This window comes from Bombella pollinis (genome assembly GCF_026385485.1).
GTDB lineage: Bacteria > Pseudomonadota > Alphaproteobacteria > Acetobacterales > Acetobacteraceae > Bombella > Bombella pollinis.
Map to the genome: position 1 here is coordinate 56,886 of NZ_JANIDX010000004.1, position 57,671 is coordinate 114,556.

50 protein-coding genes (2 of these 50 cut by a window edge) are annotated in these 57,671 nt (G+C 54.0%); 28 read left to right on the top strand and 22 right to left on the bottom strand.

The genetic code is table 11. From position 1 onward, the window contains the following. The 3 genes from NQF89_RS04875 to gshB form a co-directional block, all read left to right on the top strand. Positions 1-621 carry the 3' portion of an aldose 1-epimerase gene (locus tag NQF89_RS04875; RefSeq protein WP_266137655.1) on the top strand. The gene continues 285 nt to the left of window position 1, outside the view, so 621 of the gene's 906 nt are visible here — the last part of the coding sequence; the start codon falls outside the window, past its left edge; the stop codon is at positions 619-621. A 5-nt stretch (positions 622-626) separates the two neighbouring features. After that, on the top strand, positions 627-1,127 hold the full coding sequence (gene greB / locus NQF89_RS04880) for a transcription elongation factor GreB (RefSeq protein ID WP_099026078.1): 501 nt from the start codon (positions 627-629) through the stop codon (positions 1,125-1,127). Positions 1,128-1,189: 62 nt separating this feature from the next. Beyond that, positions 1,190-2,176 (top strand): glutathione synthase, encoded by a 987-nt coding sequence (gene gshB, locus NQF89_RS04885; RefSeq protein WP_266137656.1) that lies wholly within the window; start codon positions 1,190-1,192, stop codon positions 2,174-2,176. A gap of 12 nt (positions 2,177-2,188) precedes the next feature. On the opposite strand, the gene NQF89_RS04890 is transcribed toward gshB, so the two are convergent. After that, positions 2,189-2,497 carry a hypothetical protein gene (locus NQF89_RS04890; protein ID WP_266137657.1) on the bottom strand — a complete coding sequence of 103 codons (309 nt, stop codon included), beginning with the start codon at positions 2,495-2,497 and terminating at the stop codon, positions 2,189-2,191. 188 nt (positions 2,498-2,685) lie between these two features. Here NQF89_RS04890 and NQF89_RS04895 point away from each other — a divergent pair, with 188 nt between their 5' ends. From NQF89_RS04895 to NQF89_RS04905, 3 genes are all read left to right on the top strand, one after another. After that, positions 2,686-3,345 (top strand): class I SAM-dependent methyltransferase, encoded by a 660-nt coding sequence (locus NQF89_RS04895; RefSeq protein WP_155572973.1) that lies wholly within the window; start codon positions 2,686-2,688, stop codon positions 3,343-3,345. Positions 3,346-3,409: 64 nt separating this feature from the next. Next, the gene (locus tag NQF89_RS04900) at positions 3,410-4,639 is read left to right on the top strand and encodes a heme-copper oxidase family protein (protein ID WP_266137658.1); all 1,230 of its coding nucleotides are present in this window, start codon (positions 3,410-3,412) and stop codon (positions 4,637-4,639) included. A 52-nt stretch (positions 4,640-4,691) separates the two neighbouring features. After that, complete coding sequence (locus tag NQF89_RS04905) at positions 4,692-5,612, top strand: heme o synthase (protein ID WP_155579278.1); 921 nt, start codon at positions 4,692-4,694, stop codon at positions 5,610-5,612. 198 nt (positions 5,613-5,810) lie between these two features. On the opposite strand, the gene NQF89_RS04910 is transcribed toward NQF89_RS04905, so the two are convergent. From NQF89_RS04910 to NQF89_RS04940, 7 genes are read right to left on the bottom strand one after another with little or no spacing between them, the layout of a single operon-like run. Then, entirely contained in the window at positions 5,811-6,776 is a 966-nt protein-coding gene (locus NQF89_RS04910; RefSeq protein ID WP_155579185.1) for a Tim44 domain-containing protein, read from the bottom strand. Between the two features lie 7 nt (positions 6,777-6,783). Further along, the gene (locus tag NQF89_RS04915) at positions 6,784-8,130 is read right to left on the bottom strand and encodes a TldD/PmbA family protein (RefSeq protein ID WP_155579186.1); all 1,347 of its coding nucleotides are present in this window, start codon (positions 8,128-8,130) and stop codon (positions 6,784-6,786) included. Next, a complete protein-coding gene (locus tag NQF89_RS04920; protein WP_099026071.1) occupies positions 8,127-9,395 on the bottom strand; it encodes a M16 family metallopeptidase in 1,269 nt (422 codons plus the stop codon). Before NQF89_RS04920 ends, NQF89_RS04915 begins: the two co-directional genes overlap by 4 nt. A gap of 48 nt (positions 9,396-9,443) precedes the next feature. Further along, the gene (gene thrC, locus NQF89_RS04925; RefSeq protein WP_266137659.1) at positions 9,444-10,841 is read right to left on the bottom strand and encodes a threonine synthase; all 1,398 of its coding nucleotides are present in this window, start codon (positions 10,839-10,841) and stop codon (positions 9,444-9,446) included. 26 nt (positions 10,842-10,867) lie between these two features. After that, entirely contained in the window at positions 10,868-11,878 is a 1,011-nt protein-coding gene (locus NQF89_RS04930) for an NHL repeat-containing protein (RefSeq protein ID WP_155572979.1), read from the bottom strand. A 54-nt stretch (positions 11,879-11,932) separates the two neighbouring features. Continuing rightward, on the bottom strand, positions 11,933-12,211 hold the full coding sequence (locus tag NQF89_RS04935; RefSeq protein WP_155572980.1) for a hypothetical protein: 279 nt from the start codon (positions 12,209-12,211) through the stop codon (positions 11,933-11,935). Further along, on the bottom strand, positions 12,208-13,680 hold the full coding sequence (locus NQF89_RS04940; protein WP_266137660.1) for a PepSY-associated TM helix domain-containing protein: 1,473 nt from the start codon (positions 13,678-13,680) through the stop codon (positions 12,208-12,210). The genes NQF89_RS04935 and NQF89_RS04940 overlap by 4 nt, the downstream gene beginning before the upstream one ends. A gap of 203 nt (positions 13,681-13,883) precedes the next feature. On the opposite strand from NQF89_RS04940, the gene NQF89_RS04945 reads away from it, so the two are divergent. Next, entirely contained in the window at positions 13,884-16,121 is a 2,238-nt protein-coding gene (locus NQF89_RS04945) for a TonB-dependent receptor (RefSeq protein WP_155579190.1), read from the top strand. 64 nt (positions 16,122-16,185) lie between these two features. Here NQF89_RS04945 and NQF89_RS04950 read toward each other — a convergent pair whose 3' ends face one another. Then, positions 16,186-18,978, bottom strand: coding sequence for a [protein-PII] uridylyltransferase (locus NQF89_RS04950; protein ID WP_266137661.1), 2,793 nt, complete (start codon positions 18,976-18,978; stop codon positions 16,186-16,188). Between the two features lie 40 nt (positions 18,979-19,018). Further along, positions 19,019-21,715 (bottom strand): DNA mismatch repair protein MutS, encoded by a 2,697-nt coding sequence (gene mutS, locus NQF89_RS04955; protein WP_266137662.1) that lies wholly within the window; start codon positions 21,713-21,715, stop codon positions 19,019-19,021. Positions 21,716-21,894: 179 nt separating this feature from the next. On the opposite strand from mutS, the gene NQF89_RS04960 reads away from it, so the two are divergent. After that, positions 21,895-22,368, top strand: a complete 474-nt coding sequence (locus NQF89_RS04960) for a GAF domain-containing protein (protein ID WP_155579192.1) — start codon at positions 21,895-21,897, stop codon at positions 22,366-22,368. Positions 22,369-22,372: 4 nt separating this feature from the next. On the opposite strand, the gene murJ is transcribed toward NQF89_RS04960, so the two are convergent. The 4 genes from murJ to tsaD are packed head-to-tail and all read right to left on the bottom strand — an operon-like array spanning position 22,373 to position 26,570. Next, on the bottom strand, positions 22,373-23,929 hold the full coding sequence (gene murJ, locus NQF89_RS04965) for a murein biosynthesis integral membrane protein MurJ (RefSeq protein WP_266137663.1): 1,557 nt from the start codon (positions 23,927-23,929) through the stop codon (positions 22,373-22,375). A 3-nt stretch (positions 23,930-23,932) separates the two neighbouring features. Then, entirely contained in the window at positions 23,933-24,430 is a 498-nt protein-coding gene (locus NQF89_RS04970; protein ID WP_266137664.1) for a glutathione peroxidase, read from the bottom strand. Positions 24,431-24,486: 56 nt separating this feature from the next. Beyond that, positions 24,487-25,458, bottom strand: coding sequence for an NAD(P)H-dependent glycerol-3-phosphate dehydrogenase (locus NQF89_RS04975; RefSeq protein ID WP_155579193.1), 972 nt, complete (start codon positions 25,456-25,458; stop codon positions 24,487-24,489). Next, on the bottom strand, positions 25,455-26,570 hold the full coding sequence (tsaD, locus tag NQF89_RS04980; RefSeq protein WP_266137665.1) for a tRNA (adenosine(37)-N6)-threonylcarbamoyltransferase complex transferase subunit TsaD: 1,116 nt from the start codon (positions 26,568-26,570) through the stop codon (positions 25,455-25,457). Before tsaD ends, NQF89_RS04975 begins: the two co-directional genes overlap by 4 nt. 69 nt (positions 26,571-26,639) lie before the next feature. Here tsaD and hemC point away from each other — a divergent pair, with 69 nt between their 5' ends. Together hemC and NQF89_RS04990 are read left to right on the top strand one after the other, a co-directional pair. Next, positions 26,640-27,689, top strand: a complete 1,050-nt coding sequence (gene hemC, locus NQF89_RS04985; RefSeq protein ID WP_099026060.1) for a hydroxymethylbilane synthase — start codon at positions 26,640-26,642, stop codon at positions 27,687-27,689. A 2-nt stretch (positions 27,690-27,691) separates the two neighbouring features. Then, positions 27,692-28,375 (top strand): uroporphyrinogen-III synthase, encoded by a 684-nt coding sequence (locus tag NQF89_RS04990; RefSeq protein ID WP_266137666.1) that lies wholly within the window; start codon positions 27,692-27,694, stop codon positions 28,373-28,375. Positions 28,376-28,423: 48 nt separating this feature from the next. Here NQF89_RS04990 and secB read toward each other — a convergent pair whose 3' ends face one another. After that, positions 28,424-28,942: a protein-export chaperone SecB gene (gene secB / locus NQF89_RS04995; protein ID WP_155572989.1), complete on the bottom strand. Its 519-nt coding sequence runs from the start codon at positions 28,940-28,942 to the stop codon at positions 28,424-28,426. 330 nt (positions 28,943-29,272) lie between these two features. Here secB and NQF89_RS05000 point away from each other — a divergent pair, with 330 nt between their 5' ends. From NQF89_RS05000 to NQF89_RS05030, 7 genes are all read left to right on the top strand, one after another. Further along, a complete protein-coding gene (locus tag NQF89_RS05000) occupies positions 29,273-29,968 on the top strand; it encodes a Tim44/TimA family putative adaptor protein (protein WP_196424587.1) in 696 nt (231 codons plus the stop codon). 86 nt (positions 29,969-30,054) lie between these two features. Next, positions 30,055-31,278 (top strand): murein transglycosylase A, encoded by a 1,224-nt coding sequence (mltA, locus tag NQF89_RS05005; protein WP_266137667.1) that lies wholly within the window; start codon positions 30,055-30,057, stop codon positions 31,276-31,278. Beyond that, complete coding sequence (locus NQF89_RS05010) at positions 31,275-32,099, top strand: DNA-methyltransferase (RefSeq protein ID WP_266137668.1); 825 nt, start codon at positions 31,275-31,277, stop codon at positions 32,097-32,099. Before mltA ends, NQF89_RS05010 begins: the two co-directional genes overlap by 4 nt. Positions 32,100-32,120: 21 nt before the next feature. Beyond that, positions 32,121-32,693, top strand: coding sequence for a Smr/MutS family protein (locus NQF89_RS05015; protein WP_266137669.1), 573 nt, complete (start codon positions 32,121-32,123; stop codon positions 32,691-32,693). A 151-nt stretch (positions 32,694-32,844) separates the two neighbouring features. Beyond that, on the top strand, positions 32,845-33,984 hold the full coding sequence (locus NQF89_RS05020) for an ABC transporter substrate-binding protein (protein ID WP_304488801.1): 1,140 nt from the start codon (positions 32,845-32,847) through the stop codon (positions 33,982-33,984). After that, positions 33,974-35,068: a FecCD family ABC transporter permease gene (locus tag NQF89_RS05025; RefSeq protein ID WP_155572994.1), complete on the top strand. Its 1,095-nt coding sequence runs from the start codon at positions 33,974-33,976 to the stop codon at positions 35,066-35,068. Before NQF89_RS05020 ends, NQF89_RS05025 begins: the two co-directional genes overlap by 11 nt. Further along, complete coding sequence (locus tag NQF89_RS05030) at positions 35,069-35,845, top strand: ABC transporter ATP-binding protein (protein ID WP_155572995.1); 777 nt, start codon at positions 35,069-35,071, stop codon at positions 35,843-35,845. Positions 35,846-35,871: 26 nt separating this feature from the next. On the opposite strand, the gene hemF is transcribed toward NQF89_RS05030, so the two are convergent. After that, positions 35,872-36,777, bottom strand: coding sequence for an oxygen-dependent coproporphyrinogen oxidase (gene hemF, locus NQF89_RS05035; protein ID WP_155572996.1), 906 nt, complete (start codon positions 36,775-36,777; stop codon positions 35,872-35,874). A 309-nt stretch (positions 36,778-37,086) separates the two neighbouring features. Between hemF and NQF89_RS05040 the strand changes: the two genes are divergently transcribed. Next, entirely contained in the window at positions 37,087-37,983 is an 897-nt protein-coding gene (locus NQF89_RS05040) for an S-methyl-5'-thioadenosine phosphorylase (protein WP_155572997.1), read from the top strand. Positions 37,984-38,083: 100 nt separating this feature from the next. On the opposite strand, the gene NQF89_RS05045 is transcribed toward NQF89_RS05040, so the two are convergent. After that, positions 38,084-38,872, bottom strand: a complete 789-nt coding sequence (locus tag NQF89_RS05045; RefSeq protein WP_155579199.1) for an SDR family oxidoreductase — start codon at positions 38,870-38,872, stop codon at positions 38,084-38,086. 296 nt (positions 38,873-39,168) lie between these two features. On the opposite strand from NQF89_RS05045, the gene groES reads away from it, so the two are divergent. Further along, entirely contained in the window at positions 39,169-39,459 is a 291-nt protein-coding gene (gene groES / locus NQF89_RS05050) for a co-chaperone GroES (protein ID WP_099026048.1), read from the top strand. Positions 39,460-39,516: 57 nt separating this feature from the next. Further along, positions 39,517-41,178, top strand: a complete 1,662-nt coding sequence (groL, locus tag NQF89_RS05055) for a chaperonin GroEL (protein ID WP_099026047.1) — start codon at positions 39,517-39,519, stop codon at positions 41,176-41,178. A 119-nt stretch (positions 41,179-41,297) separates the two neighbouring features. On the opposite strand, the gene NQF89_RS05060 is transcribed toward groL, so the two are convergent. After that, entirely contained in the window at positions 41,298-44,228 is a 2,931-nt protein-coding gene (locus tag NQF89_RS05060; protein WP_266137727.1) for an ATP-dependent DNA helicase, read from the bottom strand. Between the two features lie 108 nt (positions 44,229-44,336). Here NQF89_RS05060 and NQF89_RS05065 point away from each other — a divergent pair, with 108 nt between their 5' ends. Next, on the top strand, positions 44,337-45,953 hold the full coding sequence (locus NQF89_RS05065) for a lysine--tRNA ligase (protein WP_266137670.1): 1,617 nt from the start codon (positions 44,337-44,339) through the stop codon (positions 45,951-45,953). A 1-nt stretch (position 45,954) separates the two neighbouring features. Then, positions 45,955-48,006, top strand: coding sequence for a lysylphosphatidylglycerol synthase domain-containing protein (locus NQF89_RS05070; protein ID WP_266137671.1), 2,052 nt, complete (start codon positions 45,955-45,957; stop codon positions 48,004-48,006). Here the strand turns inward: NQF89_RS05070 and NQF89_RS05075 are convergent. Beyond that, a complete protein-coding gene (locus NQF89_RS05075) occupies positions 47,977-48,585 on the bottom strand; it encodes a 2'-5' RNA ligase family protein (protein ID WP_266137672.1) in 609 nt (202 codons plus the stop codon). The genes NQF89_RS05070 and NQF89_RS05075 overlap by 30 nt on opposite strands. Positions 48,586-48,678: 93 nt before the next feature. Between NQF89_RS05075 and NQF89_RS05080 the strand changes: the two genes are divergently transcribed. The 5 genes from NQF89_RS05080 (at position 48,679) to cyoD (ending at position 53,863) form a co-directional block, all read left to right on the top strand. Further along, positions 48,679-49,446 (top strand): Bax inhibitor-1/YccA family protein, encoded by a 768-nt coding sequence (locus NQF89_RS05080; RefSeq protein ID WP_266137673.1) that lies wholly within the window; start codon positions 48,679-48,681, stop codon positions 49,444-49,446. Positions 49,447-49,926: 480 nt separating this feature from the next. Next, positions 49,927-50,880, top strand: a complete 954-nt coding sequence (gene cyoA, locus NQF89_RS05085; RefSeq protein ID WP_155573500.1) for a ubiquinol oxidase subunit II — start codon at positions 49,927-49,929, stop codon at positions 50,878-50,880. A gap of 14 nt (positions 50,881-50,894) precedes the next feature. Next, positions 50,895-52,892 (top strand): cytochrome o ubiquinol oxidase subunit I, encoded by a 1,998-nt coding sequence (cyoB, locus tag NQF89_RS05090; RefSeq protein ID WP_155573003.1) that lies wholly within the window; start codon positions 50,895-50,897, stop codon positions 52,890-52,892. Positions 52,893-52,910: 18 nt separating this feature from the next. After that, positions 52,911-53,525, top strand: a complete 615-nt coding sequence (gene cyoC / locus NQF89_RS05095; protein WP_155573004.1) for a cytochrome o ubiquinol oxidase subunit III — start codon at positions 52,911-52,913, stop codon at positions 53,523-53,525. Continuing rightward, positions 53,525-53,863, top strand: a complete 339-nt coding sequence (cyoD, locus tag NQF89_RS05100) for a cytochrome o ubiquinol oxidase subunit IV (RefSeq protein WP_155573005.1) — start codon at positions 53,525-53,527, stop codon at positions 53,861-53,863. Before cyoC ends, cyoD begins: the two co-directional genes overlap by 1 nt. Positions 53,864-54,005: 142 nt before the next feature. Here cyoD and fdxA read toward each other — a convergent pair whose 3' ends face one another. From fdxA to NQF89_RS05115, 3 genes are all read right to left on the bottom strand, one after another. After that, positions 54,006-54,338, bottom strand: coding sequence for a ferredoxin FdxA (fdxA, locus tag NQF89_RS05105; protein ID WP_155573006.1), 333 nt, complete (start codon positions 54,336-54,338; stop codon positions 54,006-54,008). 102 nt (positions 54,339-54,440) lie between these two features. Continuing rightward, positions 54,441-54,734 (bottom strand): RNA-binding S4 domain-containing protein, encoded by a 294-nt coding sequence (locus tag NQF89_RS05110; RefSeq protein WP_266137674.1) that lies wholly within the window; start codon positions 54,732-54,734, stop codon positions 54,441-54,443. Further along, positions 54,731-57,286 carry a helicase-related protein gene (locus NQF89_RS05115; protein WP_266137675.1) on the bottom strand — a complete coding sequence of 852 codons (2,556 nt, stop codon included), beginning with the start codon at positions 57,284-57,286 and terminating at the stop codon, positions 54,731-54,733. Before NQF89_RS05115 ends, NQF89_RS05110 begins: the two co-directional genes overlap by 4 nt. A gap of 71 nt (positions 57,287-57,357) precedes the next feature. Between NQF89_RS05115 and NQF89_RS05120 the strand changes: the two genes are divergently transcribed. Further along, positions 57,358-57,671 carry the 5' end (the start) of a leucyl aminopeptidase family protein gene (locus NQF89_RS05120; protein WP_266137676.1) on the top strand. Its footprint extends 1,096 nt past the window's final position, so the window shows 314 of its 1,410 coding nt (coding positions 1-314); its start codon is at positions 57,358-57,360; the stop codon falls past the right edge of the window.

The following is a 57,671-nucleotide window of genomic DNA, read 5'->3' on the forward strand; positions in this document are numbered from 1 at the left end:
GTCTCTCATAAGACGGAGAGCCACGCTATTTTGACCTTCGAACATAAACCAGAGGATGAAGCGGCGAAGCGGGAATGGCCTTACGCGTATCGGGCTGTCATCTCGTATGAGTTACGCGCTGATGGGCTGCATATCTCTTTAGTGATGAAGAATTGCGATGAGCGTGACCAGCCTGTAGGGTTTGGCTTTCATCCCTTCTTCCATGCAACAGAGGCAGCCCGTTTAACCTTTAACGCGGCCTCCGTGTGGTTGACGGATAAGACAGGCCTGCCAGAGACGCAAAAAGCCTGCGAGGGGGAGTGGGATTTCTCCAAAGGGCAGGCTTTGGCAGGGCGCGTGTTGGATAACGGTTTTGCAGGCTTTACCGGTTCTGCGCTTTTGGAGCCATCCCCTACAATTCCGTCTGTGACGATAAAGGCGGATGGAATATTCTCTCATCTGGTGGTGTTCTCCCAACTCGCTGATGACTATGTGGCTATTGAGCCTGTAACGAGCATGACGGACGCGCTTAATCGGCCTGATAGTGCAGGGCGGGGCGTACATGTTCTTGCGCCGGGGCAAAGCTGTGGGGGGATGCTGCATCTCCATGTTGAGGCCCCACGCCGCCCGGCAGAAGGCTAGGCTGTATGGCTGGTGAGAAGATTGCGCTGCATCGTTATCTCTCCCCTCAAGGGGCTGCGCGGATGCGGGCGGAGCTTAAAGAGCTAACCCAAAAGGAACGCCCGCAGGTTGTGGAGATTGTCTCTTGGGCGGCGAGTAATGGGGATCGCTCCGAGAATGCGGATTATCAATATGGTAAACGCCGCCTCCGCGAGATTGACCGGCGCATCCGCTTCCTAACCAAAAGGCTGGATCAGGCCGTGATTGTGGACCCCGCCGCGCAGACCAATCGCCAGCGTGTCTTTTTTGGGGCTACTGTATGTTACGCTGATGAGGAGGACCGCCATTATACGGTGACCATCCTCGGTGTGGATGAAGCGCGGTTGGAGCATGGGGAGATTAGCCTGCAAGCCCCTGCTGCACGGGCCTTGATGAAGGCGGCTGTGCATGATGAAGTGACTATGCACACCCCCTCTGGCCCTGTATTGGTAGAGGTCCTATCTATCACCTATCCTCATCCGGCTTAAGTCCGGCCTAAGAGAGCCATCTGGCTTGCGCCTTTGTGACCTGCTTTGCGGAGTAATAAGTTATGGTGTCGTTATCATCGTCCTCATGCCGTGTGGCTGTGCAGATGGACCCGTTGGAGGAGATTAATATTGATGGCGATTCCACCTTCGCATTGATGTTAGAAGCCCAACGGCGTGGTCATGAGCTTTATGTCTATCATCCCACCACATTGTCTTTATTGGAGGGGAAGGGCACCTCAAGCCGCCTCCAAGCGCGGGGATGTAAGGTGAGTGTCCAGCGTAAAAAGGGGGACCATGCGGCTTTTGGCCCAGAGGAGGTATTAGACCTCGGCAGTTTTGATGTCATTCTCATGCGGCAAGACCCGCCTTTTGATATGGGCTATATCACAGCGACCCATATGTTAGAGCATATTCATGGCACAGGGCCGGGGCGGGCATTGGTGGTGAATGACCCTATCTCGGTGCGCAATGCGCCAGAGAAGTTGCTGGTCACGCATTTTCCCCAGCTTATGCCGCCAACCTTGGTTACATGGGATAAGGAGGCGATTGCCGCTTTCCGCCAGACGCATAAGGACATTATCCTCAAGCCTCTGTACGGCAATGGTGGGGTGGGCATCTTTCGGGTGAAGGAGGATGATGAGAACTTCTCATCCCTTTTGGAGATGCACTTCTCTCGCTCGCGTGAGCCTTTAATGGTGCAGCGTTACGAACCTGCTGTGCGGTTAGGCGATAAGCGCATCATCCTTGTAGATGGGGAGCCGATTGGGGCGATCAACCGCGTGCCAGCCCAGGGTGATGCGCGCTCTAACATGCATGTCGGTGGTCGTGCCGAGCGTGTGGCCCTGACAGCGCGGGATAAGGAGATCTGCAAAGCGATTGGTCCTTACCTTAAAGAGCACGGGCTTATCTTCACCGGCATTGATGTGATTGGCGATTGGCTGACAGAGATCAACGTCACGTCCCCAACAGGTCTGCAAGAGCTGGATCGCTTTGATGGCATTAATAGTGCTGGGTTAATTTGGGAGTGTATTGAGGGGCGTCTAGCCTGACCTCTTTATACCCTATGACTGGTGCGGGGGAGGTGGAGCATCACCCTCCGCACCATGCTTCTGCATCTGTTGAGGCGATGGCTCTGTGTTTTCCCCTTCTTCTGCTTGTGAGGGCTTTTTAGAGGGGTGGAGATTTTCGCGGAAGGGGACGGCTATACCGTCAGAGAAATAGCCGTCCTTTATGTCGATACTTTTAGGCATTTTATCGCGCGTAAAACGGTTAATCGCCCAGGGGATGAGTTTCTCTTTATAATAAACGAGATACAGGCTTACCCATGTAAGCAGGCAGAGCAGAGCAAGAATGAGGTTAAGATGCTTCATCCTCATAGTCCTGCCTCTTAGACCAAGGCGATGCAAGGCAGATACGCAATTTTTTTTACATTATACTGCTCCGTGACCTTGTCATCTAAGGGTGATGAGAGGCAAGAAGGAGGCGAACTGACTGGTGTCAGTAGCGATTATGCTCCCCGCTTTAATTGGGGGCAGACTGTTGAGGCTGCGTTTTTTTCATGGTGTCTTCCCCTAACCCTCGTTCTTCTCTTGATGCAGATAGTGTGCGTGAGGCGTATCGCCGTTGGGCACGGATGTATGACAAAGTCTTTGGTGGTGTCTCTGCCTTTGGGCGGCGGCGGGCTGTAGCCGCGGTGAATGCCCTATCGGGAGAGCGCGTGCTGGAGGTTGGTGTTGGTACCGGGCTTGCTTTGCCCTCTTATCGGGCTGAAAAACGCATTACAGGAATCGATCTTTCAGAAGATATGCTGGCCTTAGCCAAAGAGCGCGTAAAGCGCGATGGCCTGCGTAATATTGATGAACTTTTGGTGATGGATGCAGAGCAAACAAGCTTTGCTGATAATAGTTTTGACATCGCCGTAGGGATGTTTGTGGCCTCTGTGGTGCCGCATCCTGACCGCCTGTTGGCTGAGCTAAAACGGGTGGTAAAGCCGGGGGGGCATATCCTTTTTGTCAACCACTTCCTAGCCCGGGGGGGGATTCGTTTGCATGTGGAGCGTGTGATGGCACGGGCCTCGCGTGCGCTAGGTTGGCATCCTGATTTTGCGATTGAATCACTCCTGCCCCCGGAGGATTTAGCGCGTGCGACGATTACACCTGTTCCTCCAGCGGGGTTGTTTACCCTCGTGACATTGCCGCCAGAGCCGTCTAAAGAATAAGGTCTTCCATCCGTTTAAGGATGGTTAGATTGGATTGAGACAAGAACAAACTGGCATCAAAGACGTGACTGCAAGGCCCTTATTTCATAAAACATCCTCCGTTCCAGCGTATCAAGGGGGCGGGGCGTTCTTCCTATTGGCATTTTTTGCGGGCATGTTAGGGGGAATGTTAGGGCTGCCTTTCCTCCATGTGCAACCCTCTGCTGGTGTTGTGGTGGCTCATGCGTTGTTGATGACGCTTTATGTCGTCTGCCCTGTGATGTTGGGGGGCATGGCGCAATGGTTTCTCCCCAAGCTGTTAAAGGGTGAGGGGATGGCCCTCCCCACTGCCTCTCACGCCGGGTTTGTGCTTTTAGCTGTCGGTGTGTTTTTGCTGCCTGTTATGCCCTATGGGGGGTTAGCCCTTTGGGCCTTGGGGATGTTGGCTTTGGCCGTCAATGTTCTCGCCACAATATTGGAGATGCGCTCTATCACCTTTCGGGCGTTTCCTCCCCTCATTTGGACTTTTGTGGGGAGTGCTTTGTCCGTTCTCATCGTAGCACCGGTTCTTTTGGCTTTCCTCGTGCGTAGTGGCTTTGCGGGTGGTGGGGCAACAGCTTTGCTGGCAGTCCTGCATGGTGGGGTCGAGATGAGCTTGCTGAGCATTCCTTCTTTAGGGATTATTGTTGCAGCCCTGCTCCCTGCCAAAGCGGAACGTGGCATGGTCGTACGATGCGCCCCTTATGCTTTTGGGGTGATGGGGCTTGTGCCTGTTTTATGCTGGGCAGACCATCTATTTGGGGGGCTATCCTCCACGGCGTATAGGGTCGGGCTTGTGGTGGGGCTCGCGATGCCCTGCTTGGCTCTTTTAGGAGCGTTTCTAGTTGATATGTGGCGCGCACGTTTGCCATCCGGCCCTGTGGCAAGCTGGGCCTCTGGTGGTTTGGTGTTGCTTTTAGCGGGCTGGATTTTGATGGTGTTGGGGGATGTGCAGTCACTCCCCTTTGGGCTTTCAGGCGCGGCGAGCCATCAATTAGTTATGTTTGGCAGCTTATTGGCATTAGGCGCGGCATTTTATGCGTGGTGCTCTACGGGGTTGGCTCAGCATAATAAAGGGCTGGCCTTTTTTGGCTCCCTTCATGCTTTTGTGACATTTATAGGGGCGGTCTGCTCGGTCATGCCGCAGCTTGCCCTCCCCGCGGTTATCTTGATGACGGCGAGTCTGGTCATGTTCGGCTTGGTCGCAGGGCGGCTCTGGTACGCTCTGTTAGTGGCGCGTGCCAACATTAGAGCCGAGCTTGAGTGTAAAGGGTAATCGCATCATGCAGGCATCATCCACACCATCCTCATCGCTACTAACGCGGTTTATGGCTATGCTGCGTGTAGAGGGACAAAATGGTGATGCCGCCTTGCAAGATTGGATCGCCTTGCTCAAACCGCGGGTGATTTCGCTGGTTGTATTTACGGGGCTTGCAGGCATGGCCGTGGCCCCTAAATGGCCGTCTATCCCCGTTGGTCTTGTTATCATTGCTTGTATTTGCATCGGGGCTGGGGCGGCTGGGGCCATCAATATGTGGTATGACCGCGATATTGATGCGATTATGAAGCGTACGCAGGTTCGCCCTGTGCCAGGCGGGCGTGTAGAGCCGACGAGCGCGCTGGTTTATGCCGTGATTCTCTCCGTGGCGTCGGTTGTGGTGCTGTGGTTGGCGACAAACCTGCTCGCAGCGGGGATTTTGGCGTTCTCCATCTTCTTTTACGGCGTGATTTATACGATGTGGCTTAAGCGTAGCACGCCGCAGAATATTGTGATTGGTGGGGCGGCGGGGGCTTTCCCCCCCATGATAGGCTGGGCTGCGAGCATGGGCTCGCTAGATGTGTTGCCTGTAGTGATGTTCGCGATTGTCTTTTTATGGACGCCGCCGCATTTTTGGTCTCTCTCCCTTTATGCGTGTAAGGATTATGAGAGTGCGGGCATCCCCATGTTGCCAGTCGTAAAAGGTGCACGCCATACGCGCTGGCAGATTGTCATTTATACTGTGATTTTAACCCTTGTCTCGCTCGTGCCGAGTGTGGTGGGTCAATGTGGTTGGTTCTACACAGTTTGCACCAGCCTGTTAGACCTCGGCTTTATCTATTACGGGCTGCGCGTTCTCTGTGATAAGCAAGATGATAAGGGTAACAGCCTGACAAAGGATAAACCAGCTCGCTACGCTTTTCGCTACTCGCTGGCATATCTCTTTTTTCTATTTTGTGGTCTATTGATTGATAGGGTTCTTCTGATATGAGCGATCTTAATACGACCCCCCGTCGGCAAGGCCGCCTTTTTGGCATTGTTGTTGGCTTGTCCTTCTTTGCTCTTTCCCTTTTTGTGGCAGCTCTTTACCGGCTGTAAGGTGCCTTCATAAGGGCTTATAAAAAACCCCGCATCTCACCAGCATAGGCAGGATGCGGGGTTTTTTTACCCATGCTCAGCAGGTGTAAGATTACCCTGCTTGTTGGATGGCAGAGAGAATCCAATTACCGCGTCCATCGGCCCGGAGGAAGGTCCAAAGCTCTGTAATAGTTTGCGGCTCGGTTTTGCTGCCATCAAGCACTGTGCCCATACTATCGGTCGTGACATCGACAGCAGAATATTGCAGAGCAACGCTAGCGTAAGTGATATTGCCTTCCCGCCATGCCTCGGCGAGGTCCCCACGGATGAAACGTACCTGAGAGACGATATTGCGCGCCCCACGGCTTGTAAGCTCGGAGAGTTGGTTATTGAAGTAACTCACCATCTCCGGCGTGGCCATACGTTGCAGGGAGGCCATGTCCTGCGCGCTCCATGCCGCTTGGACATTGAGCAAGAGTTGTTGGAAGCTCTGATAATCCTCTGGTGTTAAGGTAACATCTTGTGCTGGTGTCGCCTGAGGTTGGTTGGGGAAGGGAGATGCCCCACCATTAGCGGGCGTAAACCCCGTTGTAGGGCCATTATTCGTGCTTGAGGATCGCCGCCATAATTTGATGATGAAGTTTATCAGCAACGCAACGAGCAGTGCTTGGAAGATAAAGCCAAAGAAGGAACCGCCACCACTAAAGCCCCCAAAGAAGCCATGCCCGCTAAGCATTCCAAAAAGGCCAGCCCCTAAGAAGCCACCGGCCAAGCTGGTCAGGAAGGGATGACGTGCCGCAAAGGGAGGGCGCATCCCACCACCAAAAGCAGGACGGTTAAAGCCACTGCCCATGGAAGGCTCTGCCGTGCCGTAAGAGGGGGTGCGTGGGGTCATGCTACGGTCCATAGGCCGTGTCCAGCTAGGGGTAACGCTGGTGCGGGGCGGTGCGCTCCATGTACGGGAGCCACGGCTGCCAAGGGAGGAGCCCATCCCAGCGCGGGCCTCAGCGGCAGGGGCGAGGGCAAAGAGCGGCAGGCACAGCACCGCTGTGGCAAGAGGGATAAGACGAATACGCATAATCGGGTTAGTCTCCAGCAAGACTCATATGGTCGATACGAATGGTCGGGGCGTGATAACCAGCCATGAGGTCGAGGTCATTGGCCGGGATAAGGCGGGCAAACATCTCAAGCAGATTGCCAGCAATGGTAATGCCAGAGACAGGCTCGGCAATCTCACCATTGCGAATCATAAAGCCAGAGCCACCACGGCTATAATCCCCAGTGAGCATATTGATGGCATTGCCCATAAGTTCTGTCAGTAACACGCCTTCTTTAATATCAGATTGCAACGCAGAGGGGGAATGGTCTCCGGGATGGAGATAGAATGTGGAAAGACCCGGCCGTACACTCCCTCCGCTGCGGACAGCCCGCCCATTGCTTGTAGGGAAGCCTAGCTTACGCGCGCAGCGGCTATCTAGCAACCAGTGGTTGAGTTGGCCATTCTCAACAAGATTTAATGGAAGAGTCGCGCTCCCTTCACCATCAAAGGGGCGAGACCCCGCAAGGCGAGGGAGGGTTGGGTCATCAGTTAAGGTGATGCCCTTATGAAAAAGGGCCGCTCCGCGCTTATCTTTAAGAAAGGAGGCCTCTTGTACAATGGCCGCGCCATTAATAGCTGCGGCGAAATGCGCTAAGAGAGAGGAGGAGACGCGTGGGGCGAATAATACGGGATAAAAGCCCGTTTTAGGCCGGATAGGGTTGAGACGAGCCAACGCATGACGGGCTGCTTCATCCCCTAAGTGAGTCGGATTGTGCAAATCGGCCTGATGCACCGCGTTATGGAAGGCATAATCACGCTGCATATGCGGACCTGTGCCTGCCACAACGCTGATGCTTCGGCTATGCCCACTGCGTTGATACTGCCCCGCAAAACCTGCGCTTGTGGCAAGGGCAATGTCATGCGTGCTGGCACTCGCTGCGGCCCCGCTACTATTTGTGATGCCCTTATGGGCGAGGGCCGTACCTTCCATTTCCTTCGCTGTGGCGAGGAGGGCGTCTATCTCTGGTGTGGGTGTGGAGTCAAAGAGGTCTAGCTTTGTGATGGCCTCTTGTGGGAGCGGGATGAGCGGATGCTCGGCTAATCCATCCTCTGGGGAGGGCGGAACGGCTTGAGCCATCGCACAAGCGCGTTCGGCTAGCTGGTCGAGTGCGTGTGTGGTGAGGTCATTGCCTGACACACTGGCAACACGCCCTTGATGAAAGACACGCAAGCTGAGGGAGAGCCCCTCTGCATGGCGGATGCCCTCCGCCTTGCCTTGCCGAATCATAGCAGAGCGGTTCTGGCTCCGCATAATGAGGGCATCAGCATGGTCCGCTCCGTGATGGCGCGCACGTGTGAGAGCATCGTGAAGGGGAGTGAGGAGGTCTGTCATGCCGCCTTCAAAGCGTTATGGAGGCTATCCAGCGTTGGAATGTTGCGTGCGGGCCCCATAGTGGTGAGGGTTGGTGCCCCTTCAAAGATGGTGCGTGCCATAGCGAGAACATCGCCCTCTGTCACAGCGTCAATCTTGCGGACAATCTCCTCTGTCGAGATGATGCGGTCATGAACCTGGATTTGCCGCGCAATTTGGGCGCAACGGCTGCCTGTACTTTCCAGCGACATGAGCAAAGAGGCTTTTAGCTGCGTGCGGGCGCGATTGAGCTCCTCATCATTGATGCCATGTTGCAGATTGCGTAGCTCAGCAAGGGCGGCGGGGATGAGCTCATCGGTTTTATCTGGCCCTGTCCCAGCATAAAGGCCGAACAAGCCGCTATCAGCAAAGGGGCTAGCGAAGGAATAGACGCTATAAACCAAACCGCGCCGCTCCCGGATTTCTTGGAACAAACGGGAGGACATGCCCCCACCGAGTAAGGTGGAGAGGACCATCGCGCTATAATAGCCTTGCTCCCGATAGCCAGGGGCGGGGAAGCCCATAAGGATATGCACTTGGTCTAGCTTGCGTTCTGTCTGCTTCATCCCCCCTTTATAATGGGCGGGAACGGCTTGCGGGGGCGTATGTGTGGGGAGGTCGGCAAAATGTTTGCGGACTAATGCGACCACCTCATCATGATGGAGATTCCCTGCCGCGGCGATGACCATATTTTGCGTGCTATAATGGCGGTGCATATAAGCCATTAAAGTGTCACGGCTCATAGTAGCGATGCCGTTTTCCGTCCCGAGGATGGGGCGGCCCATTGGTTGGTCGGGATAAGCACAATCCTGAAAATGGTCAAAAACGATGTCATCAGGCGTATCATTGGCTTGGCCAATTTCTTGCAGAATAACGCCCCGCTCACGCTCTACCTCCTCTGGGAGGAAGGTGCTGTGGGTGAGAATATCGCCGATGAGATCCACCCCTAAAGGGAGGTCATTTTTAAGGAGCTTGACGTAATAAGCAGTATTTTCGCGCGCCGTATAGGCGTTGATATACCCGCCGACATTCTCAATCTCCTCGGCAATGCGGATGGCAGAGCGGCGTTGTGTGCCCTTAAAGGCCATATGCTCAAGGAAGTGAGCCGCCCCGTTTGTCTCTGCCTCCTCATGACGGCTGCCAGCGGCAACATAGGCCCCAAAAGAGACCGTCTCGACCCGTTCCATCCGCTCTGTGACGATGTTGAGGCCATTATCAAGAGTTGTACGTTTGATTTGTTCGTTCATGCAGTTTCGTGATGGTCCATGCGTGTAAAAGAATGGGATATGCGCGCTTTAACGACCCCGATGAGCGCGCACAGCCGCTTTGACCTTGTCTATATCGTTTGGCAGGACGTCATAACGCTCCTTACGAGAGAACAAGTCGGCCAGATGAGGGGGAAGGGCTGGGTGAATCCCCGTTGCTTTTTTCACCGCATCGGGGAACTTTGCTGGATGCGCCGTGGCAGCTGTAACCATCGGCACGCCTGCCTCGCGGAAGCGTTTACCCGCAGCAAGGCCGATGGCCGTGTGAGGGTCCGCTAGATAATGGCTGCTTTTATAAAGCGCGCGCATAGTCTCGGCAGTGTGCTCATCATCCAAGGCCATGCCAGAAAAGACCTCCCGAATTTGCTCCCACGCATCATGGGGGACCGCCATGCACCCGGTTTGGCGGAACTCCGTCATAATAGCGCGGCAGCGGTTGGAATCCCGGCCTAGCATCTCAAACAATAAACGCTCGAAATTGGAGGAGACTTGAATATCCATCGAGGGTGAGAGGCTCGGCTCCACCTTGCGCTTGGTCATGTCGTTATTGAGGAGGAAGCGCGTGAGAATGTCATTACGGTTTGAGCCAACGCAGAGATGCTCAATGGGTAGGCCCATCTGGCTGGCGACCCATGCGGCGAGAATATTGCCAAAATTACCCGTCGGCACAGCAAAGGAGACAGGCCTATCCGGCCCACCAAGGGCGAGGGCTGCATGTACATAATAGGGGATTTGTGCGGCAATCCGTGCCCAGTTGATGGAATTAACAGCCGAGAGCGAACATTCCTGACGGAAGGTCTCATCAGCAAACATGGCTTTCACCATATCCTGACAATCATCAAAATCGCCCTCTATGGCGATGTTGAGGACGTTATCCTCCAACACGGTGGTCATTTGCCGCCGCTGGACCTCGGATGTCCGATTATGGGGGTGGAGGATGATGATGGAGATATGCTCTCGCCCGCGGAAGGCCTCAATCGCGGCAGAGCCTGTATCGCCAGAAGTAGCCCCAACGATGGTTACATGGTGGTTGCGTTGCTTCAACACATATTCAAAAAGGCGGCCAAGCATCTGCATGGCCATATCTTTAAAAGCGAGGGTAGGGCCATGGAATAATTCTAGCGAGAACAGCCCGTCATCCACCTCAACTAACGGGGTAACAGCGGCATGGTCGAAGGTGCCATAAACCTCCCGCGCCATTGTGCGGAGTGTATCGCGGTCTATGCTGCCTTCGGTAAAGAGGCCGATGACCTCTGCAGCAAGGTCAGCATAAGGGAGGGCACGCCAGCTTGTTAAGGTCTCACGCGGGATGTGGGGCCAATGGTCGGGCATATATAGCCCGCCATCATCGGCCAATCCGCTGAGAAGGATATCGGAAAAATCAGGAGCAGCGGCATCTAATGTGCCGCGAGTAGATCGATAACGCATGGAACCTCTATAACACTGAAATGCCATTAGGGCAGAGCAATTTCCAGAAGATGATAATGGCTATCTGCTGCTGTTGGGCCAAGCAGGACCGCCAAATGGCGTTGTGGGCTGGTTTTATCCTTTAAAACAGTGAGGGCTTGGGCATCATAAAGCCGGTCATCATGGAGGAGACGCAGCGGGATTCGGTCTGGCCCAAAGGCGAGGAGGTCGCCATGCTCAATATCAGCCATATAAAGCACATCGTGGCTATCTATCGTTAGGCCACCAAGGCTAGGGGTGCGCCGCCAATTCGCCATGCCCTCAATGCGTTCAGCTGGGCCGAGGCTCGGGTCGGTGAGTAGGTTTGTACCAATGCGATAAAGCGGCCCTGTTGGAGCCTGATAAAAAAGCCATTGGCGGTTGTGATCTAAAGCGAGGAAGCGGATATTCCCGCCTGTCTCTGCTTGGCCGCTAGCGGTGGTAACAGGCTGCCCCCGGCGCATAAGAGGGCCGTGCCCGCTCAAGGTAGGGGAGCCTTCTAACAGCCGTTGCATTTTGCCTGTTTTTAGGTCGATGATGATAAAGGCCGGGACGCCATCATCAGCAAGAATGGCGGTATCATGCGCAATACGCATCGCTGCGATATGGCTACCCGTTGTGAGAACTTTTGTAATGCTAATATGATTAAGAATAACACCAGTATCAGGCGCGAGATTGAGGAGCTCTGGCTTAGGGGCTGGGGCTACAGCCCATAAGCCTTGTGCTGTAGCGGTGACGGCACTGAGGGGGGGAAGCTCATCCATGAGGGTGGTGAGGCGGCCATCAACGGGGTCTAAGCGGTAGAGCTTGCCTGTTTTGTCTAACGTAAAGGGAGCCCCAGCGGGGAGGGCTGTGAGCACAGGGGCGAGCGGTTGGCTGAGGGGGAACTCCTTTACCACCTGCGCAGGCGTGGGAACATCCCGCCAAGGGCGGTCCGCATGTGCGGCAGTACTCACGCCCAAGAGGGTGGCAGGGAGGATTAAGGCTGAGGCCAGAAGGCGAGAGAAACAGACTTTCATAACGGGTATTTTGAGGCTTCCTGTCATTTTTGCAAGTAGTGTTCCGCTAAGGTTTCATTTTCGCATGAGCTTTTGGGGAAGGTAAGGCAAGGCAATGCCGAGGAAAACACCCATAAGTGGCGCGCTAAAGCCCCAGAGAAAAAGGCCATCTAGCCCTGCAAGGCGATAGCTTAGGGCTAAGGCGATGAAAGGGCCTGCGATATAGCAGGAGCGTTGCCATGGGGTAGAGCGTGGAAGATGGCATGGGTTCTGCCGCCTATGGGGAGGCAGGCTGTTGAGATAACAGAGCCCAATGAATCCCCATAGGGGGAGGAGTATCAGAAGGGTTATCATCGTTTTGACCCCAAAATAGCGCGTTTTTTGGCATAATGAGGATGGTAAAGAAGGGCCAATAGGCACGCCCCTCCCAGACAGGCAGCAAGAGCATCAATGCTAAGAAAAAGGGCTGGGCGGCCTGTATGGAAGGGACGAGTGGCAAGGTCTAGCCCGCTTGTGCCAAGGCCTAAGAGCATCAACATCATCAATAAATGGCGGGCAGCATGGCGGCTTATCAAGGCGTAAAGAAGTGATACGCCCCATAAGGTGAAGAAAAGCCCTTCCTCCCATAAGATGGGGGGGAGGGGGGCAGGGAGCCGTGTACTCCAGAAAAGAGCAAGGGTGGCGAGGGGTAAGCCGAATATTGTCGCCATGCTCACCGCGCGATAGAGCCGTTGCTGAATATGCTGACTGTAAGTGATGGCGTGATGATGGCAGAGGTGATTTTGCTCCGATTGTAAGAACAGCCTCATGCCGGAGCCGATAATTAAGCACCCTAAAAGGCCAGTGAGCCCATAAAGACAACGTGTGACGAACCCCGCCCAGCGCAGGTTATGCACCCCGAGGAAAACGCTATGTAGAGTAGGGCATAAATTGTGAGGGGGAAGGCGCGGGCGTGAAGCTGTTATGGTTTGGCGGTAAAGGCAGAAATGTAGTGTATCAGGGGCATATAAGGCGAGCTCTTTGCCCGCAAGCATGAAGAAGCCATCGCCCTCATCACCCCATTGCTGTTGTGCGTTTTGGGCTAATTTGGTGATGAGTGCATCAGAGATAGGGGGTGATGTCTGACTATGGGCCTGATGGCGGTTTGCAGGTCGTGCTGCGTGGGAGGGCGGATTGATAAAATGAAGGAGTTTTTGGGATTGCAGCACAAGGCCAGAGCCCCCCACGATGAAAAGAATTGGTATGCTGAGCGTTCCCCCAAGGAGGTGGAGGTCCAACCATTGGCGATGGCGTGCCGCATGAGGGCGGAAAAGGAGCAAGTCAGGGAGAAAGCGGCGGAGTTGAAGCCATAAACCGCTGATGAGGGCTATCATCAAGGTCAAGCCAGCTAAGGCAGTGAGACATTGTCCCCACGGCGTAGGAAGATACAGGCTGCTATGGAGGGTGGTGAAAAAGGAGCCCCCGACAACATCCGATGTGAGGAGAGGCAAGCCGGTATCGGCAGCAAGCGTAGGGCCGCGGAAAATATGGCCATCATAATGCCATAGGCGGAAAACAGGGTCTCGTTGTGAGGGCAGTTTTAAAAAGGCGAACTGGCCTTTATCAAGCTGGGCTTTAAGCTGATGGCTTGCCTCTATAAGGCCGGTTTGGCTCATGGGAGGGGAAGAGGGGCGCAAGGCTGCCTCTGGCTGCATCCAGTTTTGGACTTCTGGCCCAAAGCAAGCAAGGCTCCCTGTAAAACAGAGGATGAATAAAAAGACCCCAAAGGGAAAGCCAACCCAACGGTGGATAACGCGCAAAATGGTGCGGAGCCTAGGGGACATAGGGGTGCGACAACATATGAATGAGAATTGTTCGCATCTTTAATGGGCTTTCTAAACGCTGTAAATGGCGGTGAGAAAGATTGTTAAATGTCGGCAACAGAGGGAGGGGGAAGGTGAGAGTGCTGATAAAGAATCATTGCGAATAATTTTCATTTACATATAAACAGCACTCCCTGGCTCCCTTATTTAGGATGATTGAAGAGATGGTGTCTCTATTTCGTATGTCTTATAAAACTGTTGGTTTATGGGGATTGGTGGTTGGGAGTAGCGTGGCAAGCACACCTTTATGGGCTGCGGAATCATCTCACTATGCTCCTGTTGGTAAAGGAAAGAGTGACGCACAACACCCTTCTTCCAAAGTGGCGAAAGCGAACCTAAAACAGCAACACCCTCCACAAGAGACGATCATCGTTAAAGCGCGGCGGCGTGAGCGGATGGAGGTTCAGCTTGGGGGGCAAGCTGGTGTGTTGGGGACTAAAAAGGGGTTAGACCTCCCCTTTAACCTCCGCAGCTATACCTCCAGCATGATTTTGAATCAGCAATCACAGACATTAGGTCAGGTTTTGGAGAATGACCCCTCCGTACGGACAACCTATGGCTACGGCAATTTCTCGGAAGTATTCATCATTCGTGGTCTGCCTATTTATGGGGATGATGTTGCCATTAATGGGCTTTATGGCATTACCCCGCGCCAGCTTGTCTCACCGCAGCTTTATGATTCTGTGCAGGTGATGAATGGGGCGAATGCCTTCCTCAATGGGGCGGCTCCCGGTGGGACCTCTATTGGTGGGAATATCAATCTTCAATTCAAACATGCCGGGAAAGACCCGCTATTACGCGTGACAGGCGATTATACCGGGACAGGCCAAGGCGGCGGTAATGTGGATATGAGCCGGCGGTTTGGGGAAAGTCAGCAATTTGGTGTTCGCTTTAATGCTGCTGGAATGGACGGGCAGACCTCCATCCACGGGGAGCGGCGACATTCCGTGGCATTAGGGTTGGATACGGATTGGCATAATGAGGCAGAGACAACCCGCATTACGATGGATATTAACTACCAGAATCAGAACGTCCAGCAGGGGCGCGGTGGGGTTTTGTTATCATCTGCCTTAACCTCTGTCCCCAAACCAACGGCACCGTCTCATAATTGGGGCCAGCGTTGGAGTTATGAAGACATGCATTATGTCTTTGGGATGGTGAATGTAGAGCATGACCTTAACAAGCACATCACGCTTTACGGAGCGTTTGGCGGGTTAACAGGGAAAGAGGAAGGGAATTATAGCTCTCTCACCGTGACGAACGCCCAAACAGGGGCGGGGACAGATGGCTTCCTTTATGTGCCGTATCAGGAGACGAATGAGAGTACGCGTGGCGGGGCGCGTGTGCATGTTAATACCGGGCCATTAAAGCATGAGATTAATCTTGGGGCATCCAGCTTGTGGAATGAGGTTGCACGCGCATGGGGTTTTGGGAAGTCGAGTGCGAGCAACCTCTATGCGCCGATTTATTCGCCTTTGCCAGCGACGACCTTAACAGGGGGGAATGTTCATCATCCTAAAAGAGATATGATGACACGGCTTTATAGCGTGTTCTTCTCCGATACTGTGTCCTTCTGGCATGACCGCATCGCGCTGACAGGGGGCTTCCGTTATCAGAACATTATGACAAAATCCTACGGCTATAAGCAGGTTTTGACGGACCATTATGACCGTGATGCCATCACCCCTGTGGTAGGGCTTGTCATCCATATGACAAAACATTCCTCCTTTTATTTTAACCGTGTTGAAGGGTTGGCGCCGGGCCCACAGGCAACAGGGGCGAATATTGTTAATATGGGCCAGCTCTTTGCCCCAGTGCGGACAGTGCAATATGAGTTCGGCGGGAAGTACGATATTGGGCGGTTTAGCGCGTCTTTAGCTTTTTACCGCTTAACGCAGCCTAATAGCTATGTCCGCCCTTATGGCAATACAGGGCAAGGTATTTTCACCGTGGATGGAGAGCAGCGTAACCAAGGGATTGAGTTCAATATCAATGGGGAAATTATCAAGGGCCTGCGCTTTAATGGGGGAACGGCCCTCATTGATGCCAAACAGATGAAAGGAACCTATGAAGGGCAACGGGCCATCGGGGTGCCCGGTTATACGATCAATGGGAATATAGAATATGACATCCCTTTTGCTAAAGGGCTGACCTTAACGGGGCGCGTGATTCATACTGGCCATCAATGGGCGAATGCACAGAACACACAGCGTATTGCCAACTGGACGACTTACGACCTCGGCGGGCGATATACGTTCTTGATGACGCGTAAACAGCCTATGACATTACGCTTTGGTGTAGAGAACCTGACCAATAGCCATTATTGGGCATCCTCTTATGGTGGCTATCTGACAGAGGGGCTACCGCGGACCTTTAAAGCCTCGTTGACGATGGATTTATAAGACCAGCTTATGGAAAAGGACCATGCAGTAAAATGGCATGGTCCTTTTTAAGGGGCGGGTAAAGCTAGGTTGGTGGCTCTGCTGTTTGATGGAGGGTGTTGATTAACGCAGCCGCCAAGGCTTCTTCCTGCGCTGGGGAGGTGAGTTTATGGCCCGTTGCATCAGTGATGTAAAAGACATCCACCGCGCGTAGCCCATAGGTCATAATATGGGCGGAGGAGATATGCAGCTTCATCCGGCTGAGCGTGGCTGTGATGTTGTGCAGAAGAGCAGGCCGGTCCCGCCCATTGACCTCCACAATACTACAGCTTTCTGAGGCTTCATTATCAATAAGTACTTGCGAGGGGATATGCAGGGCCTCTAGCCGCCGTGTAAGCGGGAATTGCGCTGCCTTGAGCGTCTCGCTGAGGTCAATCTCACCATGAATGGCTTGGATGACCGTCTCACGCAAGCGGTCCAGATGCTCTTCCTCTATAAAGGCTTCCCCATAGGGGTCTTGGAACCAGAATGTATCGAGCACCATATTGCCGTTAAGCGTATGGATGCGCGCATCGGCAATGGAAGCCCCACATAACGCTAACGCCCCTGTAATGCGGGAGAATAGCCCCGGTTGATCCTTACAAAAAACAGTTAGCTCTGTAATGCCGCGCTCTGGTAGGGGGGCGATATCTAAGAGGATGGCATCATCCCGCCCTTCGGCACGATAGCGGCTAACAAGCCGTGCATGGCGGAGCTGGCTATCTCCATCAAAGCCGAGCCAATAGCCCGGGCGGCCTAACTTGATGAAATGAGCAATATCAGCAGGGGTCATGCCTTCTGCCTGCAATGCCTCTTGGACAAAGATTTTATTTTGCTCTACGCGTTCATCATCTTCTTGGGCTTGTAATCCACCCTCTAAGACATCAGCTATACGGCTATAGAGGCGGCCAAGGAGAGTCGCCTTCCACGCATTCCATGCGTGTGGGCCAACGGCGCGAATATCAATAATGCTGAGGAGCAATAAAAGCCGGAGCCGCTTGGGGGACTGGATAATATCGGCTAGGTCTAAGATGGTTTGTGGGTCATCAATATCCCGGCTAAAGGCGGTGCGGGAGAGGAGTAAATGATGCAGCACAAGCCATGAGACTGTATCGCTATCGCTAGCAGAGAGACCAAGTTGTTGGCAAATGCGTGTAGCAATTTGTGCGCCAATTTCGGAATGTCCGCCCCCACGTCCTTTGCCAATATCGTGCAATAAGGCTGCGAGATAAAGGATTGTCCTTTGGGTAATGGTGCGGGCAATTTTATAAGCAAGAGGAAGCTCATCAGCCATTTGCCCTTGCTCAATTAGCCGTAAAATACGGATAGATTCAATGATGTGGGCATCAACACTATAAAGGTGATAGCCGTCAAATTGTGTCCGCCCTAAAATGCGAGACCAGCCGGGGAGGAAGTGTGAGAGTATCCCCGTCTCATTAAGCAAAGGCAGCCAGAAGGTGCGCTCTTTTATTGCCTCATGAGTAGGGGCGTCTGCTGGGGCATGGGCCTCTTTTAATGGGTCGCACAGGAGCTTTAAAAAGAGGGAGGCAGCCTCTGCGTTTTCGCGTAGGGCCGCGCTATGGCGTTCAAAGCGGATGAGTTGCTGTAGGGCTGTTGGATGAAGGGTGAGCTGATGGCGGCGGGCACAATCAAGAAAACGGAAAACCGTCACCGGCTCTTTAACCAAAGCGAGAGGGTTCGGCAGGCTAAGATAGCCATCAATACGTTTAAAAGCCTCAGGCCCGGCCTCAATATGCGGGGGGCTTTGCTGGATTTGATGGCGCAGATAGAGAATAAGAGCCGGCTGGAAAACATGCGATAGCCGCATCACCGCGCGTGCCATAAGGAAATGATGCCGCATAAAGCGATCCACCCCACGCTGATGGCCATGATTACCATAACGCATCCGCGCGCCAATAATGGGCTGGACGTCAAACGTTAGCCGTTCTTCATTACGGCCGGTGATGTAATGGAGGTGAAGGCGGACTGTCCAAAAGAAGTTCCATAAAATGCGGGTACGGGCGACCTCACGCTTTGTGAGTAAGCCTAATAAGGTGCTGATAGGCGCAAGACCGCGTGCATGTTGGCGGGTGGATTGCTCTGGTATATCATAGCCAAGAGCTGCATGGCCTATCCAGTTTAGGACTTGTAGGTCCCGCAATCCCCCTTTGCCTTCTTTAATATGGGGTTCGACAAGGTATGGGGTATCACCAAAAGCGAGGTGACGCTCCTCTCGCTGAGCGATAGCCCCGCGGATGAATTTTTTAAGCGAGGGGCCTTTAAGGTAAATATCATGCTGTTTGCGTAATGTATGGGCCAAAGCGGTTTGGCCATAAAGAGGACGAATATCTAAGAGGGTGGTGCAGGCTGTTTGGTCGGTTTTAGCCATCTCCATTGCGCTCTCTATGGTGCGGGTCGCATGGCCAACGCGCAAGCCAAGGTCCCAAAGCGTATAGAGGACATATTCAATAGATTTGATGAGATCGGCTGAAGGGGGCGTCTGGGTGAGAAAGAGGAGGTCCACATCGCTAAAAGGTGCCATAAGGGCCGCCCCATATCCCCCTGTCGCACAAAGGCAGAAGGCTTCACTATGTGCAGGCTGTTCCGTTTCAGAGCCGGGGAGGCCTGCATAACGGGCGAGTGTCTCGATAATATGGTCCATCAAAAGAGCGAGGTTACGGGCTGTTTCGACCCCGTTTTTCTCGCGTTGCTCAAAGGCTTGGCGGATATGCTCACGCCGTGTCCCAAGCTCTGTCCGCAAACGTGTGAGGGCTTCCTCCCTTGGGATGAGGGGCTGATAGGACGATGGGGGGGCGGAGGTGTAAGGCGTGTTGGTCATAGGGCATTCCCATCTATCGGGGCGGTGGGCCGGGGGGTGGTCATGAGGCTGCACTCTCATCATGCGGCGTGTTGGCGGTGGGGTGCCCTTCAAGCAAGGTTTTTAACTGATAAAGGACGTTATGGGCCTCTCGTGGGGAGAGGGAGTCTGGGTCTAGTTCTTTTAGCGTATGCTCTATGGTGTCTAGCGCGGTGGGTGGTAACGCTGGTTGGGGAGAGGGGTCTTGTTGCTCAAAAAGGGGAAGGGAGGCGGCATGGTGGTTGCTTCTGTGGTCTTCTTCTAAACGGGTTAGAAGCGTACGGGCGCGTTGGATAATAGTAGTCGGTATTCCCGCTAATTTTGCAACATGCAGTCCCCAGCTTTTTTGTGCGAGTCCGGGATGGACTTCATGTTGGAAGATGACCTCTCCCTTCCATTCCCGCACGGCCATTGTATAGGCCCCAAGGCGGGGGAGTGTGTCCAGTAATGCGCCAAGCTCATGATAATGCGTGGCAAAGATGGTGCGGCAGCGTAATTGGGAATGGAGAGCCTCTAACGTTGCCCATGCGATGGAAAGCCCATCCAGCGTTGAGGTGCCACGACCAATTTCATCCACCACGACCAGGGAGCGCGGCCCCGCTTGGTTGAGGATAGCGGCAGTCTCAGTCATTTCCACCATAAAGGTGGAGCGGCCACGCGCGAGGTCATCAGCGGCTCCAACGCGGGAGAAGAGACGGTCCACAATCCCAATTTTGGCCTCTTGAGCAGGGAGGGGGAGGCCGGCTTGGGCAAGAATGACCGCTAGAGCATTTTGGCGGAGGAAGGTCGATTTCCCCGCCATGTTAGGCCCGGTGAGTAAGATAGCGTGCTTCTCTGGCGGTAGGGCGCAATCATTCGCGATGAAGGGGCTATTATGGGCGGGGTTATCCTGCAAAGCCGCTTCCACCACAGGGTGACGGCAGGCATGGAGGCTGAAATCCTGCCCCTCGGTCATGACCGGGCGGCACCATGAGCCGCGTGCCATGAGAGTAGCGCATGAGAGCAGAACATCCAGCTCGGCCAAAGCAAGGCCGATTTCATCAAGGGCAGGGGTGTTTAGGCATTGCTGGGCGAGGTCGGTAAAGAGGTGGCGTTCTAATTGGTCTGCTTTTTCAGATGCTTCTAAAATAGCTTGATTAAGGGATGTGAGTTCTTCGTTGGAGAAACGCGCGAGGCTTGCCGTCCCTTGGCGGAAGCTTAACTCCTCATGCTGGCGTAAGGTACGACCGGCCGCCGTGGGGACCTCAATAACATAACCAAGTTGATTGTGATGGCGGATACGCAAGCTCGTTATGTTGTAATGCTCTGCCAAACGTACTTGAAGCTGAGCCACCAAACGGCGACTATTATCGCGGAGGTCCCGTTGATGGTCTAATTCCGCATCAAAGCCGGGGGCGATGACCCCGCCATCCTCAATCTTGGCGGGGAGGTCCGGGTTTAGCGCAGCGTCTAAGCGTTCAAGTAAGGTATCAGCACGGCCATAAAGACTTGCCCCAATTTGGCGGATGCGGGCGGGCATTGCGTCTGTTGCGAAAGCTTTAAGGGCCTCTGTAATCAGGTTAGCCGCCCTGAGCGTATCGCGGAGTGCTGCAAGGTCCCGTGGGAGGGGGCGTCCGCTAGAGATACGCCCTAAAGCACGCGCTGAATCAGGTGCCTGTTTGAGGATGTCGCGTAACGTAGTGGCAAGCTGAAGGTGTTGATGCAGCCAATCCCACCCCTCTTGTCGTTGCGTGATGAGGGTGAGGTCTGTGCTAGGGCTGCTAAGCCATGAGGCGAGCAGACGCGTCCCCGCTGCCATTGTGGTATGGTTAACACTGCTAAAAAGAGTGTGTTTTGTCCCGCCATCGCGGGATTGGAGAATATCAAGGCTGCTGCGTGTAGCAGGGTCTAGCCCCATGATGGTGTCTAAACCATGGTCGATGGGTGGGGCTAAGCGGGGGAGGCCGCCAGCCTGACTACGGCGGACATAATTTAGCAATACCGCACAAGCTATGCTTTGCTCTGTACTGAAATCCCCTAACGAATCTATTTGAGCAACGTGATAAGCCTCTTTTATCGTGCGCTCTGCTGCGGCTTGGTCTGGGCAGGCCGTGGAGGGGGTGAGAAGGCCAGCATAATCAGCAGGGATGAGGGATGGCTCAGCTACAATCTCGGAGGGGGCGAGGCGGGCAAGAAGTTCCGCTAGCGTATCGCGTTTGAGGCTAAGCATTTCCAACGTGCCGGTGGAAATATCAATCCACGCTGCGCCAAGCTGCTCTTTACGGCGTTTATCAGGGGCAATAACGGCAAGGAGGGTGTTAGCCCGCCCAGCTTCTAGGAGTTCATCCTCTGTGAGGGTGCCGGGAGTTATAACACGGATAATCTCGCGCCGGAGCGGGCCTTTTTGGCCTTTACTTGGGGTTTCTGTCTGCTCGGCAACAGCAACGCGAAAGCCACGGCGGATGAGGCGGGAGAGGTAAATCTGCGCCGTGCCAACAGGGACGCCGCACATAGGGATAGGGGCATCATCATGCATACCGCGCTGGGTGAGGGTGATGTCCAAAGCCAGAGAGGCGGCTTCCGCATCCCCGAAGAATAATTCGTAAAAATCCCCCATGCGGAAGAAAAGTAACGCGTCAGGTTCTTGGTGTTTTAGGCTAAACCACTGCTCCATGGTCGGTGTGACCTTGCCCGTTTTTTGAGCGGGGATTGGGGGGATATGTGGTTTCTGGTCGACCATGCAGAGAAGGGAGCCCTAACGAATATGTAATAATTTGACTAGGTTAGCTAAGATTAACAAGGATTCAACCGCTAAAGCGACTATTTTCTTGCCCTAAAATGGGGAAAAGGCTGGGTATAGGGGGAGATATGATATATTCCCTCTTGTCATCACAGTATTGAGAACGGCATGGTGTGTTCATGAGTACTGCACCGCAAAATCCAATTTTATTTGATGATGTTCTGCCGATGGCCCAAGGATTGCTAGAGGCCGAATGTGATGAGATTGCTAACCTCGCCAATATCGCTGCTTTGTTGTTTGAGGCAATGGCTCAAGTAAATTGGGTTGGGTTTTACATGATGAAAGCCGGCGATCTTGTGCTTGGGCCTTTCCAAGGGCGGGTTGCTTGTACGCGGATTGCTGTTGGTAAAGGCGTGTGCGGCACAGCCGTAGCAGAGCGTGCGACCCAGCGCGTGGCGGATGTGCATACCTTTCCCGGTCATATTGCCTGCGATGGGGCCTCAGCCTCGGAGATTGTTATCCCGATTATGCGCGACGGGCAGGTCTATGGCGTGTTGGATATTGATAGCCCCGTGACGAATCGTTTTTCAGCAGATGACCAAGAGCAGCTTGAATCATTAGTCCGTTTGATAGAAGCGCATTTCGCTGGCTGAAGGCTTAGCGTTTTAAGCGTTGGAGGAGACGTGCGCGTAGCTCGGTGAGGTTTAAAACACCGAGGAGAAGGAGCAACCCCCCATAAAGGGCCGCACTGCTGCTGATGAGCAGCATCAACATCCCTAATTTGGGTAGGGCATGCCAGTTGGGGAGGTTAGGGGTAAAGAGGGCGGCTCCACCCCATGCCCACAGCCCCATCAGCACGCCTGCCCCTAGGATACGCCCCGCGCGCGTCAGGCTTGTCATGGTGGGGCGGAAGGAGTCTCGCCGCCATAACATCCAGCCGAGGGCGAGCATATTCACGAGTGCGGCTAAGGTGCTGGCAAGGGGCGGGGCAAGATGAGCTAATGTGCGGTAAAGGAGGAGATTGAGGGCGAGATTGAGCCCTAGCGTGACGAAACCGATACGCACAGGCGTTGTGGTATCGCCCTCAGCAAAAAAGGCCGGGGCTAATAATTTCACGATGATAAAAGCGGGCAGGCCAAGCGCATACATACGCAAAGCCGCTGCGGAGTTGTGAACATCACGGGGGGTGAAGTGCCCATAGCCAAATAGGGTTGCCATAATTTCTGGGGCGAGGCTGAATAGGCCAATCATTGCCGGTAGGCTAAGGAGCAGCGCGTAATCCAGAGCGCGGTTAAGGCTTGCTTGGAGGGCGGGGCGGTCATTGGCGGTGATATGGCGTGTAAAGAGGGGGAGAAGCGTTGTGCCTAACGCCGCCCCTAAGACGCCTAAAGGCAGCTGATTAACGCGGTCAGCAAAATAGAGCCACGAGATAGAGCCTGTGGGTAATAAGGTGGCGATGATGGTATCAATCGTGAGGTTGATTTGCGTTACGCCAGAGCCAATAAGCCCCGGCATCATACGGCGGAGTAAGCGTTTTATGTCGGCTGAAAGAGTGGGGCGGACCAAAGGGGGCATGACCCCGGCGCGTTTAGCGGCCCATAAAAGGCCAGCGAGTTGGACAATACCAGAGAGGGTAATGCCCCAAGCACTGGCTGGGGCGACGCTATGTTGCCCGCAATAAGCCCCGACTAAGATGGCCGCAATCCCAACAATATTGAAGCTGATATAAGCAGCAGAGGCCGCCGCAAAATGGCTGCGTGCATTGAGGATGCCCGCCACAAGGGCCGCGCCGCAAATCAGCACCGTATAGGGCATTGTAATGCGCGTGAGCTGGACTGCGAGGGTGAAACGCTCTGCCCCAGAATGGCGGAAGCCGGGGGCGATGAGGTCAATCACCCATGGCATGAAGATTTCAGCAAGGAGGGTGAGGAAGGTGAGCCATAGCAGCAATAAAGAGAAGGCTTGCCCTGCGAGTAAGAGAGCTTGCTTGCGGCCCTGCTCCTCATAACGTGCGGTAAAGAGCGGCACAAAGGCTGCGTTAAGCGCGCCCTCGCCAAATAAGCGGCGGAACATATTGGGCAGGCGGAAGGCGATTTGATACGCATCTTGCACCGCTCCCGCACCGAGGAACATAGCAAGGAGCTGGTCTCGCACAAGGCCGAGCAGGCGGGAGAGCATGGTCCACCCGCCAACAGTGAGGAGGTTCCGCAGCATAAATTAGCGGCGTTGTGCGCTTACCCGTTGGATTTCCTCCAACAGACGGGGGGCATGCGGGGGTGTGAGGGGGGTGAACCAGCGTTGTAAATGCCCCTCCCGATTGATAAGATATTTATAGAAGTTCCAACGCGGGCGGGAGAGGAAGCCGCCCTCCTTTGCTAACCATTGAAAGAGCGGAATCGCCGCATGTCCCTTGACGATGGATCGCGCGGCAAGGGGGAAACTCACACCATAACGCCGTTGGCAGAATTGCTTAATCTGCCCTGAATCCCCCGGTTCTTGCTGGCCAAAATCATTACTGGGAACGCCTAAGATGATAAGTCCATCCGGAGTAGAATGACCCATCTCCCGCCAGAGTTGTTGGAGGCCCTCATATTGCTTGGTAAAACCACATTCTGATGCTGTATTGACGATTAAAACCGGACGCCCCCGCCATTGTGAGAGGTCAATCTCTCCCCCTTCAAGCGCGGGTAGTTTGAAATCATACAGGCTGGTCATGAGGGTATATCCTGAAAGCAGCATAAGGCCATAAGAGCCGGACTCGGGGCGGCATATTATTCAAAACAAGGAGGACGGTCCAATAATTCATCACGGGCTTGATGGGGGGTCAGCTCCCCAGAGAGTAAGCGGGTGATGACATTAATAATGGGCGTATCAATTTCAAAACGGCGGCCAAGTTCGCGTAGGGTTGGGGCGGTGAGAACGCCTTCTGCCACTGTATTGCGGCGGGCGAGGATGTCGTCAATATTCTCGCCCTTACCCATTGCCACACCAAGGCTATAATTGCGTGAGCCCGCTCCCGTGGCAGTGAGGATGAGGTCTCCCATCCCAGCGAGGCCGTACATAGTGCGCCCTTGCCCGCCCATAGCTTCGACAAGGCGGGCGGTCTCGGCTAAAGCACGGGTAATGATGGCAGCACGGGCATTTTCTCCCATGCCTGCCCCCACACTAATGCCCGCCCCAATGGCGATGACATTTTTCGCAGCCCCAGCAAGTTGCACACCAAGCGGGTCCGTACTGGCATAAAGACGTAAGCTCGGTGTCGTGAGGGCCTGCGTAAGTTGTGCGCTTAAAGCGGCATCCTCTGTAGCTAGCGTGGCCGCGCTGGGCATACCTTGGGCGACTTCGATAGCAAAATTGGGACCGGATAAAACCGCAGCAGGGCGGCCGGGCATGGTTTGGGCAAGGACCTCCAGCGGGAGGAGGAAGGTGCCTTGCTCCATCCCTTTGCAGCATGTGACGACAGGGACATGAGCAGCAAGCTGCTTTTGTAGTGCAAGGCTTGTATCACGCAGCCCCTGAGTGGGGACGACCAGCAACACAATATCCGCCTCGCTAGGCAATGAGCTGGAAATTGTAACGCTCTCGGGGACGGTCACTTGGGGGAGATGCGGCATGTTACGCGTCCCTGCGGGGACGGGGGTGCGCGTCCATAAGCTGACCGTAGCAATAGGGGCGAGGCTACAGGCGAGGGCGATTCCCCACGCTCCAGCCCCGATGACGGCAATGCGTGGCGGGGCAGTCATGATGATGGCTCCATTAACGAGGGGGAGGTTGAAGCAGAAGGATGAGCAGAAGGCGCACAGCGTTCGCTTAACGGCCAACGAGGGCGTGGGGCAAGGGCAATATCACCGGGTTGCTCACCTTGATATAGGCGTTCCAAAGCGGCCCAGCCAATCATGGCTGCATTATCGGTGCAGAAGCGCAAAGGCGGGGCAAGGAAGGCGATATGATGCTCTTGTGCAATGTTCTCTAAGCGTTGGCGCAGCGTTTGATTCGCAGCCACCCCACCCGCTACGACCAAAGCCGTGACAGGTGGGACCATAGCGAGAGCTTGCTTTACACGGTCTGTCATTACATCAGCGACAGCTTGCTGAAAGGATGCGGCAAGGTCTGCGGCGATGTGTCGAGGCAGAGCCTCTCGGCCAAAGGGTTCAAGATGGCGGGAGACGGCTGTTTTAAGCCCGGAGAAGGAGAAGTCACAGCCGGGGCGACCTTTGAGCGGGCGGGGCAGGGTGTAAGCGCGGGGGTTACCCTCTTTTGCCAGTGCCTCCAAAGCGGGGCCGCCGGGCCAGCCAAGGCCAAGCATCTTTGCAACTTTATCGAAGGCTTCCCCCGCAGAATCATCAATCGTACCGCCAAGACGGCGATATTGGCCGACGCCTTCCACAAGGATGCATTGGCAATGCCCCCCAGAGACTAACAAGGCTAAGTAAGGGAAGTTTGGTGCGGTTTCTTCTGGGCGGAGAGAGGCCGGTAGGCGTGGTGTGAGGATGTGCGCTTCAATATGATTAATGCCCATAAAGGGCTTCCCGCGCGCCATGGCTAGCCCCTTGGCGTAAGAGCTACCAACAATCAAACCGCCAATTAAACCGGGGCCTGTCGTGGCGGCAAAAAGGGCAATATCGCTAAGGGCTAGCCCTGCACGCTCTAAGGTGAGGTCCACAAGGCTGGGCAAAGCTTTAAGATGGGCACGGGCGGCAATTTCCGGCACGACCCCCCCTAAGGCTGCGTGGTCCTCTTGCGAGAGGACGCTTTCCCCCAACAAGGTGCCATGACTATCGAGAATCGCGCAGGCGGTATCATCGCAGGAGGTCTCAATAGCTAAGAGGGGGGTGAGGGAGGATAGGTCGGACATAGTGCCTTATTATGCCGGATTCTCCAGAAGCATGACACCCCTTAGAAAATCGGTTATGGAGGGCAGACCATGAATGCTTCTTCTTTTTCTTCCGCTTCGCTCCAAAAGGTCGCTGCTGAGGCAGCGCGCCGTTCGCACGCGCAAACCCCGCCGGACCGCCGTAAACTCCCCTTACGAGTGGGGACGCGGGCATCCCCACTGGCCCTTGTGCAAACGCGGCATTTTTTAACGCGGCTAACGCGATTTTGCCCCGTATTGCGGGATATGGGGGCTTTTAAAGAGGAGCAGATGCAAACCTCTGGCGACCTGAATCTAAAAGACAGGCTCGCTGAGATTGGCGGAAAAGGGCTGTTCTCTAAGGAAATTCATGAGCTTCTCGCTGTCGGTGGGATTGATTTTGCCGTCCATAGTCTCAAAGACCTTGAGACGCATCTCCCGCCGGGGCTTGTGCTAGCTTGTACGATGAAGCGTGAAGATGCGCGCGATGTCCTCATGCTACGTAAGCGTGGGGTAAAGGTGGACCCGGCCAAGCCGTTTGATTGCCTGCCAGAAGGGGCCTTAGTGGGCTGTGCGTCTGTACGGCGGCAGGCGCAGATGCTCCATGTACGGCCAGACCTCCGCTTCACCCTTCTGCGTGGAAATGTGCAGACTCGCTTGGATAAGCTGGGTGCGGGGCAATGTGATGCCACCTTGTTGGCTTATGCGGGGCTAAAACGGTTAGGCATGGAGGACCGGATTGATGTTCCTCTCTCCCCCGAGGTGATGTTGCCTGCCTCTGGCCAAGGGATTGTCGGCGTTACCGTGCGCGAGAGCGATCATGAATTACGGGAGCTTCTCTCAGCTATTGAGGACCCGGAGGCCCGCGCTGTTGCAACGGCTGAGCGTGCTTTATTGGCAGAGCTTGATGGCTCGTGCCGGACCCCGATTGGGGGTTATGCCCAGTTGAAAGAAGGGCGGTTGCATCTCTCTGGCCTTGTGGCGAGTGAGGATGGCACCTTCTTGCTACGGCGTGAGTATGAGGGCCTCCCAGAGGATGCCGCGCGGATGGGGTATGAGCTTGCTTGTGAGTTAAGGCGCGATACACCACCGGCGATTTTTGCAAAGATTGTCCAATCATAAAGATGATGCGCCGGGTTGTTCTTATCACCCGGCCAGAGCCGGGCTTGCGGGAGACGCTTGCGCGTGTGCAGGCACAAGGTTGGCACGGTGTGGCAAGCCCTGTGATGCACATACAGCCCACCCCGCCTATTGCTGATTATCCCTGTCAGGCGATGTTGGTGACGAGTCGGCAGGCCCTCCCTTTTTTGGCGCATCAGAATCGAGAGCGTTTGGTCCTGACTGTGGGGGACGCCACAGCGCGTCATGCGCGGGCGATGGGCTTTCAGTATGTCGAGGCCGCAAGTGGTGACCAAGAAGCGTTAGAGACTCTTTGCCAACAAAAAGGCTTGCGCGGGCCGAGCCTTGTTTTGGCATGTGGACGTGGGCGTGATGGCCAGCTTTATGGGGCAGGGCTAGTGCAGTCCTTGGGGGTGCAACGGCTCGAGGCGTATCATGTGCGGCCGATTCCGTCTTTAAGTGATGCAGCCCTGAGGGCTCTTGCTCATGATGAAGTAGCGGCCATCTTCTTTTATTCGCGTGAGACGGTAACGCTTTTTATGGAGCTCTGCCCCGCAGAGCTACGCGCTGTATTACGCCATTGCCGTGCGCTTTGCTTGTCGGAGGCCATCGCAGCCCATGCCCGAAGCTATGATATATGGGGCGAGGTGGAGTTTGGGCCTCCTCTTACCCTTTTGAGCCACATATAGCGGCTATGGAGGGTAAAAGGAGGCCAAGAGGCTATAGGCCTTCGGTGATTATGCTTCGCCTTCTGGCTCGGGGAAGTTTTGTTCCTGCTTTGCTTGCCATAGGGCTGCGAAATCAATCGGCTGGAGAACAACTGGAGGGAAGCCCCCATCACGGGTTACATCACTGATGATGGCGCGGGCGAAGGGGAAGAGCAAACGAGGGATTTCAACCAACAGAATCGGCTCAATCAGCTCTTGGGGTGGGTTCTCTAACGTGATGATGGCGGCATAGGAGAGCTCTGCAATAAAGACGACAGGACCAGCCGTTTGCTCACCCTCAGCAGGGGCCTCGGTGGCTTCTGCACGGATGATGAGCGTGACCTCATAGATGGATTGCTCTTCCTCAATTCGGCTGGCTTGGACATCAATATTCACACCTACTTGCGGTGGTGCTTGGAGGGAAGCAAAGGTCGCTGCCCCGCGGGGGACTTCAAAAGAGAGGTCCTTTGTATATTGCAGATTAATGGCCAAAGGCAGGGCTGGCGGGGTGTTATCTTGTGCAGCGGTCGGGCCGTTAGAAGCTGACATGGGGGTCATCCTTGCATGATGTAGAGAGTAGGTTCGTAAAAATGATGTAAGCATACTGTAGTGAAGTGACCTTCACCATGGGCAGAGGCGTCTATCTTCTTTTGCCGGTAGCATGTCTTGGAGACAGGGCCAAGCGAGGGAAACATCTTTTATCGGGGCTCCGATATGTTTATTTAGCGGGGGTAAAAGCATCTCCTTTATATATGCATCATTTACGGGGATGTAATAGAGGCACTTGAGATTGTGGCGGGGGCGTCCTACCTTTGAGCTATTGTTGGGTGGGGGTGTTGAGGCTCCTTCCTTATTAGGATGAATAATTTAGGACATAAAATGGCGGACTTCCCTTGGGACATTGTGATGTGGGCCGTGTTGGCTGTCATTATTGGCAGCGCCGTGTTTTTCGTATTAGGGCGGCGTATAGGGGCGCAGGCCTTCCGGCGGGAGACCATCTCCTCGCCCCGTCCGGCGCAGCTTCCTAAGCAACCGGGTGCGACAGATGCCCTCAAGCCGCCACCATTACCAAAGAGCGTAGGGCTAGAGCAAAAGGCAACAGAGTACGGCCTCCCAGCGGAGGGAACAGCTCTTGCACAATCTCTGGCGCGAGTCGGTAGCGTAGTGAATGGCTTCTCAGCAGATTATTTTCTTAAAAATGCGGAAGATATGTTTGCGCGCACCGTTAAAGCCTTTGCCTGTGCTGATAAAGCTGTGTTGAAGTCTGTGCTTGCTCCTGCGGTTTTAGAGTCTTTTACAAAGGTTTTGGATGAGCGTGCCGAGCGGCATGAGCGTGTGCATCTGGAGCTAAGGCAGATTGAGCGGCTGGATTATGTCTCCATTACTGGTGTGGAGGTAGGGGAAGGCCCGTGCCAGATAGGGGTAAGAATTGTCTCATGGCAGGTGAGTTATTGCCGCGATGAGAAGGATGTTATCGTAGAGGGAACAGAAGCTCTCACGGAGTTCCGTGACCGTTGGGTGTTTGAGCCTAAAGTGAATGGGCAATGGATGATTGTTGCTACACAAGCTGACTAAGAGGTTCCTTCTGCGCTAAAGGGCCTCCCTGCGGGGCGTAATGCTAAGAAACTAGCGTCTATTAGACTGGGTTATGGTGTGTTCGTATGGCAAAGCATTATTCTCCGTTAGTATGTTTGGTAATGGTCCCACTTTGCATAGCACTAGCGGGGTGTATGCCGGGTTTGCCTTCTGCGCAGATGGATGTAAAACCCGCCGATTATAGCCAGCTCTCCGGTTGGGAGCGGGAGGATCATCTCCAGCTTTTTAAGATGCTAGCGGAGGAATGTCAGCGTATAGACCACCTACCTGCCGGGACGTTCCTTGGTGGGGCGAGTACGTTGCCGTCTGGTAAGAATGTGGAGGAATGGAAGGGTGTTTGTACCGCTGTAAAAACGGGGGCAGTCGACCAGCCAGCGCAGGCACGGCAGTTCTTTGAGGCATGGTTTCAGCCTTACCTGATTACAAAACAGGCTTTCTATACTGGGTATTATGATCCAGAGGTCCCCGCATCCCTTACAAAAGGGGGAGAGTATCAGGTTCCGCTCTATCGCCGTCCAGCGGATTTGCTTCATGGTCGTAATGCGGCAGGTGAGTTAGAGTTCGGCCACTGGGTTGATGCTGTTTTCCGCCCGTATGATGACCGCGCCACGATTAATGCAGGTTCGTTAGAGGGAAAAGGATTGGAACTTGCATGGTTGAAAAGCCCTGTGGACCTTCTTTTTCTACAAACGCAAGGCTCTGGCCGTTTGAGACTACCTGATGGTGGGGAGTTATTTGTCGGATATGATGGGCGCAATGGTCGGCCTTATGTCCCAGTCGGTCGTATTTTAGTGCGCCGTGGCGCGATGCGTGCAGAAGATGTTAGCGTCAAAACCATCCGGGCATGGTTGGAGACTCATCCAGACCAAGTAAAATCGGTCTTAGAATCCAATCCAAGCTACGTCTTTTTCCGTTCGGTGGAGCGTAAAGCGGGGGAAGGACCTGTAGGCGGATTTGGTATTGCTCTGCAAGCACAACGCTCTTTGGCTATTGATAGGCATTTTGTAAGTTATGGTATGCCCGTTTGGGTGGAGATAAATGATAAAGGCCGTGATGGGCAGGCTGTTTCATGGGCGCATATGACCTTTGCTCAAGATTCGGGGAGCGATATACGCGGGGCAGGTCGTGGGGACCTCTTCCTTGGGGAAGGGGAGAAAGCTGCCACGATTGCAGGGGATATGAAGGTATATGGCCGGATGTTTGTCTTAGCCCCGCGCCTCTCTTTGCCTAACGCACCGAATGTGGGTGCTAGCACAGCCTCTGCCAGCGGGGGACAGACGGCCAAATGATACGTGCGCGTCGCGAGACGCTAGGAGAACATGCTCTAATTCGGGGTGATTGCCTCAGCGTGATGCGGCGTATGCCTATAGGGAGTGTGGATGTCGTGGTGACATCGCCTCCTTATAACCTTGGTCTTGCCTATCGCAGTTATAAAGATAGCCTCTCTGAAGAAAGCTATTTGGATTGGATGGAGCTTATCTGCCAAAAGATAGCCCGTGTTCTTAAAGAAGATGGTTCGTTCTTTCTTAATATTGCAGGCTCCTCCGCACAGCCTTGGTTACCTTTTGAGCTTATGGTCCGGCTGCGTGGTATCTTTGTGCTGCAAAATCATATTTCATGGGTCAAATCTATAGCCATTGGTGAGGTCACGCATGGGCATTTTAAGCCTGTAAACTCCCTGCGCTATGTTAATCGTAATCATGAACATATTTTTCACCTCACCAAACAAGGTGCAGTAGAGCTTGATAGGCTAGGGGCGGGGGTGCCCTTTACGGATAAGAGCAATATTCATCGCCGCCAACATCAAGAGGATAGGCGGTGTCGGGGGGATACATGGTTCATCCCTTACGAGACGGTACGGAGTCGTCACGCGCGGTATAGCCATCCCGGTATCTTTCCCGTTGCCTTGCCAGAGCGTTGTATTCGCCTGCATGGCTTGAGGCCTGATATGATGGTATTAGACCCCTTTATGGGCACAGGCACCACCCTTATCGCCGCAGAGGCGTTAAAGGTGCGGTCCATCGGGATTGAAGCCGATACAACATATGTCCGCTTTGCGCGTAAGCGTCTGCGTGCGATGATAGAGCAAGGCCAAGAGGCGGATGTATGATGGAAGTGGGGCGGTAAGAGCGTGGCAAAGCGAGCATTAGGTGAGGATGAAGCCGCCCTTTGGCGTGCCGTGATGCAGGATGTCACGCCATTGCGCTCTCGTCAGGCTGTTAGGGCGGTGCGTCCGCCTAAGTCCCCTCATAAGCCAGAGTTAAAGCAAGAGGCGGGGGTAGAAACGCGGGCGCAGCCTGCCCCAATGGTGATGATGCAGCTTGCCGTATCGCCAGCTAAACCGCTCATCAAACCTCGGCCTGTGCCGCATGTGGGGGTGAGGGCGGCTGGGTTGGATGATACACAATGGCGGCGTCTCTCACGGGGGCAATTACGCGTTGATGCACGGCTCGATTTACATGGCTATATCGTGCAAGAGGCTTTTGAGGCGTTCCATCGGTTTATGCAACGCGGCCGCGTGATGGGGTGGCGATGTGTGGAAATTGTTACAGGGCTAGGCAGCGGGGCGCGCGGCGGAACCATACGTCAGGAATTGCCCTTGTGGTTGCAGCGCGGTGATATTGCGCCCATGGTGTTGGGGGTTGTTCATAGTCATCGTGGGAATCAGGGGGCTTTGAGGGTTTTATTACGGAAAAAGCGTTAGTTGACGAGAAAGATGTTATTTACCCTTGGATAAGGGCTTAGGCTCTTTTATAGATAGCGTAACGCGAATGATTATTAATTGAGGCATAAAGTCCAGACCATCGAGCAGAAGCAACGATGGGCCGGCGTCTCTAGCGGATAAAGGCGTAATAATGATGGTCTCACTCAAAAGCTTCTTTAATCCTGTAGGGTTAACAGTAGCCATGCTGGCGGGGGCTATGCTTCCGTTATCAGCACAGGCGAAGGATGTGCGTGATATTACGGGCGAGGTTGTCTCTGTCCCGGACCATCCGCAGCGGATTATCCTTGGTGAAGGACGGCTGATTTACGCGCTGGAGCCTTTAGAAGGCCGCCATTTGTTTGACCATATTGTGGGTTGGCAAGGGGAGTTCCGCGAGGCAGATACGCAGAATTATGAGCAAATGCTCAAAACCTTCCCAGAGGCGGCGCGTGTTGCAGTGATTGGCCGCACAACAGCCGATACGATTAGCCCAGAGAAGGTGCTAGACCTCCACCCAGACCTTGCCATTTTTAGCACAACAGGCCACGGGCCGGGGCAATCTGGCGATGTAACAGCGCGGCTTAGAGCAGCGCACATTCCTGTTTTATTTGTGGATTTCCGCCAAGACCCGGTAAAGACGACTGTGCCGAGTATGCTCATTTTAGGGCAAGCTCTTGGTCGTGAGGCCGAGGCCAAGGCCTATACAGATTTTTATGAAGAACGGTTAAAGGCTATTCGTTCGGTCGTGGAGACCATCCCAGAGGCACAAAAGCCGACTGTATTCATCAATATGCTAGCCGGGGCACGCCAAAGCTGCTGCCATACAGCTGGGCGTGGGAATATGGGTGCGTTTATTGAGGCCGCTGGTGGTCGTAATATCGCGGCATCTCTTTTGCCCGGTTATATTGGGGATGTCTCTGCCGAGATGGTTATCGCCCAAGACCCTGACGTGCTTATCTTGGATGGGACACGCGGCCCCGGCCATAGTGGTCCGGGCCTAAAGATGGGCTCTCAAGTCACGCCGGAGATGGCAGAAGCCTCATTAAATAGCCTCCTACAAGCCCCGGAGCTTGCAGGGTTGAAAGCGGTGCGGAATGGGCGTGCTTATGGCATTTGGCATACATTTTATGATAGCCCCTTCAATATCCTAGCGATTGAGGTCATGGCTAAGTGGTTTTACCCAGAGCGTTTTAAGGATTTAGATCCAGAGGCGGATCGTAGCCTTGTGCAGAGCCGCTTTACGGCTATGCCAAATAGCGGGACATATTGGATCAAGGCGCATGCCCAATAAAGATGTTATGAAAGACAGTGATGCTTCATCTGCGGAGATGACCCGTCTAGCCGCACGTTTGACGGGCATACAAACGGCCTACGCACAGCTTACGCGTCATAGGGTGGCTTTGTTGGGCATATTGGGTGGGTTGATACTGCTCTCATTATTGTTGGACTTCTCCTTAGGCCCAGCAGGGTTGGGGCCGCGCGCTTTAGTACATGCGCTCCTTAACCCCTCCTCCGGGACAAATGGTGTGATTGTCTGGCATATTCGTTTGCCTTACGCGCTTATGGCTATCCTTGTTGGGTGTGCTTTAGGCATTGCCGGTGGCGAGATGCAAACTGTGTTGGATAATCCATTGGCCAGCCCCTACACGCTTGGCGTGTCTGCGGCTGCGGCCTTTGGGGCATCTTTAGCGATTGTGCTGCATTGGCACATTCCTTATGTGCCAGAGACATGGATGGTCCCGCTAGAGGCCTTCTTATTTGCTGTTGGATCAGCTTGTTTGCTGGAGGTTGTGGCACGGGCACGGGGCCATTCCACCACGATGGTGGTTTTATTTGGTATTGCGCTTGTGTTTACCTTCCATGCTTTTGTGGCGTTGATGCAGTTCATTGCTGATGAGGATGCCCTACAAGACCTCGTCTTTTGGACAATGGGCAGTTTGACACGCGCTGATTGGGGGAAGATTAGCGTCATGGCGGTAGGCTGTGCGGTGGTCTTGCCTTTCTGCTTCCGTGCGGCCCCAGCTCTGACGGCTCTGCGTCTAGGCGAGGACCGTGCGGCGAGCTATGGGGTGGACGTTAAACGCTTGCGGATGATGTCTTTATTGCGGATTAGCATCCTCTCGGCCTTGGCGGTGTCCTTTGTGGGGACGATTGGGTTTGTCGGGCTGGTAGCCCCGCATATTGCACGGCGGCTTTTGGGGGAGGATCATCGTTTTTATCTTCCCGGTTCTGCTTTATGTGGGTGCTTGATAATGTCTCTTGCCTCCATCGCGGCAAAGAACATCATGCCGGGGGTTGTGATTCCTGTCGGGATTGTGACCTCCTTAGTGGGGATTCCTTTCTTCCTTGCTGTGGTTTTACGAAAGGGGGCGTAGATGCTGGAGATTGAGAGCCTTTGCGTCCATTATGGGCGGCGGGAAGTGCTGCACCGTATGACATTGGCCCCCATGCAAGCAGGGCGTGTTACAGCCCTTTTGGGGCCGAACGGGTCGGGAAAATCGACCTTTATGCGCGGTATTGCGGGGCTTATTCGGGCAGAGGGGCGTATTCGCCTAGGGGGGAAGGACCTCTCTAGCCTTGCCGTGGGGGAGCGGTCACGCTTAGCGGCGTATTTACCGCAGAGCCTTCCTCCAACAGTGCATCTTCAGGTGATTGAAGCAGTGATGGTAGCGCGCCGAGCGGGCGAGGCTGTCTCGGCTGAATGTGCGTTGCGCGATAGCACTGATGTGTTGGAGGAGCTGGGGATTGGCCATCTTGCCCTCCGCTATATGGATGAGCTCTCCGGCGGGCAGCGTCAGATGGTTGGTCTGGCACAAGCCTTAGTGCGCCGTCCCGCGATGCTGTTGCTGGATGAGCCCTTAAGCGCGCTAGATTTACGCTATCAGTTTGCTGTGATGGATGTTGTGAGGCGGGAGACGCGTAAACGCAATATCGTCACATTGCTGGTTGTGCATGACCTCAACATCGCTCTCCAACGCGCTGATGATGTCGTCTATATGCGCAATGGTCGCCTTGTCGCACAGGGTAGCGTGATGGGTGTTACCACACCTGAGGTTCTCGGTGATGTTTATGGGGTTGAGACCCGTCTCGAGGTCTGCCCCCGTGGCCTGCCTCATGTGCTGGTGGATGGCATTATAGGAGAGGATGCTTAAAAGAAGGGCATCCTCTTATAAGGGGATTAGGGCCAGATGACCTCTGGCGGCATGGACATAAGGATAGCCTCCGTATTGCCACCTGTTTTTAACCCAAAGAGCGTGCCTCTGTCGTAAAGGAGGTTAAACTCCACATAACGACCACGCCGTTTGAGCTGCGCTAAGCGGTCTTCCTCGGTCCACGGGGTGAACATGCGCTTGCGAACAATGGCGGTATAACATTCCAAAAACGCATCGCCGACATCGCGGGTGAAGGTAAAGTCGCTTGCGAGATTACCGCTATCGAGCCAATCGTAAAAGATGCCCCCAAGCCCGCGTGGCTCATTGCGATGTTTGAGGAAGAAATATTCATCACACCAAGCTTTAAAGCGTGGGTAATAAGCAGGGTCGTGCCTATCGCACGCTTGCTTAAAGGCGGCATGAAACATAGCCGCATCATCAAGAGCTTCTTGGCTCTCGGGGAACATGGGGGTGATATCGCCACCACCGCCAAACCAGCCCTTGGAGGTCAGGATCATCCGTGTGTTGAAATGCGCTGCACTGACATGCGGGTTACAGGGATGAGCTACGAGAGAAATACCAGTAGCAAAAAAGCGTGGGTCATTTTCTGCCCCGGGGATGGATTTGCGGAACTCCGGCGTGAACTCCCCCCACACGGTGGAAATATTGACGCCCACTTTCTCAAAAACGCGCCCTTTCATGACGGACATAACCCCGCCGCCACCTTCAGCACGCTTCCATGATGTTTGTTGGAAGCGACCAGCCTCCGCACGCCCCTTCAATGTTGGGGCATTTTCTGCAACAGCTTTATCCTCCAAAGCTTCATAAGTAGCACAAAGCCGATCACGCAGGTTCTCAAACCAATATTGGGCGTCTTTTGTTAGCCCAGTATGAGGGAGATCGGGGAGAACAAAGCTCGTGGAGGAAGGCATAATAATCTTCCTATTCTTCATAGAAGGATGTGATTTCTTTTACTTTACCATAGGGGGGATGCCTCACAAGACAAAAAGCCGTGTTCGCTTACTGGCTGTTCCTGATGCTGTCATTAGTAAAGGAAATGATTATGCTTTCCTTCATTTTATGGTGTAAGGGCAGAAGGAGGGCGTAATAATTTTTGCTCTTGATTTTAGGGATGCCCTGCTGAAAAACTCTCCGTTATCAGAGGAGAGACTGTCAGCAGCCTGTATGGGGGCAATGTGCCCATCAGTAAGGCGAGTTCAGGCAGGATGAAGTGAGGATTTATGGTTGCAGAAGATACAATCGAGCCTGTCATCGGTGTTATCGGAGGCTCCGGCCTTTATGAGATTGATGGGCTGGAAAACCGGGAATGGCGTCGCTGTGAGTCGCCATGGGGTAAGCCTTCGGACGAGCTGCTTTTTGGTACGCTGGAGGGTGTGCGGTGCGTCTTTTTACCACGTCACGGCCGTGGGCATCCTATCCCACCTTCCCATTTGAATTATCGTGCCAATATTGATGCGTTAAAACGCGCAGGCGTGACGGATATTATCTCCCTTTCCGCTGTTGGCTCTTTGAAGGAAGATTTAGCTCCCGGTCATTTTGTGTTGGTTGACCAGTTTATCGACCTCACACAAGGCCGCCCCCGGACCTTCTTTGAGGAAGGCTGCGTGGCCCATGTGGCCATGGGTGAGCCTGTTTCAGCACGAATGGCTAAAACATTAGCGGAAGAAGCTGAAAAGCTGGATATTTCCGTCACGAAGGGCGGGACTTATGTGGTGATTGAGGGGCCTCAATTCTCCACACGGGCTGAGAGTGAGCTTTATCGCTCTTGGGGGGCGTCTGTCATTGGGATGACAAACATGCCAGAAGCACGCCTCGCGCGGGAAGCAGAGATGAACTACGCTACCGTTGCGATGGTGACGGATTATGATTGCTGGCATGAGGAGCATGAGCATGTCACGGTGGAGGCTGTAATTCGGACGATGAAGAGCAACTCCACCCATGCGCGGGAGCTTGTCCGCCGCGCTATTCCTGCCCTTGGGAAGCCGCGGCCTATTTGCACAGGCCCCGGTGCGGCAGAGCGTGCGTTGGATAACGCCATTATCACCCCGCCAGAAGCACGGGATTTTGCGGCTATTTCACGTTTGGATGCGGTCGCAGGCCGTGTTTTGATGGGCTAAGTCCGGCCTGTAATGATGCAGGAATGACGCTGTAGAAAAGCCCCTCTGTTCCATCGTAAGCAGAGGGGCTTTTTTTATCTTTTTTTAGGATGAATGGGGCCTAAAATCCGTGAAGCAAGCCGCCATCAATCGGGATGCGCGTCCCGGTGATATAAGCGGCAAGCGGGCTTGCGAGAAATGCTACGAGATGGCCGAATTCCTCAGGCTGGGCATAACGGCCTGCGGGGATCCCAGCTTCTTTTTGTTTGCGAAACTCTGCGAGGGGAATACCCGCCTTTTCGGCACGGATTTTATTAAGCGTTGCAGTGCGTTCTGTCTCAAACCGACCGGGGAGAATGGTGTTAACAGTCACGCCATCCTGCGCTACCTCACGCGCAAGCGTTTTGCCCCAACTCGCTAAAGCAGAGCGTAACGCGCTAGAGAGAACAAGATTAGGGATAGGCTCCACAATACTGGTGGAGGAAATCATAAGGATGCGCCCAAATTGCCGTTGCCTCATCCCCGGTAGATATTGGCTGACAAGCTGCATAATGGGCAGCAGCATGGTTGTGGCTTCTTGCTGCCATAGGGCTGGGTCGCACTCTGTTGCAGGGCCAAGGGGCGGGCCGCCGCCATTGCCGATGATAATATCAACTTCTGGCAAATCTGCTTTTAAGGTTTTGAGGCACGTTTGGACACTCTCTTGAGAGGCAAAATCTACACTATGCCACTGTGGTGTGATGCTTGTCTCAGCCGTGATTTTTGTTGCAGCCTGTTGGAGGGTCGCCTCATTGCGGGCGAGGAGATAAGGGCGTACCCCTTCTTTTGCAAGGGCTAGGGCGGCCCCTAGTCCCAGCCCTTGGCTACCCCCCATAATAATGGCCGAGCGGCGCGTAAGATGTAGGTCCATAATCTGGCTCCCCCTTTTAAAAGACCTTCACACCATTCATCCTCTCGGAGAGGAGCGCAAGAGGGAGATGTGCTTGATATAGAATAAGAAAATCTAATGAATAATAGATATTAAAAGGCAATAACGATTAAAAAACATCATAAGGACGCCTCTCTCCTGCTTGACGCTGCTAGAGGGCATCACTATTTCTCATTCGCCCCACAAAATGGGGAGTTTTCTTGGTGCGCTGCTAGATTGAGCGCAATAACCCGGCTGCGCTGCTTTATGAGAAGGGCCAGCCTAGAATGGAGTGATCCATGACGAAATTTCGTCCCCTTCACGACCGTGTAGTGGTCCGCCGCTTAGATGGTGAGGAAAAAACCGCTGGTGGCATTATCATTCCTGAGACCGCTAAGGAAAAGCCAATGGAAGGCGAGGTTCTCGCTGTTGGCTCTGGTGCCCGTAACGAGCAAGGCCAGGTTGTGCCGTTGGATGTTAAAGTGGGCGACCGTGTCCTCTTTGGCAAATGGTCCGGCACTGAGGTGAAGGTCAATGGGGAAGACCTGTTGATCATGAAAGAGAGCGACATTCTCGGCGTTGTTGGCTAAGGCTGCGCCCTCTCTTTAAATCCTGTTCTGACCTTTGTTTAAGGAAGTGATATTATTATGGCTGCTAAAGACGTAAAATTTGGTGCAGATGCTCGTGAGCGTATGCTCCGTGGTGTGGATATTCTCGCCAATGCTGTGAAGGTGACACTCGGCCCTAAAGGCCGCAATGTCGTGCTGGATAAAAGCTACGGTGCCCCGCGCATCACTAAGGATGGTGTCTCTGTCGCTAAAGAGATCGAGCTTGCTGATAAGTTCGAGAATATGGGCGCGCAGATGGTGCGTGAGGTATCCTCTAAGACCAATGATGTTGCTGGTGATGGTACCACAACAGCTACAGTTCTGGCTCAGGCTATCATCCGTGAGGGGGCTAAAGCTGTCGCTGCGGGCATGAACCCGATGGACCTCAAACGCGGGATTGATAAAGCCGTTCTGCGTGTTGTGGAGGAGCTGAAAAACCGCACTAAGAAGATTTCTTCTCAGGATGAGATTTCTCAGGTCGGCACAATCTCTGCCAATGGTGAGTCCGAAGTTGGTAAGATGATCTCCGAAGCTATGGGGAAAGTCGGTCATGAGGGCGTCATCACGGTAGAAGAGGCCAAGGGCCTGCACACCGAGCTTGATGTTGTTGAGGGCATGCAGTTCGACCGCGGTTACATCTCCCCGTACTTCGTGACAAACACGGAGAAGATGACCGCTGATTTGGAAAACCCTTACATCCTGATTCATGAGAAGAAGATTTCTTCCCTTCAGCCGATGCTGCCGCTGTTGGAGAGTGCCGTTCAGTCTGGCCGTCCGCTGCTCATTATCGCTGAGGAAGTGGATGGCGAGGCTCTGGCAACCCTGGTTGTCAATAAGCTGCGCGGTGGCTTGAAGATTGCTGCTGTGAAGGCTCCGGGCTTTGGTGACCGCCGCAAAGCTATGCTGGAGGACATCGCCATCGTCACAGGTGGGCAGGTTGTCTCTGAGGAAGTTGGCATTAAGCTGGAATCTGTAACGCTGGATATGCTTGGCACAGCCAAGAAGGTGCATATCGATAAAGAGAACACCACCATCGTTGAGGGTGCTGGTGCGGCAGAGGCTATCAAGGGCCGTTGTGCACAAATCCGCTCTCAGATTGAGGCCACAACCTCCGATTATGACCGCGAGAAGCTGCAAGAGCGTTTGGCTAAGCTTGCTGGTGGCGTTGCTGTCATCCGCGTTGGTGGTAGCACCGAGGTTGAGGTGAAGGAGCGTAAAGACCGCGTGGATGACGCTCTGCATGCAACCCGCGCTGCGGTTGAGGAGGGCATCGTCCCCGGTGGTGGTACGGCTCTGGCCCGTGCAAGCCTGCTGTTTGATGATCTCTCCTTCGAGAATGACGATCAGCGCGCTGGTGCCCATATTGTGCGCAAGGCTCTTCAAGCTCCGCTGCGTCAGATTGCCCATAATGCGGGTGAAGATGGTGCCGTGATTGCTGGTAAGGTGCTGGAGCTGAGCAATTATAACGAGGGCTTTGATGCTCAGAAGGGTGAGTATAAGGACCTCGTAGCGGCTGGTATTATCGACCCGACAAAGGTTGTGCGTACGGCTCTGCAGGATGCAGCCTCCGTTGCTGGCCTGCTCATCACCACCGAGGCTATGGTTGCCGAGCGTCCGGAGAAGAAGTCCGATGATGCTGCTGGTGCCGGTATGGGTGGCATGGGCGGAATGGGTGGCATGGGGGGTATGGGCGGCTTCTAATCGCTTATCCTTCCCCATCCCGGTCATGTGGCCGGGATGGCCACCTGTCACGACAGGTCAAAAGAAAAGCCCCGTTCCTTGCCGGAGCGGGGCTTTTTTTCATGCGTTGTTTTTGTGCGTTATGGGTTAAGAAACCCATTAATATCCTCCAACGCTTCAGCAAGAGGGAGTCTTTGGATGGGCACTCCCTCGGGGAAGGCGGAGAGTAAGCGGGAGGGCATGCGGCGGTCTAAAATAATGAACACCCCGCGGTCATCCGCACGGCGAATAAGCCGCCCAAAGGCTTGTTGTAGGCGCATCCGGGTGATGAGGTCGTCATAATCACCAGGCCTGCCGCCGGAGAGATGGCGGCGGCGTTCACGGTGGAGGATATCGGGCCGTGGCCAAGGGGTGCGCTCTAACACGACCATACGCAGGGCCTCACCGGGGACATCCACGCCATCGCGCATCGCATCTGTGCCGAGTAAGCAGCTATTGGTCTCGGTGCGGAAAACATCCACCAAGGTGGCGTTATTCATCGCATCAATATGCTGGGCATAGAGGGGGATGTGTTTCATCCCCAAAGGTTCATGAATACGGCGATGAACCTCTTTAAGCCGATTAATGGCGGTAAATAACCCTAACGCGCCGCCATGAGCAACTTCAAAAAGGGCTTGGAAGGCTTGCGCCTGCGCGGCAGGGCCTTTGGCGAGGTCGGTAATGATGTAAGCGCGGGTTTGATGGGCGTAATCAAAGGGACTCATTAAAGAAGCCCGCATAGGCGGCTTGAGGAAATGCGTCGTCCCTAGCCGCCTTTCAGCGCGTTCCCAGCCGTCTTTTTCATCATCATCAGCTTTGCGGTCCCGCAATGTTGCGGAGGTAATAAGCAGCCCGTGGGTGGTGCTTTGCAGTGTGCTGGCAAAGGGGATAGTAGGGTCTAACCAATGGCGATTGAGGGCAATATCATGCCCCTCTTGCCCAAAGCGTGCCGTGGGTAAGGGTTCGCGATGGATGAAGTCCACAAAGGTGGGGAGTGTTGGGCTGAGGGGAGAGCTTGCAAGGATAGAGCGCAACATACTAATCCACCCCTGCAAACGGGAGAGGGCACGGCGGTAGAGGCTGCGTATTGCGCCTTCTACCCGTTGTTGAAAAGCGGTGTCGAGCTCCTCTTGGTCTTCCAACGCCTCACGAAGAATACGCAGGATGTCATCAAGTGGGGTGACAATCGCTTGCAGAGCGGTAAGGAGGGCCTCGGTTTGGTCTTTCAGAGTCGGGGGAATAGGGTGGAGGTCACATTCTTGCCGTGCATAGGCTCCATGCTCGCCTCGTGTTTGTAGGCTGATTTCTGCCAAGCGGGCATCAAGATGGGTATCAAGAGATTGAAGAAAAGCCTCTGCGGGTTGTTGTGCTGCGGCATCATCTAGGCTGGCTTCATGCTCGGCTTCCATAATAGGAGCATTGAGGCGGTTTTGCCGTGCCTCATGGAGCCGGTCGCTCCAACCGGGGCGGGGTAAGCCTTGCTGTGTGGCATAGACCAGTTTTTGGAAGGGGTCTTTTAGGGCAGGGAGAGCCTCTATGAGGTCCTCCATCCGGCGTAATAAGCCGCGTGCGCGAGAGCGGCTCCCTTCCGCACCGAGAATCCAACGCCGTAGCTCTGCGGTTTCTAACCCGGAGAAGGTGAGGGAGAAGGCACTATCGGCGGCATCGGGGATGTGATGGCCTTCATCAAATACATAACGGGAGGGGATGCCGTTTTCATCGGGCAAATTGCCGGGGGCAAGCTCTTGGGGGAGGAGGGCATTCCATGCCGCTTGGGAGAGGACGAGCGCATGATTAGCGATGACGAATTGGGCATGATGGGCGCGGCGTATGCCATGCTCAATAAAGCAGCTTTGATAATGTGGGCAGGCCGAATGGATGCACTCACCGCGCCGGTCTGCCAGCGTATTTAATAAACCACGTTGAAACAGCTCCCCAAACCAGCCGGGGAGGTCGCCCCCCATGAGGTCACCATCCTGCGTATGCTCAGCCCAAAGGGCGAGAAAGATAAGTGGGATAAGGCCATGTTGCTCATGCGGGGGGCGGTTAAGCCACGCATTTGTGAGGTCTTCCAAGTTTAAAAGGCAAAGATAATTCTCACGTCCTTTACGGATGACGGCTTGCTCCCGCCGCTCTATTGGGTCGGGATAGAGGCGGGTGAGTTCTTGCTCAATTTGGCGTTGTAGATGGCGTGTATAGGTGCTGACCCATACCGCCCCATCGTTCTTTTCCGCCCATAAGCTGGCTGGGGCGATATAGCCCATCGTTTTGCCTGTGCCTGTTCCAGCCTCGGCCAACATGATGTTGGGGGCGTTGGCAATATCGCGTGGGGCAAAAGCATAGCTGGCAGCAGAGGCAAAATCCGCTTGGCCGGGCCGTGGCTCTGCCGTGTGACCGAGCAAGGTGGCGAGGCGTTTGCGGGCCTCTTGCGGGTCCACTGGTTGGCTAGCGGCTTGGGGGCGAGGCGCGCGCTCCTCCCATTGGGGGAGACGTTTCCATATTTTCAGCGCATCAATCTCTTGCGCGCGGTTGGGGGGTGTTGTGTCAGGCGATGGCGGAAGGGCCTGCGTGACGATGTCATGCCAGCTCCACCCTGCTTGCTTTAGGGAGGGAAGAAGGAGGCGAATTGTGGCAAGGTGATGAGGTGGACGCGCGGGGAGGTCATCAAGCAGTTTCTGCGCGATTTCATAAAGGCTATCAGCTTGGAGGGGCTGTGTATCCTCGGGGGCGATGAGGCCAAGCTCTAAGGCGAGGCCACGGGCGGTAGGGGTAACATTACGCGCAGGATGAATGAGAAGGAAAAGCTCCAGCAGGTCTAACCACGGGGCTGGTGGGGGTTCTGGCGGGAGGTCCAACAGGCGTAGCGTGGCCGGGCCGTGGATGAGCAAAGGCGGGGGAAGCTGGCGTAATGTGCTGCGCAGCTCCTCTAACGGTAAGTCCAGCATTTCCCCATCAGGTGTGATGAGGGAGGATAAGCCATGGCGGGCAATGAGAGCCGGGGCATCAAAAAAGGAGTGAAAAAGGCTGGGCATTGCTGCTACCATACACGCGAATGGTCTTTTCTGCGAGAGAGAAGACATGCCTCCCTCGCATTAGGATACTTGACCCATAGAGTGTGGCTTCATAATTACCGTGGGATTATGACAAAACATTCACCGTCTTCTCAGACTGATTCGTCCCTTCCCAAGCTCTGGCCGTTTGAGGAAGCCCGCAAGCTCGCCGCCCGAGTGGCAGAGAGGGACCCTAGCAAACCGGTCTTGATGGAGACAGGTTACGGCCCCTCTGGTCTGCCGCATATTGGCACATTTGGCGAGGTAGCGCGGACAACATGGGTCCGTCAGGCATTTGAGGAGCTTACAGGCCGTAAGACCCGGCTCTTGGCGTTCTCTGATGATATGGACGCTTTGCGTAAAGTGCCGGGCAATGTGCCACAACAAGAGATGTTGGCAGAGCATCTCGGCTTGCCCCTCTCACGTATTCCTGATCCTTTTGGTACGCATGAAAGCTTTGCGGCCCATAATAATGCTCGCTTGCGTCAGTTTTTAGATGCCTTTGGCTTTGATTACGAATTCGCCTCAGCCACTGATTATTACACCTCCGGCATTTTCGATGCGGCTTTGAAGCGTGTTCTGGAGGAGCATGATCGCATTATTGAGGTCATCGCCCCTACATTGGGGAAGGAACGCCGCGCGACTTATTCCCCCGTGCTGCCCATCCATCCAGAGACGGGCCGTGTCATGCAGGTGCCTATCATCAGTGTGAATCCTGATGCTGGTACAGTGGCTTGGAAGGATGAGGACGGCAAGAGCTTTGAGACCTCTGTGTATGGCGGCCAGGCCAAAATGCAATGGAAGGCGGATTGGGCCATGCGCTGGTACGCCTTAGGGGTCGATTACGAGATGTCCGGTAAGGACCTCATCGATAGTGTGAAGCTTTCCTCCAAAATCTGCCGTATTTTGGGGAAAGAGCCGCCGCTAAATCTGACCTATGAGCTGTTCCTTGATGCTCATGGGCAGAAGATTAGTAAGTCCAAAGGTAATGGCCTCTCGGTAGAGGAGTGGCTGCGCTATGGCCCGGCGGAAAGTTTGGCGCATTATATGTTCCAGCAACCTACGCGGGCGAAGCGGCTTTACACCGATATGATTCCGCGTGCTACGGATGAATATTTGGCCCTTGTACAAAAGGGCGAGCAGCAAACAGCGGAGGAGTTCCGCTCTAATCCGGTTTGGTTTGTGCATGATGGGACGTTACGCCCGCAAGATACCAGCCCGGTTTCCTTCACAGCTCTGTTGAATCTGGCCAGTGTAGCGAACGCGCGGGAGGTGGAGACGTTGTGGAAGTTCCTGCGCCGTTATGATGCGTCTCTCTCGCCAGAGACACATCCTTATGTGGCGCGGTTGGTGCAACATGCGTTGGATTATTTTAATGAACGCGTCCGCCCGACAAAGGTCTTCCGTGCCCCAACGGAGACAGAGCGCAAAGCGTTGGAGGATCTTGCCGCCACGCTAAAGACTGTACCCGAGACGGCCAGCCCGGATGATGTGCAAAATGTCGTCTTTGAAGTGGGTAAGCGGTATTTTGCCAAGCCAGAGCTGCGGTCATGGTTCGGTTGTTTATATGAGGTCCTACTGGGCCAGAAGGAAGGGCCGCGCTTTGGGATTTTTGCAGCACTCTTTGGGCTGAAAGAAACCATTGCTTTGATTGATGAAGCTTTAGCGCGCCCTGTAGATGCCCATGCTGGAGAGGCTGAAGGCTAAGATGGCCGAGCATGCCGGTACGCCGCAGGAGGAGCCTGCCCAAACGCCATGCTCTGTAAAGGGTAAATGGTTAAGGCGGTTGCTTACTCGGTTGCCTGCATTGGTCGGGCTGGTGTTGTTGGTCGCTGCCATTATTGTGATGTGGCGTGAGGTGCGGCATCTTTCCTTCCCCCAAATTATTGGGGGATTACGGGCTATCCCCGCTCTGAGTTTGTGGGAGGGGGCGGGGGCCACGCTGCTCTCTTATGGGATTTTATCGTTTTACGATGGTCTTGCATGTCGCCATGTGGGGGCGGGTGTCTCGTGGGGGCGTTCGGCCTTTGTGGCGTTTTGCTCCTATGTGTTGTCTCATAATTTAGGCTGCGCTGCGATATCAGGCACGGCGGTGCGCTATAGGCTGTACCGAAATTGGGGCGTCTCGGGGCGGAAGATTGCCTCCATCGTCGCGTTTTGTTCAATTACATATTGGCTGGGGATGATTGGCTTAGTTGGGGTTATTTTGCTCACTCAGCCGGGCATTATCCCTTATATTCGCACGATGCCGCTTTGGGTGCCTAAGCTTGCCGGGGGTGGTTGCTTTGCTGTTTTGCTGGCTTATGTACTCATCCCATGTTGGAAGCGTGAGATAACGCTTTATAAATGGACTTTGCCGCTCCCTACATGGCGTATCGGGCTGGGGCAGATTCTTGCGAGTATGGCCGATATGTCTGCCACGGCTTTGATCGCCTGGTGCGTGATGGGTCCTTTGCCTGCGGGATGTAACCTAACCTTTGGTGGGTTCCTCGCGATTTATATCGGGGCTTATACAGCGGGGCTTTTGGCCAATGTTCCCGGGGGCCTCGGTGTGTTTGATAGCACCATGATGCTGGCTCTCTCCCCGTGGTTTTCCATCCCTCATATTATGAGCGGCATCCTCGTTTTTCGCTTATTTTACTACATTATCCCCCTACTTGTGGCTGGGCTGATGTTCGCCGGGCATGAGCTAATGGTACGCGGGGCTCCCTTCTTAGCGCGCTTTGGTCGTGTGGTTGAGGCCAGCCAAGCTTTGCGTACGTCTGAGGGGGACTTCTCCACCATCGTGGCAACGGGCAGTCAGGCTGTATTAGGCGTAGCATTGGTGCTGTATGGGCTGCTTACGCCTCTCCCTGCGTTTCGTTCCTCTCTAGAAGGCGGGCTTATGCAAGGTGCGGCCTTTCTTCTGGTAGTCGCTGGGGTGGTGTTGATCGCCCTCTCCACAGGGCTTTCGCGCCGGGTTGCACTGGCATGGCGGCTCTCGGTGATTGTGTTGAGCGGCACGGTGGGGATTTTAATGTTACGGCAAGCCCATTGGGCCGTGTTTGTTGTGGTGATGGCCGTGTTGGTAACATTAATCCCGTTTCGGAAGGCTTATTATCGGCAGGCTTATTGGCGGGTAGAGCCATGTTCTCCCTTTATTCTTGCCCCTCTATCCTTATGGCTTTGCGGTTTGGCGGGGGTGAGGTGGATTGCACGCCAGCATCATTTAGGGCCGATTTGGTGGCGGGCAATGGTTTATGATGCCCATACAGCCATAGGCCGCTGGGTTTTGGGTGGCTCGGCTTTATGTTGTTTATTAGGGTTCGGCTTAGCCCTCCGGCGGGCACGTTTGCATGTGCAACCATGGACCCTGACGATGAGGATTCGTTATGCCTGTTTGCAAGATGCGCGATCGGCTCTCCCCATACCGCAGAGCCGTGGTTTAATGCCGGAGGGCATTGTCGCTGATGCAACCGGTACCGCGGCTTGTGCGGTGATGCGTTTAAGCCCTTTTCTGTTCTCAGAGCCTATTTTGCTATGCCTTGGGGGAGCGGTAGGAGCCCCTAAACAGCGGGCCGGAGCGATTTGGCGATTGCGCGATTATGCGGTGCAGGAAGGATGCCGTTTGGCTATTTTCCAATACGGCGCACGGCAGGCAGAGATTTACCGCTCTATTGGTCTGGAGGCGTTCTCTTTAGAGGCAGAAGATGGGTGGTTTTTGCTCTGTCGGGTAGAGGATTATCTAGCTTTACGGAAAGTCATCGGGCTTTGGGGATGAACCGAGCGCATCATCAAGGAGAAGGCTGGGGATAGCGGGATATTGTTCCAAAAGTTGAAAATGGTCCTCGCCGTGAGAATGGAGATGTTCTAGGAGCATGAGGTGATCAACCATCATGGGTGAACTGTGAAAGAGGTTATGACGTTGCACCCATGTCATAAGGTCGGTTGGGGCAGCGGGGTCGAGCCGTGCAATGGTCATTGTGGGGATGAAGGGGCGGCGCGATGATGCAAAACCAGCACGTCTTAGTAAGGTTGAGAGCTTCTTTTGGAAGGTAATGAGTGCTTGCTTGGGCGTTATCCCAACGCTGAGCGTATCTTCAACCTCCCCTAAATGATGGCTGACCTCCTGCAATGTGATGGAAAAAGGCTCCCAGTGGAAATGGGAGAGCGTGGCATCTAGCTCCTCCAAAGCATGGCGTGCGGTGATTCGGCCTAAAGTGTAGAGAGGAATCATACAATGTGCAGGCGGGAGCCAGCGTACCTCATTTAAACTATCACGCAGCACGTTAAGTTCGTCTTGCACGGTAGCGGAGAGGGGGAGAACGAGGAGGAAAGACATAGGGGGAGTGTAGTTCATCTTGACTTCAGCAGGAAAGACCCCACATTTTGCATAGGTTGGGGATGATGTATCCCTTTAGACTTATAGTTTAATTCCGGAACAGTGGGTATCATGGCTTCTTATTCCGATTTTGACTCCTCACGGGGATACTCGGCCGCTGCAGCGTTTGATGCTGGTTTGCGCGCTTATATGGTGCGCGTTTATAACTGGATGGCATTCGCTCTGTTTCTAACAGCCGTTACGGCTTATGCCGTGGTTCATACCTCTCTGCGGACGTTGTTTTTCCACGTGGTGCAGCGGGGGGACGAGTTTGTATTGGCCCCAACGGGCTTAGGTATGGTGGGGGTTTTCGCGCCGCTCGCTTTTGTTCTTGTGCTGTCATTTGGGGTTAATCGTCTCTCCCGCTCAACTGCGCAGATGCTTTTTGTGCTCTATAGTGTTGTTATGGGCATTAGCATGGCCTCTATATTGATGGCCTATACTGGGGCTTCAGTTGTGCGGACCTTCTTTATTACGGCATCGCTTTATGGTGTGATGTCCTTATGGGGCTATGTCACGAAGCGCTCTCTAATGGGGATGGGCTCTTTCTTAATGATGGGCCTGATTGGTCTTGTTATTGCCTCTCTTGTGGCGCTGTTTATCCCCTCACAAGGGATGACAACGGTAATCTCCTTCATCGGAGTGCTGATTTTTGTAGGGTTTACGGCTTACGATACCCAGCGCATTAAATTTTCTTATCAGAGTTACGCCTCGGCTTTGCCAGCTGAAGCATTGGGGAAGATGAGCGTGTATGATGCGCTCTCTATGTACCTAAATTTTGTTAATCTTTTTCAGTTTCTTCTTCAATTTACTGGGACGAGATCAGGTGGCCGTGACTGACTTTAGAAGAGTCGGAACATTGCATAAAATAAGAAAGGGGCCAGAGCTGCCCCTTTTTTGTTGCGATTTTTTGCGATTAGGAGGATAATGAGAAATTAAAATGCGTAGACTCTATTTTGTAATCTCATTGTGATGACATATAAGGAATGGCGGCTAACTGGTCTTTTTTGTAAGAAAGACCAGGGGGGTCTCTTTTTTTGTTGAAATTGACCCCTTGTAATCTGGGCCATTCCAGATGATTAAAAGTGGCGACACTGGGGCGTTTGTACGTCCTATATTTCATTAAGTACGGGGGGAGGTGTTCCCCCTCGTTGTCAGGATACGAACGGGAAAGGCACATATAAGATGACGACGTTCGATAGCAGTTGTGCTGTCCTGACTGTGTCAGAAAGTGTTCTGACCCCTTTTGTGGCAGAATAACAGATAGAGGCAGGATCCATGAAAAGACTCTGGCGATTTTTCCCGGCGTTGCCTGCATTGATGCTGTCGGGCTGTACGGTTGATCTTCTTCAACCCGCAGGTCCGATCGGGGAAGGTAATCGCGACATGATGGTGCTTGAATGGGCCGTCATGATGTGCGTTGTGGTTCCAGTAATTATTGCGACCCTCATATTTGCGTGGAAGTACCGGGCATCTAATGAGAAGGCCGAATATTTGCGGAACTGGTCACATTCAAACAAGATTGAGGTATTTATCTGGGGTGTACCCATCCTCATCATTCTTGTTCTGAGTGGCTTTAACTATTGGAGCACGCATTATTACGACCCGTATAAGCCTATCTCTAAAGAGATGCTGGCTAAAGTTGGTGCGCCAAATGCAAAACCGCTCCGTGTGGAAGTGGTCTCTCTGGACTGGAAATGGTTGTTTATTTACCCAGATCTCGGGATTGCTACCATCAATGAGCTTGATGTTCCCACAAAGACTCCTCTGGATTTCCGGATTACGTCTGATAGTGTGATGACATCCTTCTTCATCCCTCAGCTTGGGTCTCAGATCTACAGCATGGCAGGTATGGAGACGCAGCTCCACCTATTAGCAAGCCGTCCGGGTAACTATCAGGGTGAGGCCGCTCAATATACAGGGCCGGGCTTCTCTGATATGCGCTTCCGCACGATTGCTATGCCCCAAGAGCAGTTTGAGGCATGGGTGCAGAGCGTCCATAACACTGAAAATCCGTTCGTAGCTAAAGAGGCACTGGACGCACAAACTTACCCGAAATATCAGGCCCCGCCGGCTGTCTCTAACGAGGTAGCACCAAAACCGGCTCCGGTTCTGTATTTCTCCAACGTGCAGTCCGGCTTGTTTGAGAGCATTGTTGCGAAATACAATGTTGGCAACAATGCCCACGGGAAAGATAGCAAACCTATGGGTGATATGCCTATGGATACGCATTCTGACTCTCAGATGGCTGCGCCTTCTAATACCGGCATGTGAGGACTAATCTAAAGATGCTCGGAAAACTTACCCTTTCTGCCATACCGTATGATGTGCCGATTCTTGTCGGTACATTTATTGGTGTGGCTGTAATCGGGATTGCCGTGCTTGCGGCAGTCACTTACTTTAAAAAATGGGGTTATTTGTGGCGCGAGTGGTTAACCACCGTTGACCATAAGAAGCTTGCCGTTATGTACGTCATCCTCGGCCTTGTCATGCTTGTGCGTGGCTTTGCTGATGCGGTGATGATGCGTACGCAGCTTGCCCTTGCTTACGCTGGTAACCCCGGTTACCTGCCGCCGCACCATTATGACCAAGTCTTCTCCGCTCATGGCACGATCATGATTTTCTTCATGGCCATGGTGATTATGCAGGCTTTGTTCAACTTCGTGGTGCCGCTGCAAATTGGTGCGCGTGACGTTGCATTCCCGCTGATTAACTCAATCAGCTTCTATATGACGTTGGTCAGTGCTATCCTCATCAACATCTCCCTGTTTGTTGGTGAGTTCTCCAATGTTGGTTGGCTTGGCTACCCGCCAGTCTCCGAGTTGCAGTTTAACCCCGGTGTTGGTGTGGATTATTACATCTGGTCTGTGCAGATTTCCGGTATTGGGACGCTGCTTACCGCTGTAAACTTCATCACAACGATTGTTAAGCTCCGCGCCCCCGGCATGAAGTGGATGCATATGCCTGTCTTTACATGGACGGCATTCTTCTCCTGCATCATGATCCTGACGACCTTCCCGGTTCTGACGGTCTCCATGGCGTTGCTGGCACTGGATCGTTACGTTGGGATGCACTTCTTCACCAATGATGGTGGTGGTAGCGTTATGCTCTACCTGAACTTGATTTGGTCTTGGGGTCACCCAGAGGTTTACATCCTTATCCTGCCTGCTTTTGGTGTCTTCTCCGAAATCGCAGCAACCTTTTCCGGCAAGCCGCTCTTTGGCTATGCCACGATGGTTATTGCAACGGGTATCATCACCTTCTTAGGCAGCATTGTGTGGGTGCATCACTTCTTCACAATGGGTGCTGGGGCAGATGTGAACACCTTCTTCGGTATTATGACGATGTTCATCGCCGTGCCGACAGGTGTGAAAATCTTCAACTGGCTCTTTACCATGTATAAGGGGCGTGTCCGTTTTGAAGGCCCGATGAACTGGATTGTCGGCTTCATGATCACCTTCTCCATCGGTGGTATGACCGGTGTGATGATGGCGATGCCTGCAGCGGACTGGGTGATTCATAACTCCCTCTTTTTGGTGGCGCACTTCCATAACGTGATTATCGGTGGTGTGTTCTTTGGTTATGTTGCTGGTCTGAGCTACTGGTTCCCGAAGGTCTTCGGCTTTAAGATGCGCGATGTTTGGGGGAAATGGGCGTTCCGTTTCTGGTTCGTTGGTTTCTACGTCTCCTTCATGCCGCTTTATGTCGTTGGTCTGGAGGGTATGACCCGCCGTATGAACCATTATGACAACCCTAATTGGCATCCTTGGTTGCTGGTGGCTTGTGTTGGTGTGTTCATTTTGGCGGCTGGTGTGGCATGTCAGGTCATCCAATTTGTTCTCGCAGCGTTTGATGCGGTGAATAAAAAGCCTGATGCGCTAGACCTAACAGGCGATAACTGGGGCTCTGGCCGTACGCTGGAGTGGTCTTTGCCTTCCCCTGTACCGCATTATAACTTTGCTCGTTTGCCGGTCGTTCGCGGTTTGGATACATTCCATATCGAGAAGGAGCTGGGTCGCCCAGCACCATTGGCTGAGCTAGAGCCTATCCATATGCCAAAATACTCTGCCGTTGGTCCTGTCCTCGGGGCTTGCGCGCTGGTGATTGGCTTCGCCCTTGTCTGGCATATTTGGTGGGCTGTGATTGCGGGGCTAGTGGTATCCTTCTTCACTGTGGTTCACCGTAGTGCGAATTTGGATATCGACTTCTACGTCCCTGTAGAGGAGATCCGCGCTGATGAAGAAGCTTTTGCCAAGCGGCTTGCCGCTGCTCAGGCAGCAGAGTAAAGGGAGGCGATGAAAACCATGTCTTACGACACAACTCACGCATCCGTTGCTCATAACGAGGAGCATGAGCATCATCAGCAGGAAACCACAATTTTTGGTTTCTGGGTCTATTTGATGACGGACTGCATCATTTTCGGCACGTTATTTGCCGTTTTTGCATCGCTCTGCCATCATTTTGCTGGTGGGCCAACGGGGAAAGAGCTGTTCGACATCAAGAATGTTGAGATCGAAACAGCTATCCTGTTGCTCTCCTCTATTACCTACGGCTTCGCGTCTATTAATGCGCATAAGAAGAACAAAGGTGCCGTGTTGGTTTGGCTGTTGCTGACCTTCATCCTCGGTGTCTCCTTTGTCACCCTTGAGATTAAAGAGTTCCATGAACTCGTAGCTCATGGGGCAGGGCCGGATAAATCCGCCTTCCTGTCTTCTTTCTTCACGTTGGTGGGGACGCACGGGCTGCATGTCACGATTGGCCTTATCTGGATGTTCATTTTGTTCTTCCAGGTTATGGGCAAGCAGGGGCTTAGCACTCGGATGCAAACAAAACTGACATGCCTGAGCTTGTTCTGGCATTTCCTTGATATTGTTTGGATTTGCGTCTTTTCCTTCGTCTACCTGGGGAGTGTTGTCTAATGAGCGAGAATCATACGACATCGCACGAAGGTGAGAGCCACGGCTCTTACGGCTCCTATATTGTTGGGTTTGTTCTTGCTGTTATCCTGACAGTGGCGTCTTTTGCCACTGTCTTGAGCAAGGCCTTCGCCTTCTGGCAGACGATTGCCATTCTTGCTGTGTTGGCGACAGTTCAGGTTGTTGTGCATCTGGTCTTCTTCCTCCATATGGGGACGAAGAGCTTGTCTCAGCGTCAGAATCTTGCTGCCTTCATCATCACAGTGTTGATGGTTGCAGTGGTGATTGCGGGTTATCTGTTTGTCCTTTGGGATGCCCAGATGAATATGATGCCCGGCTGATACGCCGTTTCATCTTTCAAGATGAGAAAAAGCCGGTGGGGGCCAACTCCACCGGCTTTTTATGTCTGGATGATTAGCGTAAGAAAAACCCCCGGAGAGTTCAGCTCATCCGAGGGTTTATTATAGGGCGATAAGAGGGGGGTTAGTCCTTATGAGGCTCCTCAGAGAGCATTTCCCGCTTACCTTCTTTACCGTTCCATTCTTCACGGTCAGCCGGTGGGGTCCCTTTTTGGGTTATGTTAGGCCAAATTGTGGAATATTTGGCGTTAATCTCCATCCAGTCCGCAGAGCGTTCATCACTATCTGGGAAGATGGCTTCTGCGGGGCATTCAGGTTCACATACGCCGCAATCGATACATTCATCAGGATTGATGACAAGAAAGTTCTCACCCGCGTAGAAGCAGTCAACAGGGCAGACTTCCACACAATCCATAAACTTGCAGCGCACGCAGTTTTCTGTGACCACATAGGTCATGATTGCCGTCTCCGGTTTGGTGTTACAGGCCAGCCGAACGGCCCCTTTTAAAGATTCCTGCACTGATATGCCGAATGATGGGGGGCTTTTGCAAGTCTATTGTCAGGAATTACCGCTCTTTTCCTCAAGTTCTTCATAGAGAAGGGCGGCTTCTTTAGCGGGGCCGCGCCGCTCGCCAAGCTGTATAACGCGCCAAATACAGACCTTTTCGTCCCAGTGGGGGGAGGCAAAACTCACAATATCGCCAATATGGAGGTGTGCGTGGGTTTTATGCGTCCTTTGGCCATTAATGCGGACACGCCCCTTGCGGATGAAGGTAGCACAAAGGCCGCGCGTTTTGGCAAGCCGCGTGTAATAAAGCCAGAGGTCTAGCCGTTGATGTGGCTCTGTACTCATGAGGAGGGGCGTATAGCCCAGTTTTGGAGGGCAGCAAAGGGGGAGTCGGCCACGGCGCGTTGGGGCTTGCGGGTCTTTTTTGTACGTGTTGGGGCTGTTTTATGTTTATGCGGGCGTCCTAGAATAATGAGGGGCGCAGCAGGCCCATAGCGTGTTTCCTCTAAAGGTTGTGGAGGATGGTGGGCAATGCCCAGCCCTTTTAGGAGGGCGGGGAGGAGGGCGGATTTCACCCCAAGGGAGGAGGCGAGCGTGGGGGGAATGAGCTGGTTATGGCGGGGTGGCTTGCCATGAGGGCGAAGGAGACGCAAGAGCGCGTCTAATTTATCGAGTCGTATATGGACAGGGCCGGCATTCTGCCATCCGGGTGGTGGGGTGGGATAATCTGCGCTGGGTAGGCAGATAGACCCGGCATGAGGGATGCGATATTCTTGCCTATGCCAGATGGTATGAAGCAGGCTCATCATAGGGAGATAGGCTGGTTTAAACAGGCGTGGGCAGTAAATAAATTGCTCCCCAATCTGTATACCGTGATGATGGAGGAAGCGTTTTTCTTCGCGCGAGATTGCGCGGTCCTCTGGCAAGGTTGGTGTTGTGCCGCCATCTTTACGCAAACGATACGCCAAACCGCGTAATGAGGCCGTCTTTTGGAGGTGTGCTTCCATCTGAAAGAAGGGGGCAAGTGTTTTGCGCAGCAGTGCGTTGATGAGCGTATGAAGATGTTCCTGCACTTGGCGGCTCTGATATGTATCGCGAAACTCCCCCGGTAGAAGCTGGCTATGGGGGTTAAAGAGGTCCTCGCCACGGGTCAGGCTGGCGATATGCGCGCCTTCCCAATGGATATGCCCAGCCTCTGTGATGTGCAGGGCGGTCATCTCTTGTTGGAGGAAGTAGCGTATCCGCGCGGGCATTGCGTGGTGGAGGGCGCGTTTGCCTGCTTTGAGGAGCAATGCACTCTCTTGAGGGTCCGCCGTGGCGTCCAGATTCATACCAAAACCGGTGATACGGCCAATTTCATGGCCTTCCACAAGGATGCGATTTTGGGGCGTTATGGCATAGAGGGCCTCAACACGTTGCCCGGTGTCCGAGCGGCGGAGCAGGGCCGTGGCACGTTTATTGACAAAACGTTCTTTCAGCCTCTCATGTAATGTATCAGAGAGACGGTCCTCCACTGTGCGGCAGCGATCTTGCCAATGGCGGCTTTGGGGCATCCAGCCTGTCCGAGCGGCGATGTAAGCGCAGACACGCACACCAGAGAGCCTGTGCATGAGCGTATCCATATCGCCATCCAGCCGGTCAAGCCCGCGTAATTGGCCTTCCATCCACGCAGGGGGGATGCGGTGATGTTTTAAGAGGTCGAGAAATAAACGGCCACAAAGGCGGGTATGGCTACCATCACCAAGCTTGCGGAAGTCCGGTATCTGGCAGACTTCCCATAGGAGAGTTGTGGCCTTTGTACCGCGTGCAGCAGCGCGAATATCCTCCATCTGCATCAAGCCGGTGAGGACATCAAGGTCCGAAGCTGTGCGCCCGGTGATGAGGCCGGGGCGTGGGGGTTTGCGCATCAAGCTGTGATACAGCGTTTCAGGAGAGCTATAATCTAGGGCCGTTTGCCGCCAATAAAGGGCGTGTAATGGCTCAAACTTATGGTCCTCCACAGCCTTGATGAGCTCTTGGCTCATAGGGGGGCAAGAGCCTGTGGTGCCGAAGGTGCCATCACGCATCCCACGGCCTGCTCGCCCGGTGATTTGAGCCACTTCTTGCGGGGTTAGAGCGCGGGAGGCAAGGCCATCAAACTTATGCAAGGCTGCAAGGGCAACATGGTCCACATCCATATTCAGGCCCATCCCGATGGCATCAGTCGCTACGAGATAATCAACATCGCGATTTTGATAGAGGGCGACTTGGGCATTGCGTGTTCTAGGGCTGAGGCGGCCCATAATAATCGCACAGCCCCCGCGCTTTTGGCGGATGGCCTCGGCAATGGCGTAAACCTCCGTGGCGGAGAAAGCCACAATGGCAGAGCGTGGAGGTAAGCGTGTGAGATTCACCGGCCCTATATTAGTAAGGTGGGAGAGACGGGCGCGGGTCTCAATAGTAATGGAGGGGATAAGCTGTTTGAGCAAGCCGCGAATGGTCTCCGCACCGAGGAAGAGCGTCTCTCCCGTCCCTCGCGCATGGAGGAGGCGGTCGGTGAAAATATGCCCGCGATCAGGGTCCGCAGCGAGCTGGATTTCATCAATAGCGATGAACTCCACTTTGCGGTCCAGCGGCATTGCTTCCACTGTGCAAGAGAACCAACGTGCATGGGGAGGGATAATCTTTTCCTCCCCTGTGAGGAGGGCGACATGGCGTTCGCCTTTTAGTTTGACGAGCCGTTCGTAATTTTCGCGCGCAAGCAGGCGGAGGGGGAAGCCGATAATCCCACTCTGATGCGCCATCATACGGGTGAGGGCGTAATGGGTCTTACCGGTATTGGTTGGCCCTAAAATCGCATGAATAAGCCGTGGGGGCTGGCCCGCCGCAGGCATAAAGGAGGAAGAACGTGCTGTCATGGGTGGAATGATCTTGCGTGAATGCGATAAAAGCAAGACATTATAAGAGTTTTTTGGTGGAATGGTTTTTTATGTCTAATGCCCCTTTTTTGCCCCTGTGCGCCCCCTGTGATGGGGGGGAGACTTACCCGCTTCATATCGTAGAAGCGGGGGAGTCTGCTGCGCTTTCCGCTCTATTAGGGCGTGATGAGCCTTTTTTGCGCGCGCAAGGCTTTGAAGGACGTGCGGGGGATTTTACCCTTTTGCCGGGTAAGGAGGGGATTGCCGGGGCGGTATTTTGCATCAAGCCTACGGCAGGGCCTATGCCTTATGGGGCTTTGCCAGCAAAATTGCCAGAGGGGCGTTGGGTTCCGCAGTTTCATCCGCAGGTTCAGGGGCAAGACAC

Bases quoted from the DNA above. Each gene is read 5' to 3' on its own strand.
- NQF89_RS04920 (WP_099026071.1), bottom strand. From the start codon at position 9,395: ATGAACGAACAAATCAAACGTACAACTCTTGATAATGGCCTCAACATC.
- NQF89_RS05045 (WP_155579199.1), bottom strand. From the start codon at position 38,872: ATGGACCTACATCTTACGCGCCGCTCGGCCATTATTATGGGGGGTAGC.
- NQF89_RS05070 (WP_266137671.1), top strand. From the start codon at position 45,955: ATGGCCGAGCATGCCGGTACGCCGCAGGAGGAGCCTGCCCAAACGCCA.
- fdxA (WP_155573006.1), bottom strand. From the start codon at position 54,338: ATGACCTATGTGGTCACAGAAAACTGCGTGCGCTGCAAGTTTATGGAT.
- NQF89_RS05115 (WP_266137675.1), bottom strand. From the start codon at position 57,286: ATGACAGCACGTTCTTCCTCCTTTATGCCTGCGGCGGGCCAGCCCCCA.
- NQF89_RS05000 (WP_196424587.1), top strand. From the start codon at position 29,273: ATGGCGGACTTCCCTTGGGACATTGTGATGTGGGCCGTGTTGGCTGTC.
- NQF89_RS04910 (WP_155579185.1), bottom strand. From the start codon at position 6,776: ATGCGTATTCGTCTTATCCCTCTTGCCACAGCGGTGCTGTGCCTGCCG.
- NQF89_RS05020 (WP_304488801.1), top strand. From the start codon at position 32,845: ATGATGGTCTCACTCAAAAGCTTCTTTAATCCTGTAGGGTTAACAGTA.
- NQF89_RS04945 (WP_155579190.1), top strand. From the start codon at position 13,884: ATGGTGTCTCTATTTCGTATGTCTTATAAAACTGTTGGTTTATGGGGA.
- NQF89_RS05030 (WP_155572995.1), top strand. From the start codon at position 35,069: ATGCTGGAGATTGAGAGCCTTTGCGTCCATTATGGGCGGCGGGAAGTG.
- NQF89_RS04890 (WP_266137657.1), bottom strand. From the start codon at position 2,497: ATGAAGCATCTTAACCTCATTCTTGCTCTGCTCTGCCTGCTTACATGG.
- NQF89_RS04915 (WP_155579186.1), bottom strand. From the start codon at position 8,130: ATGACAGACCTCCTCACTCCCCTTCACGATGCTCTCACACGTGCGCGC.
- secB (WP_155572989.1), bottom strand. From the start codon at position 28,942: ATGTCAGCTTCTAACGGCCCGACCGCTGCACAAGATAACACCCCGCCA.
- thrC (WP_266137659.1), bottom strand. From the start codon at position 10,841: ATGCGTTATCGATCTACTCGCGGCACATTAGATGCCGCTGCTCCTGAT.
- hemC (WP_099026060.1), top strand. From the start codon at position 26,640: ATGAATGCTTCTTCTTTTTCTTCCGCTTCGCTCCAAAAGGTCGCTGCT.
- tsaD (WP_266137665.1), bottom strand. From the start codon at position 26,570: ATGTCCGACCTATCCTCCCTCACCCCCCTCTTAGCTATTGAGACCTCC.
- NQF89_RS04930 (WP_155572979.1), bottom strand. From the start codon at position 11,878: ATGAAAGTCTGTTTCTCTCGCCTTCTGGCCTCAGCCTTAATCCTCCCT.
- murJ (WP_266137663.1), bottom strand. From the start codon at position 23,929: ATGCTGCGGAACCTCCTCACTGTTGGCGGGTGGACCATGCTCTCCCGC.
- NQF89_RS04895 (WP_155572973.1), top strand. From the start codon at position 2,686: ATGGTGTCTTCCCCTAACCCTCGTTCTTCTCTTGATGCAGATAGTGTG.
- NQF89_RS05065 (WP_266137670.1), top strand. From the start codon at position 44,337: ATGACAAAACATTCACCGTCTTCTCAGACTGATTCGTCCCTTCCCAAG.
- NQF89_RS04935 (WP_155572980.1), bottom strand. From the start codon at position 12,211: ATGATAACCCTTCTGATACTCCTCCCCCTATGGGGATTCATTGGGCTC.
- cyoB (WP_155573003.1), top strand. From the start codon at position 50,895: ATGCTCGGAAAACTTACCCTTTCTGCCATACCGTATGATGTGCCGATT.
- NQF89_RS05080 (WP_266137673.1), top strand. From the start codon at position 48,679: ATGGCTTCTTATTCCGATTTTGACTCCTCACGGGGATACTCGGCCGCT.
- NQF89_RS05060 (WP_266137727.1), bottom strand. From the start codon at position 44,228: ATGCCCAGCCTTTTTCACTCCTTTTTTGATGCCCCGGCTCTCATTGCC.
- NQF89_RS04975 (WP_155579193.1), bottom strand. From the start codon at position 25,458: ATGACTGCCCCGCCACGCATTGCCGTCATCGGGGCTGGAGCGTGGGGA.
- NQF89_RS05040 (WP_155572997.1), top strand. From the start codon at position 37,087: ATGGTTGCAGAAGATACAATCGAGCCTGTCATCGGTGTTATCGGAGGC.
- cyoD (WP_155573005.1), top strand. From the start codon at position 53,525: ATGAGCGAGAATCATACGACATCGCACGAAGGTGAGAGCCACGGCTCT.
- cyoC (WP_155573004.1), top strand. From the start codon at position 52,911: ATGTCTTACGACACAACTCACGCATCCGTTGCTCATAACGAGGAGCAT.
- NQF89_RS04940 (WP_266137660.1), bottom strand. From the start codon at position 13,680: ATGTCCCCTAGGCTCCGCACCATTTTGCGCGTTATCCACCGTTGGGTT.
- NQF89_RS04970 (WP_266137664.1), bottom strand. From the start codon at position 24,430: ATGACCAGCCTGTATGATTTCAAACTACCCGCGCTTGAAGGGGGAGAG.
- NQF89_RS04990 (WP_266137666.1), top strand. From the start codon at position 27,692: ATGATGCGCCGGGTTGTTCTTATCACCCGGCCAGAGCCGGGCTTGCGG.
- greB (WP_099026078.1), top strand. From the start codon at position 627: ATGGCTGGTGAGAAGATTGCGCTGCATCGTTATCTCTCCCCTCAAGGG.
- mltA (WP_266137667.1), top strand. From the start codon at position 30,055: ATGGCAAAGCATTATTCTCCGTTAGTATGTTTGGTAATGGTCCCACTT.
- NQF89_RS04960 (WP_155579192.1), top strand. From the start codon at position 21,895: ATGAGTACTGCACCGCAAAATCCAATTTTATTTGATGATGTTCTGCCG.
- NQF89_RS04905 (WP_155579278.1), top strand. From the start codon at position 4,692: ATGGCTATGCTGCGTGTAGAGGGACAAAATGGTGATGCCGCCTTGCAA.
- groES (WP_099026048.1), top strand. From the start codon at position 39,169: ATGACGAAATTTCGTCCCCTTCACGACCGTGTAGTGGTCCGCCGCTTA.
- mutS (WP_266137662.1), bottom strand. From the start codon at position 21,715: ATGGTCGACCAGAAACCACATATCCCCCCAATCCCCGCTCAAAAAACG.
- NQF89_RS05010 (WP_266137668.1), top strand. From the start codon at position 31,275: ATGATACGTGCGCGTCGCGAGACGCTAGGAGAACATGCTCTAATTCGG.
- NQF89_RS04950 (WP_266137661.1), bottom strand. From the start codon at position 18,978: ATGACCAACACGCCTTACACCTCCGCCCCCCCATCGTCCTATCAGCCC.
- groL (WP_099026047.1), top strand. From the start codon at position 39,517: ATGGCTGCTAAAGACGTAAAATTTGGTGCAGATGCTCGTGAGCGTATG.
- NQF89_RS05075 (WP_266137672.1), bottom strand. From the start codon at position 48,585: ATGAACTACACTCCCCCTATGTCTTTCCTCCTCGTTCTCCCCCTCTCC.
- gshB (WP_266137656.1), top strand. From the start codon at position 1,190: ATGGTGTCGTTATCATCGTCCTCATGCCGTGTGGCTGTGCAGATGGAC.
- NQF89_RS05110 (WP_266137674.1), bottom strand. From the start codon at position 54,734: ATGAGTACAGAGCCACATCAACGGCTAGACCTCTGGCTTTATTACACG.
- hemF (WP_155572996.1), bottom strand. From the start codon at position 36,777: ATGCCTTCCTCCACGAGCTTTGTTCTCCCCGATCTCCCTCATACTGGG.
- cyoA (WP_155573500.1), top strand. From the start codon at position 49,927: ATGCTGTCGGGCTGTACGGTTGATCTTCTTCAACCCGCAGGTCCGATC.
- NQF89_RS05025 (WP_155572994.1), top strand. From the start codon at position 33,974: ATGCCCAATAAAGATGTTATGAAAGACAGTGATGCTTCATCTGCGGAG.